The 56,181-nt window shown below is 62.7% G+C and carries 52 protein-coding genes and 1 riboswitch (2 of these 53 cut by a window edge); of the genes, 27 read left to right on the top strand and 25 right to left on the bottom strand.

The window, feature by feature from the left end; genetic code table 11:
• From cpaB to ACFOJ9_RS17135, 10 genes are all read left to right on the top strand, one after another.
• Positions 1-144: the end of a Flp pilus assembly protein CpaB gene (gene cpaB / locus ACFOJ9_RS17180; RefSeq protein WP_378980125.1), read on the top strand. The gene continues 783 nt to the left of window position 1, outside the view; the window shows 144 of its 927 coding nt (coding positions 784-927); its start codon lies off the left edge, out of view; the stop codon is at positions 142-144.
• 59 nt (positions 145-203) lie between these two features.
• Positions 204-1,622 (top strand): type II and III secretion system protein family protein, encoded by a 1,419-nt coding sequence (locus ACFOJ9_RS17175; RefSeq protein WP_378987824.1) that lies wholly within the window; start codon positions 204-206, stop codon positions 1,620-1,622.
• A 4-nt stretch (positions 1,623-1,626) separates the two neighbouring features.
• Entirely contained in the window at positions 1,627-1,896 is a 270-nt protein-coding gene (locus ACFOJ9_RS17170; protein ID WP_378980123.1) for a hypothetical protein, read from the top strand.
• Between the two features lie 61 nt (positions 1,897-1,957).
• The gene (locus tag ACFOJ9_RS17165; protein ID WP_378980121.1) at positions 1,958-3,172 is read left to right on the top strand and encodes an AAA family ATPase; all 1,215 of its coding nucleotides are present in this window, start codon (positions 1,958-1,960) and stop codon (positions 3,170-3,172) included.
• Positions 3,169-4,590, top strand: a complete 1,422-nt coding sequence (locus ACFOJ9_RS17160) for a CpaF family protein (protein ID WP_378980119.1) — start codon at positions 3,169-3,171, stop codon at positions 4,588-4,590. The genes ACFOJ9_RS17165 and ACFOJ9_RS17160 overlap by 4 nt, the downstream gene beginning before the upstream one ends.
• A 4-nt stretch (positions 4,591-4,594) precedes the next feature.
• Positions 4,595-5,560, top strand: coding sequence for a type II secretion system F family protein (locus tag ACFOJ9_RS17155; RefSeq protein WP_378980118.1), 966 nt, complete (start codon positions 4,595-4,597; stop codon positions 5,558-5,560).
• Position 5,561: 1 nt separating this feature from the next.
• Positions 5,562-6,527, top strand: coding sequence for a type II secretion system F family protein (locus tag ACFOJ9_RS17150; protein WP_378980116.1), 966 nt, complete (start codon positions 5,562-5,564; stop codon positions 6,525-6,527).
• Positions 6,528-6,615: 88 nt separating this feature from the next.
• The gene (locus ACFOJ9_RS17145) at positions 6,616-7,443 is read left to right on the top strand and encodes a PA3715 family protein (RefSeq protein ID WP_378980114.1); all 828 of its coding nucleotides are present in this window, start codon (positions 6,616-6,618) and stop codon (positions 7,441-7,443) included.
• A gap of 174 nt (positions 7,444-7,617) precedes the next feature.
• A complete protein-coding gene (locus ACFOJ9_RS17140; protein ID WP_378980112.1) occupies positions 7,618-8,088 on the top strand; it encodes a hypothetical protein in 471 nt (156 codons plus the stop codon).
• A 159-nt stretch (positions 8,089-8,247) separates the two neighbouring features.
• Positions 8,248-9,423 (top strand): GGDEF domain-containing protein, encoded by a 1,176-nt coding sequence (locus ACFOJ9_RS17135; protein WP_378980110.1) that lies wholly within the window; start codon positions 8,248-8,250, stop codon positions 9,421-9,423.
• On the opposite strand, the gene gcvP is transcribed toward ACFOJ9_RS17135, so the two are convergent.
• From gcvP to gcvT, 3 genes are read right to left on the bottom strand one after another with little or no spacing between them, the layout of a single operon-like run.
• Positions 9,424-12,234, bottom strand: coding sequence for an aminomethyl-transferring glycine dehydrogenase (gcvP, locus tag ACFOJ9_RS17130; protein WP_378980108.1), 2,811 nt, complete (start codon positions 12,232-12,234; stop codon positions 9,424-9,426).
• Between the two features lie 18 nt (positions 12,235-12,252).
• The gene (gcvH, locus tag ACFOJ9_RS17125) at positions 12,253-12,621 is read right to left on the bottom strand and encodes a glycine cleavage system protein GcvH (RefSeq protein ID WP_378980107.1); all 369 of its coding nucleotides are present in this window, start codon (positions 12,619-12,621) and stop codon (positions 12,253-12,255) included.
• Positions 12,622-12,626: 5 nt separating this feature from the next.
• A complete protein-coding gene (gene gcvT / locus ACFOJ9_RS17120; protein ID WP_378980105.1) occupies positions 12,627-13,727 on the bottom strand; it encodes a glycine cleavage system aminomethyltransferase GcvT in 1,101 nt (366 codons plus the stop codon).
• 149 nt (positions 13,728-13,876) lie between these two features.
• A riboswitch (glycine riboswitch) is annotated at positions 13,877-13,963 on the bottom strand.
• 241 nt (positions 13,964-14,204) lie between these two features.
• On the opposite strand from gcvT, the gene ACFOJ9_RS17115 reads away from it, so the two are divergent.
• Positions 14,205-15,206, top strand: coding sequence for a hypothetical protein (locus ACFOJ9_RS17115; RefSeq protein WP_378980103.1), 1,002 nt, complete (start codon positions 14,205-14,207; stop codon positions 15,204-15,206).
• A 19-nt stretch (positions 15,207-15,225) separates the two neighbouring features.
• Here the strand turns inward: ACFOJ9_RS17115 and ACFOJ9_RS17110 are convergent, their stop codons facing one another.
• Positions 15,226-15,954: a GntR family transcriptional regulator gene (locus tag ACFOJ9_RS17110; RefSeq protein ID WP_378980101.1), complete on the bottom strand. Its 729-nt coding sequence runs from the start codon at positions 15,952-15,954 to the stop codon at positions 15,226-15,228.
• 8 nt (positions 15,955-15,962) lie between these two features.
• On the bottom strand, positions 15,963-17,243 hold the full coding sequence (locus ACFOJ9_RS17105; RefSeq protein WP_378980099.1) for a D-amino acid dehydrogenase: 1,281 nt from the start codon (positions 17,241-17,243) through the stop codon (positions 15,963-15,965).
• 221 nt (positions 17,244-17,464) lie between these two features.
• Between ACFOJ9_RS17105 and ACFOJ9_RS17100 the strand changes: the two genes are divergently transcribed.
• Positions 17,465-18,253: a maleate cis-trans isomerase family protein gene (locus ACFOJ9_RS17100; RefSeq protein WP_378980098.1), complete on the top strand. Its 789-nt coding sequence runs from the start codon at positions 17,465-17,467 to the stop codon at positions 18,251-18,253.
• Between the two features lie 34 nt (positions 18,254-18,287).
• Here the strand turns inward: ACFOJ9_RS17100 and ACFOJ9_RS17095 are convergent, their stop codons facing one another.
• From ACFOJ9_RS17095 to ACFOJ9_RS17065, 7 genes are all read right to left on the bottom strand, one after another.
• Positions 18,288-19,079 (bottom strand): molybdopterin-binding protein, encoded by a 792-nt coding sequence (locus ACFOJ9_RS17095; protein WP_378980096.1) that lies wholly within the window; start codon positions 19,077-19,079, stop codon positions 18,288-18,290.
• Position 19,080: 1 nt separating this feature from the next.
• Positions 19,081-19,962 carry a cytochrome b/b6 domain-containing protein gene (locus ACFOJ9_RS17090; RefSeq protein ID WP_378980094.1) on the bottom strand — a complete coding sequence of 294 codons (882 nt, stop codon included), beginning with the start codon at positions 19,960-19,962 and terminating at the stop codon, positions 19,081-19,083.
• Positions 19,963-20,060: 98 nt separating this feature from the next.
• A complete protein-coding gene (locus tag ACFOJ9_RS17085) occupies positions 20,061-20,738 on the bottom strand; it encodes a DUF1345 domain-containing protein (protein WP_378980092.1) in 678 nt (225 codons plus the stop codon).
• A 31-nt stretch (positions 20,739-20,769) separates the two neighbouring features.
• Positions 20,770-21,237, bottom strand: coding sequence for a YaiI/YqxD family protein (locus tag ACFOJ9_RS17080; RefSeq protein WP_378980091.1), 468 nt, complete (start codon positions 21,235-21,237; stop codon positions 20,770-20,772).
• Positions 21,238-21,301: 64 nt separating this feature from the next.
• On the bottom strand, positions 21,302-21,871 hold the full coding sequence (gfa, locus tag ACFOJ9_RS17075) for an S-(hydroxymethyl)glutathione synthase (RefSeq protein WP_378980089.1): 570 nt from the start codon (positions 21,869-21,871) through the stop codon (positions 21,302-21,304).
• Positions 21,872-21,938: 67 nt separating this feature from the next.
• The gene (locus ACFOJ9_RS17070) at positions 21,939-23,066 is read right to left on the bottom strand and encodes an S-(hydroxymethyl)glutathione dehydrogenase/class III alcohol dehydrogenase (RefSeq protein WP_378980087.1); all 1,128 of its coding nucleotides are present in this window, start codon (positions 23,064-23,066) and stop codon (positions 21,939-21,941) included.
• A gap of 98 nt (positions 23,067-23,164) precedes the next feature.
• Positions 23,165-23,716, bottom strand: a complete 552-nt coding sequence (locus ACFOJ9_RS17065; RefSeq protein WP_378980085.1) for an AAA family ATPase — start codon at positions 23,714-23,716, stop codon at positions 23,165-23,167.
• 153 nt (positions 23,717-23,869) lie between these two features.
• On the opposite strand from ACFOJ9_RS17065, the gene ACFOJ9_RS17060 reads away from it, so the two are divergent.
• The 4 genes from ACFOJ9_RS17060 (at position 23,870) to ACFOJ9_RS17045 (ending at position 31,029) form a co-directional block, all read left to right on the top strand.
• Positions 23,870-25,882: an acetyl-CoA carboxylase biotin carboxylase subunit gene (locus ACFOJ9_RS17060; protein ID WP_378980083.1), complete on the top strand. Its 2,013-nt coding sequence runs from the start codon at positions 23,870-23,872 to the stop codon at positions 25,880-25,882.
• A gap of 106 nt (positions 25,883-25,988) precedes the next feature.
• Complete coding sequence (dnaE, locus tag ACFOJ9_RS17055; RefSeq protein ID WP_378980081.1) at positions 25,989-29,516, top strand: DNA polymerase III subunit alpha; 3,528 nt, start codon at positions 25,989-25,991, stop codon at positions 29,514-29,516.
• 253 nt (positions 29,517-29,769) lie between these two features.
• Complete coding sequence (locus ACFOJ9_RS17050) at positions 29,770-30,168, top strand: nuclear transport factor 2 family protein (RefSeq protein WP_378980079.1); 399 nt, start codon at positions 29,770-29,772, stop codon at positions 30,166-30,168.
• Positions 30,169-30,225: 57 nt separating this feature from the next.
• Complete coding sequence (locus ACFOJ9_RS17045; RefSeq protein WP_378980077.1) at positions 30,226-31,029, top strand: potassium channel family protein; 804 nt, start codon at positions 30,226-30,228, stop codon at positions 31,027-31,029.
• 12 nt (positions 31,030-31,041) lie between these two features.
• Here the strand turns inward: ACFOJ9_RS17045 and ACFOJ9_RS17040 are convergent, their stop codons facing one another.
• On the bottom strand, positions 31,042-31,923 hold the full coding sequence (locus tag ACFOJ9_RS17040) for a DMT family transporter (protein ID WP_378980074.1): 882 nt from the start codon (positions 31,921-31,923) through the stop codon (positions 31,042-31,044).
• A 200-nt stretch (positions 31,924-32,123) separates the two neighbouring features.
• On the opposite strand from ACFOJ9_RS17040, the gene ACFOJ9_RS17035 reads away from it, so the two are divergent.
• A complete protein-coding gene (locus ACFOJ9_RS17035) occupies positions 32,124-32,630 on the top strand; it encodes a hypothetical protein (RefSeq protein WP_378980072.1) in 507 nt (168 codons plus the stop codon).
• 4 nt (positions 32,631-32,634) lie between these two features.
• On the opposite strand, the gene ACFOJ9_RS17030 is transcribed toward ACFOJ9_RS17035, so the two are convergent.
• The gene (locus ACFOJ9_RS17030; protein WP_378980071.1) at positions 32,635-33,963 is read right to left on the bottom strand and encodes a DNA polymerase IV; all 1,329 of its coding nucleotides are present in this window, start codon (positions 33,961-33,963) and stop codon (positions 32,635-32,637) included.
• Between the two features lie 65 nt (positions 33,964-34,028).
• On the opposite strand from ACFOJ9_RS17030, the gene ACFOJ9_RS17025 reads away from it, so the two are divergent.
• Positions 34,029-34,604 carry a GNAT family N-acetyltransferase gene (locus ACFOJ9_RS17025; protein ID WP_378980069.1) on the top strand — a complete coding sequence of 192 codons (576 nt, stop codon included), beginning with the start codon at positions 34,029-34,031 and terminating at the stop codon, positions 34,602-34,604.
• Between the two features lie 102 nt (positions 34,605-34,706).
• Positions 34,707-36,239: a hypothetical protein gene (locus ACFOJ9_RS17020; protein ID WP_378980068.1), complete on the top strand. Its 1,533-nt coding sequence runs from the start codon at positions 34,707-34,709 to the stop codon at positions 36,237-36,239.
• A 9-nt stretch (positions 36,240-36,248) separates the two neighbouring features.
• On the opposite strand, the gene ACFOJ9_RS17015 is transcribed toward ACFOJ9_RS17020, so the two are convergent.
• The gene (locus ACFOJ9_RS17015; RefSeq protein ID WP_378980066.1) at positions 36,249-36,902 is read right to left on the bottom strand and encodes a hypothetical protein; all 654 of its coding nucleotides are present in this window, start codon (positions 36,900-36,902) and stop codon (positions 36,249-36,251) included.
• Positions 36,899-37,198 (bottom strand): DUF3572 domain-containing protein, encoded by a 300-nt coding sequence (locus ACFOJ9_RS17010; RefSeq protein WP_056582159.1) that lies wholly within the window; start codon positions 37,196-37,198, stop codon positions 36,899-36,901. Before ACFOJ9_RS17010 ends, ACFOJ9_RS17015 begins: the two co-directional genes overlap by 4 nt.
• Positions 37,199-37,442: 244 nt before the next feature.
• Between ACFOJ9_RS17010 and ACFOJ9_RS17005 the strand changes: the two genes are divergently transcribed.
• The 8 genes from ACFOJ9_RS17005 (at position 37,443) to ACFOJ9_RS16970 (ending at position 45,976) form a co-directional block, all read left to right on the top strand.
• Positions 37,443-37,814 carry a response regulator gene (locus ACFOJ9_RS17005; protein ID WP_013531932.1) on the top strand — a complete coding sequence of 124 codons (372 nt, stop codon included), beginning with the start codon at positions 37,443-37,445 and terminating at the stop codon, positions 37,812-37,814.
• Positions 37,815-37,847: 33 nt separating this feature from the next.
• The gene (locus ACFOJ9_RS17000; RefSeq protein ID WP_109671486.1) at positions 37,848-39,221 is read left to right on the top strand and encodes a PleD family two-component system response regulator; all 1,374 of its coding nucleotides are present in this window, start codon (positions 37,848-37,850) and stop codon (positions 39,219-39,221) included.
• A gap of 498 nt (positions 39,222-39,719) precedes the next feature.
• A complete protein-coding gene (locus ACFOJ9_RS16995) occupies positions 39,720-40,454 on the top strand; it encodes a FadR/GntR family transcriptional regulator (RefSeq protein ID WP_378980065.1) in 735 nt (244 codons plus the stop codon).
• Entirely contained in the window at positions 40,451-41,638 is a 1,188-nt protein-coding gene (locus ACFOJ9_RS16990; protein WP_378980063.1) for a PLP-dependent transferase, read from the top strand. The genes ACFOJ9_RS16995 and ACFOJ9_RS16990 overlap by 4 nt, the downstream gene beginning before the upstream one ends.
• 29 nt (positions 41,639-41,667) lie before the next feature.
• A complete protein-coding gene (locus ACFOJ9_RS16985; protein WP_378980061.1) occupies positions 41,668-42,945 on the top strand; it encodes an ABC transporter substrate-binding protein in 1,278 nt (425 codons plus the stop codon).
• A gap of 187 nt (positions 42,946-43,132) precedes the next feature.
• Entirely contained in the window at positions 43,133-44,056 is a 924-nt protein-coding gene (locus ACFOJ9_RS16980) for a carbohydrate ABC transporter permease (protein ID WP_378980059.1), read from the top strand.
• Positions 44,056-44,904: a carbohydrate ABC transporter permease gene (locus ACFOJ9_RS16975; RefSeq protein ID WP_378980057.1), complete on the top strand. Its 849-nt coding sequence runs from the start codon at positions 44,056-44,058 to the stop codon at positions 44,902-44,904. Before ACFOJ9_RS16980 ends, ACFOJ9_RS16975 begins: the two co-directional genes overlap by 1 nt.
• Before the next feature lie 4 nt (positions 44,905-44,908).
• The gene (locus tag ACFOJ9_RS16970; RefSeq protein ID WP_378980055.1) at positions 44,909-45,976 is read left to right on the top strand and encodes an ABC transporter ATP-binding protein; all 1,068 of its coding nucleotides are present in this window, start codon (positions 44,909-44,911) and stop codon (positions 45,974-45,976) included.
• A gap of 383 nt (positions 45,977-46,359) precedes the next feature.
• Here the strand turns inward: ACFOJ9_RS16970 and ACFOJ9_RS16965 are convergent, their stop codons facing one another.
• The 9 genes from ACFOJ9_RS16965 to ACFOJ9_RS16925 all read right to left on the bottom strand — a co-directional run.
• Positions 46,360-46,569: a hypothetical protein gene (locus tag ACFOJ9_RS16965; protein WP_378980053.1), complete on the bottom strand. Its 210-nt coding sequence runs from the start codon at positions 46,567-46,569 to the stop codon at positions 46,360-46,362.
• 678 nt (positions 46,570-47,247) lie between these two features.
• On the bottom strand, positions 47,248-47,415 hold the full coding sequence (gene rpmG, locus ACFOJ9_RS16960; RefSeq protein ID WP_006201775.1) for a 50S ribosomal protein L33: 168 nt from the start codon (positions 47,413-47,415) through the stop codon (positions 47,248-47,250).
• 170 nt (positions 47,416-47,585) lie between these two features.
• Positions 47,586-48,044 carry a hypothetical protein gene (locus tag ACFOJ9_RS16955; protein WP_378980052.1) on the bottom strand — a complete coding sequence of 153 codons (459 nt, stop codon included), beginning with the start codon at positions 48,042-48,044 and terminating at the stop codon, positions 47,586-47,588.
• A gap of 110 nt (positions 48,045-48,154) precedes the next feature.
• Complete coding sequence (locus ACFOJ9_RS16950) at positions 48,155-49,333, bottom strand: MFS transporter (protein ID WP_378980050.1); 1,179 nt, start codon at positions 49,331-49,333, stop codon at positions 48,155-48,157.
• Positions 49,334-49,412: 79 nt separating this feature from the next.
• Positions 49,413-50,153, bottom strand: coding sequence for an NUDIX hydrolase (locus ACFOJ9_RS16945; RefSeq protein ID WP_378980048.1), 741 nt, complete (start codon positions 50,151-50,153; stop codon positions 49,413-49,415).
• An 86-nt stretch (positions 50,154-50,239) separates the two neighbouring features.
• The gene (locus ACFOJ9_RS16940) at positions 50,240-50,686 is read right to left on the bottom strand and encodes a DUF983 domain-containing protein (protein WP_378980046.1); all 447 of its coding nucleotides are present in this window, start codon (positions 50,684-50,686) and stop codon (positions 50,240-50,242) included.
• Positions 50,686-53,004 carry a ribonuclease R gene (rnr, locus tag ACFOJ9_RS16935; protein ID WP_378980044.1) on the bottom strand — a complete coding sequence of 773 codons (2,319 nt, stop codon included), beginning with the start codon at positions 53,002-53,004 and terminating at the stop codon, positions 50,686-50,688. The genes ACFOJ9_RS16940 and rnr overlap by 1 nt, the downstream gene beginning before the upstream one ends.
• Before the next feature lie 6 nt (positions 53,005-53,010).
• On the bottom strand, positions 53,011-55,647 hold the full coding sequence (gene topA / locus ACFOJ9_RS16930; RefSeq protein WP_378980042.1) for a type I DNA topoisomerase: 2,637 nt from the start codon (positions 55,645-55,647) through the stop codon (positions 53,011-53,013).
• A gap of 369 nt (positions 55,648-56,016) precedes the next feature.
• Positions 56,017-56,181, bottom strand: the final stretch of a protein-coding gene (locus tag ACFOJ9_RS16925; RefSeq protein ID WP_378980040.1) for a COG4315 family predicted lipoprotein. 213 nt of this gene lie beyond the right edge of the window; 165 of the gene's 378 nt are visible here — the last part of the coding sequence; the start codon falls outside the window, past its right edge — the gene reads right to left on this strand; it ends in the stop codon at positions 56,017-56,019.

Below are 56,181 nucleotides of genomic sequence, written 5' to 3'. Positions count from 1 at the left end.
GTCGCCTCGAATGTGCAGGGCGCTGCCGGCTCGTTGTTCGATGCCGTGGCGAAAGAGCCTGAGAAACCGAAGTTCAAGACGGTCATCGTGACGCGCGGCACAAAGGCCGAGGAATACCAGGTTCCTTCGCGGGACCAGAAATAGAAGCCAGTGGGGACTGGGTGAGGGACGGGACAATGTTCGGGCTGATCACATATCGGGTCATGGGACGGTTGCGCGTTTTGCGCACTGTGGCTGTCGCGGCTTCGCTGGCTGCTGCCGCGATGCTGGCCTTCGGCACCTCGGCGAGGGCCGACAACGAGATCGTCTATGTGTCGTCGACCAAGAATGCGTCGATCAAGGTTGCCAAGGGCAAGCCGAAGACGATCATGACCAGTGCCGCCTTCTACCAGATCGTCATCGGCGACCCGGAGATCGCCAACGTCAATCCGCTGACCGATAAATCCTTCTATGTGCTCGGCAACAATCTCGGCACCACCGGTATTGCGCTGTTCGATGAGAAGAAGCAGCTCGTCGGCACCGTCGACATCGAGGTGACGCTCGACACCGACCAGTTGGCCAGCACCATTCGCGCCAGCGTGCCGGATGCCAGGATCAAGGTCGGCTCGGCCAATGGCCGCGTCGTGCTGTCGGGCGAGGCGGATGACGCCGTCGCCGCCGAAAAGGCAAACAAGATCGCGACACGCTTTTCCGGCAATGAGGAAGTGATCAACTCGGTCAACATTTCGTCGTCGCAGCAGGTCCAGCTCAATGTCCGCTTCGTCGAGATCAACCGCCAGGCAGGCCAGGATCTAGGCGCCAAATACAGCGCCAATTTCGCCTACGGCCTTGGTGGCCGCGACGTCTCGATCGATCCCGGTACTGTGCCGGCGGCCGGCACCGGTGAGATCATCGGCCGGCTTCTGTCGAACGGCGTGTCGATCGATATCGCCATCAAGGCGCTGGAGGAACGGGGTCTCGCCCGGCGGTTGGCCGAGCCGAACCTGATCGCCCGGTCCGGCCAGACGGCGAGCTTCCTCGCCGGTGGCGAATTCCCGATCCCGGTCTCGGAAGAGAACGGCAAGATCTCGGTCAGCTACAAGAAATACGGCGTCAGCCTGGATTTCACGCCGACCGTTCTGAAGGACGGGCTGGTCAGCCTGGACATCGCGCCGGAAGTCTCCTCGATCGACGCCTCGGCCTCCTACAACATCGGCAGCATCTCAGTGCCCGGTTTCATCGTGCGCCGCGCCAAGACGTCGGTCGACCTGAAGAACGGCCAGAGCTTCATGATCGCCGGTTTGCTGCAGTCGCAAAACGACATCACCACATCGCGCATTCCCGGCCTCGGCAAGATGCCGGTGCTTGGGGCGCTGTTCTCCTCGAAATCCTATCAGCGGCGCGAGACCGATCTGGTCATCATCGTCACGCCCTATCTGGTCAAGCCGGTCGATCCGTCGAAGAAGCTCGTCGAGCCGACCGATGGCACGCAGGCGGCCAGCAACGTCGACTATTTCCTCAACAACACCGACGAAGTGAAGGCGTCCGACGCCAACCGCGCGCTGGCAATGACGGCCGGCAACGTCGCGCAGCCGGCCGCCGTCACCACGGTCGGGCATTTCCTCGACCTGCCGAAGGACTGAAGCCATGCGTCTGGTCTTGAGATCGAGCATCGCCCTGCTGGTTGCCGGCTTCGCCGCCGGCTGCACCAGCGACGACTATGTGCGCACCGAGGGGCTGACGACCGGCGCCGGCGAGGCGCAGGCCGCCAACACTGTCATGCAGATGGTCGATCCCTGGAAATACGGGGTCCAGAACACCAGGCTTCTGGTGCCCGCCCAGCGAGGCAGCGCGGCGGCTGTCACACCCGACCAGGCGGCCGATGCGAAGGCGTCGCAGTCCAGCACGACTAACTGATCCAACGGGCAACTGATTCAACGGGCAACTGGTCCAACGGGCGACCTGACAGGCTGACAGAATGGCAAACGGCATCAAGACCAGGAAGATCCTGCTCGTATCGACCGACAGGACCTTTGGGCAGGATACGCGGACCGCATTCGCGGCCTCCGAGATCATCCAGCTCTCGACGGTGGAGAAGAATGTCACCGAGCTGCGCAGCGAGATCCAGGAAGCCGAGTTCGGCGCGATCATCGTCGACATGGATGCGGCAAGGCTGGAGGAGGTCGAGTCGCTGCAGCGCATCATGCGCCGGCTTGAGGACAAGGTGCCGGTTGTCGTCGTCACGCAGGAATTCAACGCGGCCGCGGTGCGCATTCTCGTGCAGCTCAAGGTCGCGGATTTCCTGGTCAAGCCGATCACCACCGCCGATCTGGTACGCTCCGTTGTGCGGGCGCTGCAGGGACCCGGGCGCGAGGAAAACACCGAGTCGCAGATCTACACCTTCATGCCGGCCGCGGGCGGTGTCGGCACCACGACGCTGGCGCTGCAGACCGCCTTCCAGCTGCATCACTCGGTAACGCGCGGCGCCTCGACCTGCGTGGTCGACCTTAATTTCCAGCAAGGTGCCTGTGCCGAATATCTCGACCTCGAACCGCGTTTCGACATCACCGAGATCGAGAACCAGCCCGAACGCCTCGACCGGCAACTGCTCGATGTGATGCTGTCCAAGCACGCCAGCGGGCTCTGTGTGCTGGCGGCGCCGACGCATCCCTCGGAAATGCGCTCGTTCAAGACCGATGTCGTGGTGCGCATGCTGGACCTCGTTTCGGCCTATTTCGACAATGTCGTCATCGACATGCCGCGCACCTGGTTTCCATGGACGGAGACGGTGCTGCTCGGTTCCAACAAGCTCTACATCGTCGCGGAAATGACGGTGCCGTGCCTGCGCCATACGCAGCGGCTGATCCAGGCGGTCTACGAGACCGCCGGCAAGGAAGTGAAGCCGAACGTCATCGTCAACCGTTTCGAACAGAAGATGTTCGACAACGGCATCAAGCAGGCCGACGTCCAGGAAATCCTCGGCGAGCATTTCGTCGGCGGTATCGCCAACAACTACCGGCTGGTGCGCGAGGCGGTCGATCGCGGCGTGCCGTTGCACGAGATCGATCCGAACGCCAATGTCATCAACGATCTGAAGAAGATCATCCTGCCGGAGGAAGCAGTCCCAACCCGGGCGAAATCACGCTCGCTGTTTGGCATGGGCCGTGAATTGCTGAAGAGGAAGGCCGGATGACCAGCCGCTTTTCCACCCTGCAGAACCGCGATGCGCGTCCGCAGCGCGCTGCCGAGCCAATGCCGGTCGCGCATCATGCCGTCGTCATTCCGACGAACCGAAAGGCTTTGCCGGCAAAGCCGGAAGCAGCACCGGCAAAGAATGCCAACAAGGTGCTTGATGCGCGCGTGCGTATCCACCGGCTGCTGCTCGAGGAGATCAATCTCGTAGCGCTGGAGCGTTTGCCCAAGGACGAGATGCGCCGGCAAGTGCATGATTTCGTGTCGGAAAAGACCAAGCAGGAGCGAATGGCGATCAACACCGTCGAGCTCGACGCGCTGGTCGACGACATCGTCGACGAGATGGTCGGCCTCGGTCCGCTCGAGCCGCTGCTCAAGGACCCCGACATCAACGACATCCTGATCAACGGCCACCTGAACTGCTTTGTCGAAAAGAAGGGCAAGTTGCAGCCGGTCCATATTCCGTTCAAGGACGAGGCGCATCTCTTGCGCATCGTCAACAAGATCGTTGCCGCGGTCGGCCGCCGCGTCGACGAATCGCAGCCGATGGTCGATGCACGCATGCTGGACGGCTCGCGTTTCAACGCGGCCATCCGCCCGGTTGCGGTTGACGGACCGCTGGTGTCGATCCGCAAGTTCTCCAAGAACAAGCTCGGCCTGCACAAACTGGTCGAATTCGGCGCCATCACCCAGAACATGGCCGAAGTGCTGGCGGCGGCCGTGCATGCCCGCAAGACGACGATCATTTCGGGCGGCACCGGCACCGGCAAGACGACCATGCTCAACGCGCTGTCGGCCTTCATTCCGGAAGATGAGCGGCTGATCACCATCGAGGACGCGGCCGAGCTCCAGCTGCAGCAGCCACATGTCGCGCGCATGGAGACGCGCCCCGCCAACATCGAAGGTCATGGCGAGCTGAAGCAGCGCGACCTGGTCAAGAATGCGCTGCGCATGCGCCCCGACCGCGTCATCCTCGGCGAGTGCCGCGGCGAGGAAGCCTTCGACATGCTGCAGGCGATGAACACCGGCCATGAAGGGTCGATGGCGACCATCCATGCCAACACCCCGCGCGACGCGATTTCACGCCTTGAGCAGATGCTTGGCATGACCGGCATGCCGATGACGGTGCAGTCGATCCGCAGCCAGATCGCCAGCGCGCTCGACCTGATCGTCCAGCTGACGCGCCTATCCGACGGCAAGCGCAAGGTGACCAGTGTCGCCGAGGTGACCGGCATGGAAGGCGATGTCATCCAGATGCAGGAAATTTTCCGCTTCGTGCGCACCGGCATGGAGGCCGACGGCAAGATTCTCGGCCACTACGAGGCGACGGGCATCCGGCCGCGCTTCCTCGAGGATCTGCGCGCCATGGGCATCGAGTTCCCCGGGCGATATTTCGAACCCGGCCGGCCACAGGAGTAGCCAGGTGTTCGACGGGCTCAGCGCGATCTATGTCGTCTATGCCGCGGCTGCACTAACCGGCATCCTGATCGCCGAGGCCTGCTACCTGCTTTATGCCGGCCGCAGCGACAAACGCACCGCCATCAACCGGCGCATGAAACTGCAGGAAAGCAAGATCAGCCAAGAGCAGGTGCTTGTCCAACTGCGCAAGGAACGCGGCCTCGATGCAGGCACGCCGCTGTTTTCGCTGGATCGGTTCCGCGCTTTGCGAACCCAGTCGGGTATGATCATGCCGCTGTCGAAATTCCTGATGATCACCTGCGGCGTGGCGATGGCCATGGCCTTGGTCGCCATCTGGTACGGCTTGCCGCCGCTGATGGGCCTTGTCCTGTTTGTGGTGCTTGTTCCGGTGTTGCCGGTGATGACGTTGCGCTTCAAACGCAAGCGCAGGGTGAAGCGGTTCGGCATGCAATTGCCGGAAGCACTGGAACTGATCACGCGCGGCCTGAAGGCCGGCCATCCGGTGCCGGTGGCGATCGCCATGGTGGCGCGAGAGATGCCCGACCCGATCGGCACCGAGTTCGGCGTCATCGCCGACGAAGTGACCTACGGCTCCGATCTGGTTTCGGCGTTGAACTCGCTGTTCGACCGGGTCGGCCAGGAGGATCTGCCGCTGTTCGTCACTGCCGTCTCGATCCAGACCAGTTCAGGCGGCAATCTGCGCGAAATCCTTGATGGCCTGGCGACGACGATCCGCGAGCGCGGCAAGTTGCGCCGCAAGGTGCGCGCCATTTCGACCGAAGGCCGCCTGTCGGCCTATATCCTGACGGCGATACCGGCACTGCTGTTTGCCGCCATCATGGCGCTGATGCCGGCCTTCTACCGAGATGTCTGGGGTGAGCCGAAGACCTGGTACCTGATTGGCGGCTCTATCACCTGGCTGATGCTGGGCAATCTGGTGATGTTCAAGATGTCGAATTTCAAGTTCTGACATGCAAAGCTTCATAGAATTCCTCGCCTCGCTTGCGCCGACCTCGTTGATGCCGGTGGCCATCCTGCTGCTGGCCGCGGGTGCTGCCGCTGTTGCATGGCCGATGATGGCGGCTAAGGGCGATCGCAACGAGGTCAAGCGCCGGCTCAGGGTCGACAACGGTCCCGTGGCTGCGAAACCAGAGCCGGTGCAGAAGAAGAATACCGGTGTCGTGCGCGAGAAGGCGGTGAAGCGGGCGCAGGAATTCTACGCCAAGAGCGATCCGGAAAATGTCGCCCGGCTGCGCATGAAGCTCATCCAGGCGGGATATATGGAGCCGCGTGCTGTCGGCATGTTCTTCCTGATCCGGTTCATCGCGATGATCGGCACGGCAATCGGTGTTTTTGTGGTCAACCGGTGGATGGCCAGCCCCGACGCGACGATGGCCAGCCGCTGGACATTCGTCATCCTGTCAGGAGCGGCCGGCTATTTCCTGCCCGGCCTGGTGCTGAGCCAGAAAGTGCGGGAACACAGGCGTGAGTATCGCAACGGCTTTCCCGATTTCATGGACCTGATGATCGTCTGCTCGGATGCCGGCATGAGCATGGAGGCTGGCATCGAGCGCGTCTCGAAGGAGCTCGCCAAGACATATCCCGCGCTCAGCCAGAACCTGCGGCTGGTGTCGTTGGAGCTGAGGGCCGGGCGCAGCCTTGACGATGCGCTGAAGGCGCTCGCCGACCGCCTCACCCTGGACGAGGTGCGTTCTTTCGCCACGCTGCTGCAACAGTCCAAGGAACTCGGCACCAGCCTGTCGGGTGCGCTACGCGTCTTTTCCGACGACATGCGCCACAAGCGCATGTCGCTGGCCGAGGAAAAGGCGCACGCCCTGCCGGCCAAGATGTCGGTGCCGGTGGTGGTGTGCATCCTGCCGGTGGTGCTGATGATTGCCGCCATTCCAGTCATCGTCAAAATGACGGGCGCACACTAGACGCACCCGACGGGAATCAATCCAAGCGGGGGGCTGACAACCCATATTCTGCCCGAGATTCTGCCGTGCAACGTGAGAAGCCATGCGAATGCTGTTGCGAACCCTTTTCCTTGGCCTGGCCGCCGCCTGCCTGTCGCCCGCCTGCGCCGCCGCCGGCGATTGCGGCGATGCTGCTGCCTTGGTGCAGCAGGCCTATCCCAAGGCCCGCAAGAGCGCCGACGGCGCCTCGTTCACGCTTGAACCCCATATCAGTATCGCCCTGACGGTCCCGCGGGGCGATACGCCGTTTGGCCTGGTCTGCAAGATATGGCCCGCCCATGACGATCTGCTGTTGGTCGCAGTGCCGCTGACCGACAGCGCCCAATCCAGCGACGACGGGCATGTCGGCGATATCGAGCTTCTGGTCGTCGACAGGAACAGCCTGCAGGTGCGCCAGCGCTTGCTCCAGCCAGGGCTGATCACCGATGACGCCATAGCCATCCGCAAGATCGAACTCGATACCGGCCGCTATAGGCTGGCGCCCGACGTCACCGCCTTCGGCCTGCTCATCGAAATCGCAAACCATTCGCAGGCCAACCCCTTCAGCGAAACCGACCTGCGGCTCTATGCCCTCGCCGGCGATGCCCTGCGCCTGGTGCTCGACGGCCTCGTCGTGGCCGGCAATGGCGGCGAAGGCGATGCCAATTGCGCAGGATCCTTTCATTCGAGCCAGGTCAGCCTGGCAATGGGCTCGGTGAGCCATCACGGCTATCACGACATCGCCGCGGTCGAGCGGACGGAAACCGATAACCCGTCTCCCGACAAGGATGGCGAGTGCCAGTCCCATCCCGGCAAGCCGGTGAAGCGGAGCTACCGGCTGCGCTACGATGGAAGCCGCTATCCGGTTCCTGCGGCACTCAAAGTCATGGGGCCGTGAAAGGCCGCTCGCGTCCTCGCCGCAGGGAATAAGTCTTCGTCTTGTGGCTGGTGGTTAATGGCTGGTGTGCCCGAAACCAAATTTTAGCGGCATTTCGGCACCGAAGTTTAATCGTCGCTGATGTAATGTGTTTCCTGAAGAACGACCCGGCAAATCGGGCGATGGGGCAGGGGCATGCGTCACAGTAACTTCCCGGCAATGGCCGCGATGGCGGCCGTCTTGATGATGTCTGGCTGTACGACGAGCGGCGTCGACACCACCAAGACCACCGCCATCCAACCGGCGGCAAAGGACACCGAAACCTCCGATCTGGCGCAAGGCAAGGCGCAGTTTCGCGATGCCAATTACGGCCTCGCCGAAAAGCACTTCCGCAAGGCCGTCGAGTTGAAGGCCGACAATGCCGAGGCCTGGATGGGACTTGCCGCTTCCTATGATGAACTCGGTCGTTTCGACTTCGCCGACCGTGCCTACAGCCAGCTTTTGAAAGTCGCCGGCCGCAAGCCGCAGATCGTCAACAACATGGGCTATTCGCAACTGCTGCGCGGCAATCGCAAGAAGGCCAAGGCGCTGCTGCTCGAAGCGAAGGCAGGCATGGCCGATCCCACCGTCGTCAACGCCAACCTCGCTCTCTTGAACAAGGGTTGATCTCGTATTCAAGGGTCCGGTTTCGGAACACGTGGCATCGACGCTTTGTAAACCCTATCCGCAGGTTGGTCGAAAGATCGGCTGAAAACCCGTATCTGAGGGCTGCCGCTGACCTAGAATGCAGCGCAACCGCCGACGCTCAAGAGGCCCTTGCCCGATATGCTGGACTTCAGTTCGCTCCTGCTCGCAGCCGCGCTGTCGGGCATCTGCCTCAGCGTCACCATGTTTGCGATCTGGTTCACCGCGCCCAAGGCAGGCTTCGTCCTGACGGTGGCGTGCGGCATTCTGGTGCTCGTCGCGCATGTGATCCTGTTCTGGCAATACACCAAGGATCCCGATCCACTGCTTTGCCAGATCGTGCTCGCACTGCTCAGCCTGGGGTTTCTGATCCTCTGCGTGTCGGCCATGCAATATCTGGGCGTGTCCGGCTACAGACGTGCCGTTGCACCGGCGCTTGCCGCCATGGCTATCTGTGCCGCCGTGACCTTCCTGGGCCTTGATGGCGTCGGCTTTGTCGTCACCTACACCACGGTGACGGCGCTGCTGTCGGCGATCGGCGCCATGTTCTGGATCAACGGCAGCCACGATCGCCGCATCCTGCTGGTGGTTTCGTTTCTGAGTGGCACCTGCGCGGTGTCGTTTGCGCTTTGCGGCGTGGTTTTGCTGACCAAGGGGCAATGGGCCCTTGGGGCCGCGCCCGACAATTGGGCCGAACGATTGAACTCCGTCGTGGCGGTGGCCTGCATGACCGGGCTCGGCGCATTGACGCTCTCCCTTCACCATCTGCAGGCGCAGATCGAGCTGAAGGCCGAGACCATGACCGATCCGCTGACGGGGCTGATGAACCGTAGGGCGCTGACGTCGCTCTACGGCGAGCGGAGTTTCGGTCCGTTCATGTCCGTCGTCATGTTCGACCTCGACCACTTCAAGCGGACGAACGATGTCTACGGCCATCCGGTCGGGGATCAGGTCCTGTGCCGCTTCGCCGCGGTGATCAAGAAATATGCCAGGACCGGTGTCGACGCCTTTCGCCTGGGTGGCGAGGAATTCGCCGTCGTCATGTCGCGAATGACGGAAGAGAAGGCCCATGATCTCGCCAGCAAGATCGGCGTTGCCTTCGGCACCGAGATCGTCGCCACCCAACTCGGTAAGTTGCGCAGCACGGTCAGCGGCGGCATCGGCTTTGGCGAGGCAAGCGGCCGCACTCTCGATGACGTGCTTGCCGGGGCCGACGCGGCGCTCTACGCCGCCAAGCGCGCCGGTCGAAATTGCGTCATCGGCCGGACGGCACCAGGCAAGGCCGAACCGGTGAAGCCGGCCTTGCGCTCCGCTTAATTATTCCGCCGCGCCCAGATAGTCCGACAGGGGCGGGCACGAGCAGACCAGGTTGCGGTCACCGGCGACATTGTCGATGCGTGACACAGGTGGCCAGTACTTGGCTGCCGTGTCGGCATCGCCGGCGGGATAGGCCGCCTCCAGGCGCGAGTAGGGATGGGTCCACTGACCGGCCAGCACCTCGGCGGCGGTGTGCGGCGCGTTGACCAGCGGATTGTCGGCCAAAGGCCATTCGCCCTTGGCGACTTTCGCTGCCTCGCCTGATATGGCGATCATAGCCTCGCAGAAGCGGTCGAGTTCCCGCTTGGGCTCGGATTCGGTCGGCTCCACCATCAGCGTGCCGGCGACCGGGAAGGACATGGTCGGCGCGTGGAAGCCGTAGTCGATCAGGCGCTTGGCGACGTCGTCGACGCTGATGCCGGCGCTCTCCTTCAGCACGCGGGTATCGAGAATGCATTCATGCGCGATGCGATCGTGCCTACCCTTGTAGAGAAGTGGGAAGTGCGGCGCGAGCCGTGTCGCCACGTAGTTGGCCGAGATGATGGCGGTCTCCGTCGCCTGCTTCAGGCCAGAAGCGCCCATCATGCGGATATACATCCAGGTGATCGGCAGGATCGAGGCGCTGCCGAACGGTGCGGCCGACACGGCGTGCGCAGAACCCTCGGTGACATGTCCCGGCAGATAGGGCTCCAGATGCGCCTTGACGCCGATCGGGCCGATGCCCGGGCCACCGCCGCCATGAGGGATGCAGAAAGTCTTGTGCAGGTTCATATGACAGACGTCGGCGCCGATATCGGCGGGCCGCGCCAAGGCGACCAGGGCGTTGAGGTTGGCGCCATCGAAATAGACCTGGCCGCCATGCTCGTGAATGAGGGCGCATAGGTGGCGGGCGCCTTCTTCGTAGACGCCGTGTGTCGAGGGGTAGGTGAACATCAGCGCCGCGAGATCCTTAGAATGCTCGTTGGCCTTGGCTCTCATGTCGTCCATGTCGATGTTGCCGTCTTCGGTGCAGCGCACAACGACAACGCTCATGCCGGCCATCGCCGCACTTGCCGGATTGGTGCCATGCGCGGAGGAGGGGATCAGGCAGACGGTGCGATGGCCTTCGCCGCGCGAACGGTGATAGGCGCGAATGGCGAGCAGGCCGGCATATTCGCCCTGGCTGCCGGCATTGGGCTGCAGGCTGACCGCGTCGAAGCCGGTGATCTCCGACAGCCACCCCTCCAGTTCGCCGACCATGGCACGATAGCCGGCCGAATGGCTGGCTGGCGCGAAGGGATGCAAATTGGCGATTTCAGGCCAGCTCACCGGCATCATTTCGGCCGCCGCGTTGAGCTTCATGGTGCAGGATCCGAGCGGGATCATGGTGCGGTCGAGAGCCAGGTCCTTGTCGGCCAGCCGGCGCAGCAAGCGCATCATATCGGTTTCCGACTTGTTCTCGTGGAAGACCGGCTGGGTGAGAAACTCCTTGCCGCGCGGCTTGCCGGGCGCCGTGCTATCGGCCGACGGAGCGGCCTTGGCGCCGAACAGGGCCGCGATCGCATCGAGATCGGCATCGGTCGAGGTCTCGTCGAAGCTGATGCCGACATGGTCGGCATCGATGACGCGCAAAAGCCGGCCGGTCTTTTCTGCCGCGGCGGCAATCTGCGCCGCCTTGCCCTTGGCCTCCACCGTCACAGTGTCGAAACGGCTGGCGCCCATCGCCGACACGCCTGCCGCCTCGAGGCCGCTTGCCAGACGGTTGGCCAGCGCGTGGATGCGCCCGGCGATCGCCTGCAGTCCGGCGGGGCCGTGCCAGATGGCATAGGCGGTCGCCATGTTGGCGAGCAGTGCCTGTGCGGTGCAGATGTTGGAGGTCGCCTTGTCGCGGCGGATATGCTGCTCGCGTGTCTGCAAGGCAAGCCGGTAGCCGGGCCGGCCCTTGCTGTCGGTGGATTGGCCGACCAGGCGGCCGGGCATCAGCCGCGTCAGTCTGTCGGAGACAGCGCAATAGGCCGCGTGCGGGCCGCCAAAGCCCATCGGCACGCCAAAGCGCTGCATCGGACCGACAGCGATATCGGCGCCAAGTTTGGCCGGCGCGTCGGTCAGCGTCAGGCCAAGCGGATCGGCGATGAAGACGACGATGGCGCCGGTCGCACGTGCCTTGTCGATCGCCGCCTTGTGGTTGCCATAGACGCCAAACGTATCCGGCCAGGAGACGAGCAGGGCGGCGGTGTTGTCGTCGATCGTCTCGCCGTCGATCTCGATGCCGAGCGGCTCGGCGCGGGTGCGCACGACGTCGAGCGTCTGCGGGTGCGGCGTGCCAGCGAGCGCCACCTTGGTCCGCTTGTCGCGGTGGTGGCGCAGCGCAATGCCAACGGCTTCGGCGACCGCGGTCGCTTCATCGAGCAAGGAGGCCGATGCCACCGGCAGGCCGGTCAGTTCCGTGACCAGCGTCTGGAAGTTGAACAGCATTTCGAGCCGGCCCTGGCTGATCTCGGCCTGATAAGGCGTGTAGGCCGTGTACCAGGCCGGGTTCTCGAACAGGTTGCGCTGGATGACCGGCGGCACCTGGACGCCATGATAGCCGGCGCCGATGAAGCTCTTCAGCACCGTATTCTTGGCCATGGTCGCCGACAATTCGGCCAGCGCTTCCGCTTCGCTGGCCGGTGCGGGCAGGGTCAGCGGCAAGTCGAGGCGGATCGACTGCGGCACGGCCTGGCTGATCAGCGTCTCGACGGACGGAACGCCGATCACGGCAAGCATGGCTCTGACATCGTTGACGCTCGGGCCGATATGGCGGGCCGAGAAAGGAGTGAGTGCTGCGGTCATGTCTTTCGGATCCTGATATCAGCCGATATGGGCTTTGTAGGCGGCCTCATCCATGAGGCCGGCGAGCTGGCTTTCGTCGGCGAGCTTCATCTTCCACAGCCAGCCGGCACCTGTAGCCGCCGAATTGACCAGTGACGGATCCGACGACAGCGTACCGTTGGCGTCGGTGATCTCGCCATCGACCGGCGCGTAGACATCGGAAGCCGCCTTGACGGATTCGACCACGACGGCGGTATCGCCCTTGGTCAATTTCTTTCCGGTCTCCGGCAGTTCGACGAAGACGAGATCGCCGAGCTGCTCCTGCGCGTAGTCGGTGATGCCGACTGTGGCGATGCCACCCTCGACGCGGAGCCATTCGTGATCTGATGTGAAATAGATCGTTGCCATTGAAATCATCCTTTGCGGTAGCGATGCGGTGTGAAGGGCAGGGAGCTGATGTCGACTGGGATTTTCGTGCCGCGAACATCGGCGAAAACCCGTGTTCCGGGTTTTGCCAGCGCTGCCGCGACATAGCCCATGGCGACCGGATGGCCGGCCGAGGGGCCGAAGCCGCCTGACGTGACGTGGCCGGCCGGATTGCCGTCGGCGTCAAAAAGCGCGGCACCGCCACGCACCGGCTGGCGGCCTTCCGGCTTCAGGCCGACGCGCTTTTGCGCGGGTCCCCGTTCCACGGCGGCGCGGAGCGCATCGGCGCCGATGAAAGCGCCGGAAGCGCGGATATCCTTGGGGATCGCCCACATCAAGGCGGCGCTGGCCGGGTCGGTCTCCGGCGTGATGTCCTGACCATGCAGGCAGAGCCCTGCCTCCAGCCGCAGGCTGTCGCGGGCGGCCAGCCCGATCCACAGCACGCGTTCATCGCCGAGCAATTTTCCAACAAGATCGCGCGCATCGGCCTCCGGCAGCCCGATCTCGAAACCGTCCTCGCCGGTATAGCCGGAGCGGCTCATGAACCAGTTCTTCCGCGGTTCGACACCATGCATGAACAGCAGCGAGCCGGTCTCGATGCCGGCACGGGAAAGAGCCGCCCAGGCTTCAGGACCCTGTATGGCGAGGAAGACGCGGTCGAGCGGTTCGACCCTGGCGTCGAAATCCGCGGCAAGCGCGCGCAAATGCTTTTCGTCGGCCACGGCGTTGCCTGCATTGGCGACCACCATGAACCTGATGTCGCCAAGCCTGGTGACGATCAGATCGTCCAATATCCCGCCTGCCTCATTGAGGAAGAAGGACAGTTTGGACTGCGAGATTTCAAGTGCGCCTGCATCCAAGGGGCAAGCACGGTTGAGCAGCGCAACCGCATCCGGCCCGCTGACCTCGAACAGCTTCATATGCGAGATGTCGAACAGGCCGGCCTGTTCGCGGGTGTGAAGGTGCTCCTTCATGACGCCGGCCGGATAGGTCAGCGGCATCGACCAACCGGCAAAGGCGCCAAAGCGCGCACCAGCTGCCAAATGGATGTCTTCGAGGGGAAGGTGTTTGGTGTCGTCGCCCGTCATGTCATCTCCAGAGTCGCACGCAATCGGTCGCGAATGGCGACCAGTCCGTGCCCCTCTGTCTGAAGCCTGAGAGACTCGCGCAGCCGGAACCCTGTCAGCGGCGCTTACACCTTCGGCGCGGGGGCAAGCCCCGACTTTCCAGAGTGTCTTTCCCGTCTACGGTTCTTTTGCCTGAGAGATTTCGGGCGATTTCCCCTTCGGCGGCAGCTCTCGCTGCTCTCTCCCGCAAACAGGTAGGACTCAGACCCTGAGTCCTCGACGCGCCATCCATAGCCCGTCGACGACACATTGTCACCTGCCAGCGACAGCTTTGATGCATGTCGTTCTCCCAAAACCGCTGCACACTTTTGGGCGACATGCATTGGCTGACAAGTCTTCGCTAACCACGCCGTTTGCCGGTTTTTCAAGACACTGCTGATATGTTGGCAGGGATGACGCTTTGGGGCCGGCATTGCCGGCAGCGGAGGGGGACGACAAATGGGCGAATTGATCATGAGCGCGCCGGTGGCCGGGCTGACCTCGAAAAGCCGTATCGCCGCGGAGGACGTGGCGATGTTGCGCCATGAGGTGTTCGGCGATGGCGTGGTGACGCGCGGCGAGGCCGAGGCACTGTTCGCGCTCGACGCCACGGCCAAGGACAAATGCCAGGAATGGCCGCCTTTCTTCATCGAGGCGGTCACAGACTACATCGTTCACCAGGAAAAGCCGTCGGGCTATATCTCGCAGGACAATGCCGACTGGCTGATCCGCACGATTTCGCGCGACGGCATGGTCGACAGCCGTACCGAACTCGAATTGCTGGTCCACGTGCTGGAAAAGGCGAAATCGTCGCCGGGCCAGCTTTGCGTCTATGCGCTGGAGCAAGTGGCGCATGCCGTTGTCGACGGCAAGGGGCCGCTGATGCTCGGCGGTGCGCTGGTTCCCGGGCTGATCGCCAAGGCGGAGGTCGAGCTGCTGCGCCGTATCCTCCATGCCCATGGCGGCGACGGCAACATCGCCATCACGCGCGCCGAGGCCGAGGTGCTGTTCAAGATCAATGAGCGGACCGCTCAAGGACACAACGATCCGTCCTGGAACGATCTGTTCGTCAAGGCGATCGCCAATTTCGTCATGTGCTCGGCCGGTTACGAGGCGCCGACGCGCGATGTGGCGCTGCGCCGGGATGCCTTCCTCGAACATGCCGATCCGGAAATCGGCGGCTTCTTCAGCCGCATGATCTCCGGCGGCCTTGCCGGCATTATGGAAGCCTATCGGTCTCCAGGCGATATCGAGGCCGAGTGGGAAGCCAAGAACAGGGCAACCGAAGCCCTGGCTCGCCGCGCCGAGACGATCGATGCCGGCGAAGCCGGCTGGCTGATCGAGCACATCGGCGCGGACCGGCCTCTGTACGAGAACGAACGCGCGCTGCTGACGCTGATCAAGCACGCTTCGCCGGAAATCCACCCGGCGCTGAGGCCGCTGCTCGACAAGGTCGCCTGACCGGTAAAGCGTTGCCTGATCAGACCTGGCCTACATCAATGTATATCCGGGCCAGGCCTTCCCGAACGGTCGACATGGCATCGGCGACACTGATGGTGATGTGGTCATGCATGAGCCTGGCGGCGCTGTCGGCATCGCGGGCCACCATGGCCCGGGCAATCTCGCTGTGTTCGGTGTAGGTCGTCGACAGTCGCCGGTGCTTCTCCACTTCGATCTTGCGGACGAAGTGGATGCGCGTATTGATGCCTTCGAGCATGCGCGCCAGTTCGGGATTGCCTGACAGTCTGGCGATGCGGATGTGAAATTCCTCGTCCCTGGCGGTCAGTTCGGCGCTGGAAAATGAGTCGGCGCGCGCCATGGTGAGCGTCCACCAGTCGACGAGCGCGGCGAGTTCTTCATTGGTCGCGCGCTGGATTGCCAGCCTGACGGAGCGCTCCTCGAGCACCGCCCGCACGTCGGAAAGATTGACGACCTCATCGACGTCGAAGCCGCGGCAAAAGAAGCCGCGATTGGTCTGGAAGGTGATGAGTTCCTCCGTGACCAGCCGCTGGAGAGCCTCCCGGATCGGGCTGCGGCTGACATTCAGCCTCGCGGCAAGCGCCACTTCGTTGATGCGTTCGTTCGGCTTGAAGCGATAGTCCATCGCCATGCGACGGATCTCTTCATAAACACGCGGGCCGGTCTTGACCGGCTTGGATGCCAACGCCGCATTGTTGTCCTGGTTGGTTTGCCTGGTGGGTCGAAGCATGGCGTCAGTCAAGCCTTTGCGGCACTTGGTTCGGCGAACCGCGCCTGTTTGGGAAGGATACCATCGAGGGCGATTGGTGCGGCCCGGCCGGCGATCAGATCGGCGACGATGCGGGCCGATCCATGCGCCATGGTCCAGCCGATATGGCCGTGGCCGGTGTTCAGCCAGAGGTTTCGGATGTTGCGCAGGCCGAGGATTGGCAGATTGTCGGGCGTCATTGGTCTCAGACAGGCCCGCATCTCGGCGCGATTGTAGGCGATACCGCGCGGGAACAGTTCCTGCGTGACGCGCTTCATGAATGCGAAATCCGAAGGCTTGTGGCTGCGGTCATAGCCCGCGAATTCCGCGGTGGCGGTGACGCGGATGCGATCGCCCATCGGCGTGATGGCAACGAGGTTGTGCTCGTCGATAACGGGAAGTTTTGGAGCCAGGGCCTGGTCCACGATGGGAATGGTCAGGGAATATCCCTTGATCGGATAGATCGGCAGACCAAGGCCGATCTTGCGGGCGAGGATCGGGCTTTCCGCGCCCAGACAGAGAACGTAGGCGTCGGCCAAGACCTCTCCCTTGTCGGTCACGACCCGGGTGATCGCGTCGTTCCTGCGTTCTATCCCGATGATCCTGGTGTCTGTCAGGATCTTGCCGCCCCTCGTTTCGACGATGGCCGCCAGCGCGCGCGTGAACTTGGCGGCGTCGCCGGTTTCGTCGGTCGGACACAATATGCCGCCGGCAATGCTGTCGCGTGACGAAGCCAGCGCCGGCTCGCGGTGAACGATTTCCTGCGCGTCGACAATGCGGATCTCCTGGCCGTCGGCCTCCAGCAGGCGCATGTTGGCGACGCCCTTGTCGAGCGCCTGGCGGCTGCGGTGGAAGTAAAGAATGCCGGCCGAGGTCCTGTCGTATTGTATCGCTTCCTCCGTGACGACTGCCTGAAGGACCGATTGGGAATGGACCGCAAGCCGATGTTTGAGGAGGGTGTTGCGACGCGCCCTGGCGGCCGTGCATTCCCTGAGGAAGCGCAGCGACCAGGTGTAGAGATGCGGGTCGGCGGAGAGTTTGAAACGAAGCGCCTGGTCTTTCTGGAACAGCGATTTCAGCAGGATTTTCGGGGCGGCTGGCGACGACCAGACGAAGGAGTGACCGGGCGCGATCATGCCGGCATTTGCCCAGCTCGCGCCCTCGGCCACCTGCGGTGCCTGCTCGAGGACGGTGACCGCGTGGCCATCCTTTTGCAACTGATAGGCAGTGGTGATCCCGACCACGCCCCCGCCCAAGATCAATACGCGCATAGCCGTCCCAAATGGCTGTCGTTCTATTGTCGACAATTCAATAGGAAGACACCGATCTTTGTCAACGGCGTACGGGCCGGCGACTGACGAGAGATCTACTCAACCCCATAATTCAGGCGTTTCCGACTTTCTGAAATCTGCACGGAGCCCTTGACAGTTTCGGCAATGTTGCCGTTTCTATTGTCGACAATTCTGATTGGCATCAGGAAGGGGACTGCACCATGGACGCCCCGGTTAAGCGCGCCGACAACACGCTTGTCCTCGACAGGGAACACATTCCCTTCAAGACCGACGACGGTATCGGCACCCGCGCCAATCTCGGCCTGCTCGTGCTGCGGACCGACCAGACCATCGAGGATGAATTCCGCTATGCGCTGCCCGCGCGCGACATCGCGCTGTACGAGGCTCGTCTTTACAGCGATGTCGAGATCACGCCGGAAAACCTGATGAAGATGTCGGCCGTGATCCCCGCAACGGTCGGCCTTTTGCCCGACGTCAAGTTCGATGTGATCGGCTTTGCCTGCACGTCGGGAGCGCTTGTCATCGGCGAGGACAAGGTTGCCGCGCGCATTCACGAGGTGCTGCCGGGCGTGCAAGTGACCAACCCGGTGACGGCGGCGCGGGCGGCGCTGAAGGCCCTGGGCGTCTCGCGGATCGCGCTGCTCACCCCTTATCTGGCGAAAATCAATCATTCCCTGCGTGCATCGCTGATGGCGCGGGGGATGGATATTCCGGTCATGGGCTCCTTCAATGAGGCGGACGACAATGTCGTCGCACGCATCACGCCGGCATCGGTCAAGCAGGCCATCCTGGAAATCGGCGCGTCGAGCGACTGTGAGGCCGTGTTCGTTTCCTGCACCAGCATGCGCGTTGCCCGGATCATCGAGGAGGTCGAGAAGGAATTGGGGAAACCGGTCACGTCGAGCAACCATGCACTTGCCTGGCATATGCTGCGGCTTGGCGGCATTGGCGAGCGGATTGCGGGAAAGGGCGAGCTGTTTCGCCGCTAGTCATCTTAGAGGCGCGGTGTTTACGGTGTGCGGTTCAGATCCCGCCGTACCAGTCGTAGCCATTGTCTTCCCAATAGCCGCCCCTGCCGCCGCCGACAGTGGCGAAGCCGTCGACCAGCTCGATCTTGTAGAGATATTTCGGCATCTTGTAGCCGAGCTGGCGCTCGACGCGGACACGCAGTGGCGCGCCGTTCTCGACCGGCAGCGGCTTGCCGTTCAGGCCATAGGCAAGGATCGTCTGCGGGTGACGGGCATCGATCAGGTCGATGCTGCCATAATATTTGATGTCACCGGAGAGACTGCGGTCGATCGTGTCGAGGCAATGGAACATGACGTAGCGCGCCTGCGGCTTGACCACCGCCTGGTCGAGCACCAGCGACAGCGGCGTGCCGGTCCATTTGGCGATGCAGCTCCAGCCTTCGACGCAGTCATGGCGGGTGATCTGCGTGCGGCTCGGCATGTTCTGAAGCTGCTCGCGGCTGAGCGACAGCGGCTTTTCGACCAGGCCTGAAACTTCCAGCCGCCAGTCGGCGAAGTTGTTGGCGAGCAAGCCTTTGTAGACGTCGTCATCCGGAGCGGTGACACCGTTCGGCCGCTGCGGCTGGCGGATGTCTCCCTCGGAGAATTCCGGCGCCAGCGCATCGCGCCCGGCAAGCAGGCGTTGCGCCCGGTATGTCAGGCCATTGGCGTTTTCGAGGAAACTGCGCAGGCCGCTGCCAACGCTTAGCTGGCTGTCGAAAGCGTCGCAGCCCGACAGCATGATGCCGGAGGCGCCGAGGCTGGCACCGGTCAGGAATTTGCGGCGGCTGATCTCAAACTTCGCCATGTCACGCACTCCTCTCGACGGGTTTGTCGTCCTGTGCGGGAGGATCGATGCGATACCAGCCGGTGATGATCGAGCGCAGCTCGTTGATCGGGCCGGCGGCCAGGATCATCAGGATATGGACGACGAAGAAGGCGACCAGCAGCACCATGACGGTGAAATGGATGGTGCGTGCCGTCTGCCGACCACCGAGCAGATCGTTGAGGAACGGCAGTACCGCGTTCATGCTTGGCGACATTGCCAGGCCGGTGATGATCATCAGTGGCAGCAGCACGAACAGCACGCCGCCATAGGCCATTTTCTGCAGCGTGTTGTATTCCCGCCTGTGGTGGAATCTGAGCTTTGCGTGGTCGATGATGTCTTGCCGCAGCCGCTTGAGATCATCGAGGCGTGGCGCGAGATCGCGGCGCAGATGGCCATTCACAATGCTGGCGACCAGCCAGACGATCAAGGTCGTGGTCAGTATCCAGGCAAAGAAGAAATGGATCACGCGGGCGGTGCCGAGATCATAGTAGGACGGGATCGTCGCCCAGGACGGAAAGGCGCGGGACGTCTCCTGGCCTGCCGGCCCCGACCAGCCGAGCACCCCTGTGGTGTCGAAGCGATGTCCGAAGATTTCGGTGTAGCCGCGTGGCCCGGCGTTGGTGTTCTCGGCGCCGATGGCGAAGATGGTGTTGTTGTAGTCGAAACCAGACTCCTTGCCGATATAGAGCTGCGGACGGGCATTGAAGATCTGCAGGCCGGACAGCAGCATGAAGAACAGCGAGATGGCCCAGAGCCAATGCGTCAGCCGCGTCCAGCGCGACTGCCTGTAGATCAGCGTTTTGTCTCTCGACGCGAGGGCGTCCGGCCCGGCTGCGGCTTGGCTTCTGGCAACAGATTCCATCTTGTCTCGTCTCCTGGCCCTGGCGACCTGGCCTGCGCGCTCATTGTCCTCCTGATACGTCGCGATCCAAACCAATGTTTCATCCGATCACGGATTTATTATGGAGCGCCGAGGCTGACGGCGAGATTGACGGCCGCGGCGACGATGACCGTGTTGAAGAAAAACGACAGGATCGAATGGACAAGCACGACACGACGCATGTGCGTCGTCGAGATGTTGGTGTCGGCGGTCTGCGCCGTCATGCCGATAACCGTCGAGAAATAGAGGAAATCCCAACCTTCCGGCCGTTTGTCGCCCGGAAACAGCAGTCCCCCGACCGGGATCTTCTTCTTGGTCTCGGCGTCGACCGCATCGCCGTCCATCCAGTAGACATGGGCATAATGCAGCGCTGCCATGGCATGGATTGTGAACCAGCCGAGTGGGATCGACAGCAGTGCGAAGCCGAGCTCTATGGGGTGGGCGCTGTCTTTCTGGTTGATCAGCTGAAACAGCGAAAAGGTGGCAACGCCGACGACGACAAGCGTCACGGCGAAAATAACCAGCACCGGCTGGTCGGTGGCACGCGCATTCTTGCTCAGATACCTGCCGGTGAACTTCGGCATCTGGGCGACGACGAGAATGACGTAGGCGGCAAAGAATGCGTTGGCGCCGATCGAATAAGCGAGCGAGGCATGCAGCAGCAATGCCACGAGGAGCGCAAAAACGCCAACGCAGGCCGACACCGCGAACAGCATGTGGCGCTGAATGGGAGACTTTATCGGGGTTTCGGCAGCCATGTCGGTTCCAACCTTGGATGGCGCTCGGTTTCTAGTCCGGTGTGGCGGATTTCAGGGCGCGCCGCAAGATGCGGTCGAGTTCGCCGAGAAACCGCGAGCGGTCCTGCGGGGCGAAGCTGGCATTGTAACCCTTGCTTTCGCCTGTCTCGCGCAAATGCTGTTTCAGATCGCGCATCGCCACCGCCATGCCGATCGTTTCCGGCGTGAACGGACGTCCGGTCGGCCCAAGCACATGGGCGCCAAGCGCCACCGCGCGGGCGGCCAGCGGAATGTCCGCGGTGATCACAATGTCGTTGCTCCGTGCATTGTCGACGATCCAGTCGTCGGCGGCATCGGCGCCCTTGGAGACCACGACATTGCGGATCATCGGATCGCGGGACGGCCGCAGGCCGCCATTGGAGACGTAGGTGACGACGACACTATGGCGCTCGGCGACTTTTTCGACCTCGGCCTTGACCGGGCAGGCGTCGGCGTCGACGAGAATGGCGGGTGAGGGCATTGTCTCTCCAGAACGAGCAGGGGCCGGAAACGTGTCCGGCCCCAAACCTGAAATTTCACGACTGTCAGGCCGGCAAGGCGCCGGACTTCTTCGCGGTCCAGGTGGCGATATAGTCCATCAGGCCGGGATTGAGGCAGTCATAGGGCTCCAGCCCGATTGTCTTCAGCTGCGCACGGATGCCGTCCATGCGCTTGGGATCGACGCCGGATTCGATGATCGACGAGACAAAGGCGGTAAAGCCCGGCGGCGACCAGCCATCCTCCTCGAAGCGCTCGGGATGGATGAAGGACAGGCCCTTGAACGGATGGTCGCGCTCGACCGGCCCGTGCATGTGGACACCGCAGCCGGTGCAGGCATGGCGCAGGATCAGCGCTGAGGGGTCGACCACCTTGAGCTTGTCGCCATTCTCGGTGACGGTGACGTCGCCGGTGCCGGCCACGGCAACGACCGAGAACACCGCGCCTTCGGGCTTCCAGCATTTGGTGCAGCCGCAGGCATGGTTGTGGGCGATCTGGCCCTTGACCTTCACCTTCACCGGCTTGCTGGTGCAGGCGCAGACCAGCGTGCCGCCGGAAAAGCTGGCGCTTTCCCTGGGCAAGCCATTGTCGATCTTCGGATGCAGTTTCTCCGCCATTCTTTTCTCCTCCCAGTTGTGAACCACAGAGGTCGCAGGCCGGTTGGTCGGCGGCTTGTGGTCTTCCTCAGTAAACCACGACACTTCGGATCGACTTGCCCTCATGCATGAGGTCAAACCCCTTGTTGATATCCTCGAGCTTCAACGTGTGGGTGATCATCGGGTCGATCTGGATCTTGCCGTCCATGTACCAGTCGACGATCTTCGGCACATCGGTGCGGCCACGTGCGCCGCCGAAAGCGGTGCCCATCCAGGTGCGCCCGGTGACCAGCTGGAACGGCCGCGTCGAGATCTCCTGGCCAGCACCCGCCACGCCGATGACGACCGACTTGCCCCAGCCGCGATGCGAGGCTTCCAGCGCCTGACGCATGACCTTGGTGCTGCCCGTGCAGTCGAAGGTGTAATCGGCGCCGCCGATCTGGTCGGCACCGCGCTTGGTCATGTTGACCAGGTGGGGGACGACATCGCCGTCGATCTCCTTCGGATTGACGAAATGCGTCATGCCGAACTTTTCGCCCCATTCCTTCTTGTCGTTGTTCAGATCGACGCCGATGATCATGTCGGCGCCGGCAAGTTTCAGGCCCTGGATAACGTTGAGGCCGATGCCGCCAAGGCCGAAGACGACCGCGGTGGCGCCTTGCTCGACCTTGGCGGTGTTGATGACAGCACCGATGCCGGTGGTGACGCCGCAGCCGATGTAGCAGATCTTGTCGAAGGGCGCGTCGGGATTGACCTTGGCCAGCGCGATCTCGGGCAGCACGGTGAAGTTGGAGAAGGTCGAGCAGCCCATGTAGTGGAAGATCTTGTCCTTGCCGATCGAGAAGCGCGACGAACCATCCGGCATCAGGCCCTGGCCCTGCGTCGCGCGGATCGCCGTGCACAGATTGGTCTTGCGCGACAGGCAAGACGGGCACTGCCGGCATTCGGGCGTATAGAGCGGGATGACGTGATCACCCTTCTTGACCGAGGTGACGCCCTTGCCGATATCGACGACGACGCCGGCGCCTTCATGGCCGAGGATGGCCGGAAACAGGCCTTCGGGATCGGCGCCAGACAGCGTGAATTCGTCGGTGTGGCAGATGCCGGTCGCCTTGATCTCGACCAGCACCTCGCCCTCGCGCGGACCGTCGAGGTCGACCTCCATGATCTCCAGCGGCTTTCCGGCGGCGACAGCGACTGCGGCGCGGGTTTTCATCGAGCAAATCCTCCCAAGGCGATTGGTCTAGGCTTTCAGGATTTTTATACCGTTTCAACCCGGTTTGGCGACCAAAGTTGGCGCAAATCTTCCAGCATTCAACCGGCCCAGCCGGCCTCGCGCAAGATCGTCTGAGCAAGTTCCGCCGGTCCTCTGTCGTCGGCGGCAATGCACAGCAAGCCGTCGCGATTTTCGTCCGCCATGCGGCGCGCCTGGCGCAGTGTGCGCTGCAACTGATCCCCGGCGCCGGATCCGACCTCGCGCCGAGCCAGGCGTTCGGTCAGCGTCTTCTCCGAAGCCTGCAGGCGCACGACGGTGATTTCGGCCTCGGGTATCGCCGCCAGGATCCAGCGGCGGTCGAAGCTCGGATGCATCATGACGCCGGACATGATCAGCCGCGAATGCCCGAGCGCGCGATAGGTCGACCAGATCGCCGCCAGATTGATGGCGCTCACATCGGTCGTGCCGGGCCGCAGCCTGTCCAGATCCTCGGCGGCTGGCCGGGGATAGACGCGGTCGAGTTCGTCGGTTTCGATGATTGCATGGGCTATCCGCGCAGCGCTGAGGCTGGCGCCGATCTCCCAGCAGAGCGTGGATTTTCCGATTCCAGCAGGACCGGTGATCAAAAGGATATGCACGATATTCTGCATGCGGCGGTTTTCCTGTGGCGGCGACTTAGCCTTCGTCGAGCGGCATCCATCTGGCAAGGCAGAAACCGGAGGATCGCCACTCGGCGGTACAGTGCTTGAGCCCACGTGCCGAAGCCCATAAGAAGGACGAAAGACCTGAGGGAAACGCCTTTGATGTTCACTAAGATCCTGATCGCCAACCGCGGCGAGATCGCTTGCCGCGTCATCAGGACGGCGCGCAGGATGGGCATCGCCACGGTCGCCGTCTATTCCGATGCCGATCGCGATGCCGTGCATGTCGAGATGGCCGACGAGGCGGTGCATATCGGGCCTTCGCCCGCGGCGCAGAGCTATCTCGTGCCCGAAAAGATCATCGCTGCTTGCAAGGAGACGGGTGCGCAGGCTGTGCATCCCGGTTATGGCTTCTTGTCCGAGCGGGCGGCCTTTTGTGAGGCGCTGGAAGCGGAAGGCATCATCTTCATCGGCCCGAAGCCCAAGGCCATCAAGGCGATGGGCGACAAGATCGAATCGAAGAAGTTCGCCAACGCCGCCAAGGTTTCCACCGTGCCCGGCTGGCTCGGCGTCATCGAGAATGCCGACCATGCGGAAAAGATCGCCGGCGAGATCGGCTATCCCGTGATGATCAAGGCTTCCGCCGGCGGCGGCGGCAAGGGCATGCGCATCGCCTGGGACCAGTCGGAAGTGCGCGACGGCTTCGATCGGGCGCGATCGGAAGCCAAGAGCTCGTTCGGTGATGATCGCGTCTTTATCGAGAAATTCGTCGTCGATCCGCGCCATATCGAAATCCAGGTGCTGGCCGACGCGCATGGCAACGCGCTCTATCTCGGCGAGCGCGAATGCTCGATCCAGCGTCGCAACCAGAAGGTCGCCGAAGAGGCGCCGTCGCCCTTCCTTGATGCCGAGACACGCAAGGCCATGGGCGAGCAGTCGGTGGCGCTGGCCAGGGCCGTGGACTACCAGAGCGCCGGCACGGTCGAGTTCATCGTGGACAAGGACAAGAACTTCTATTTCCTTGAAATGAATACACGATTGCAGGTCGAGCATCCGGTGACGGAGCTCGTCACCGGCATCGATCTGGTCGAGCAGATGATCCGCGTGGCGGCCGGTGAAAAGCTCGCCCTGAAGCAGAGCGACGTCAAGCTGAACGGCTGGGCGGTGGAAAGCCGACTCTACGCCGAGGATCCATACCGCAATTTCCTGCCCTCGATCGGCCGGCTGACTCGCTACCGGCCGCCGGAGGAAGGACGGTTCGGCGATGTCGTGATCCGCAACGACACCGGCGTCACCGAAGGCTCCGAAATCTCGATGTTCTACGATCCGATGCTCGCCAAGCTGTGCACCTGGGCGCCGACGCGTCTGGAAGCCATCGACGCCATGTCGGAAGCGCTCGACAGCTTTGTCGTCGACGGCATCGAGCACAACATTCCGTTCCTGGCTGCCTTGATGCAGCATCCGCGCTGGCGGGATGGTCAGATATCGACCGGTTTCATCGCCGAGGAATACCCTGACGGCTTTGCCCCTGTCGTACCGAACGACGATGAGAAAGCCGTGCTGGCGTCGATCGCGACCGCGGTGGAACTGCTGCGCCGCGATCGGCTCGACCGGCTGGGCGGGCGGCTGGCGCCGCATTCTGGAGCGCTGAAGCGCGACTGGGTGGTGAAGATCGGCGATGACTATCTGTCGGCGTCGATCCTCGAAGGCATGATTTCCATTCCGATGGAAATCGATCTGTCGATCGAGGGCGGCAAGGCGCTGACGGTTGCCTCCGACTGGCGGCCGGGCGATCTGATCTGGCGCGGCACGGTGGGCAAGCGCAAGGTTACGGCTCAGATCAGGCCGGTTGCCAATGGCTTTCGCATTGCCTGGAAGGGCATGTCGGTGACCGCGCGCGCCATGCTGCCGCGCACCGCCGAGCTGGAAAGGCTGATGCCCGAAAAGATAGCGCCGGACACGTCGAAACTGCTGCTTTGTCCGATGCCTGGCCTTGTCGTGTCGATTGCCGTTGCCGAGGGTCAGGAGGTCAAGGTCGGCGAGACCCTGGCAGTGGTCGAAGCGATGAAGATGGAAAACGTGCTGCGCGCCGAACGCGACCTTGTCGTGTCGAAACTCAACGCCAAACCAGGCGACAGTTTGGCGGTGGATGCGGTGATCATGGAATTCGCGTAAGGCTAGCCGGCAGGCAGCCTGTGATCAGCAGTGGTTTTGTGCTGGACTGGCATCGCGCGGTCCCGGACAATACATCTCTTTCGACTCGGGACCTTTACGCAGCACCATGGCCGACGAAAAACTTCCCCGCGATCCCCTGAAGCGCGAAGCCGCGATAGCGGCTGCGCGTCCGGAGGCACCGGCGCGGCCCTTCGTCCATCTGCGCGTGCATTCGGCCTATTCGCTGCTGGAAGGCGCCTTGCAGATCGGCAAGGTGGTGGCTCACGCGGTCAAGGACGAAGCCCCGGCCATTGCCGTCACCGACACCAATAATCTGTTCGGCGCGCTTGAGTTCGCGCAGAAGGCGGTGAAGGACGGCATCCAGCCGATCATCGGCTGCCAGACTGCACTCGCCTTTTCCGGCGAAAACAGCGACGGCCAGCGCGATCGCAGGCGGCAAGGCCCTGACATGCGGCCAGTCGTCCTGCTCGCCGCGACCGAGGCCGGCTATTCCAATCTGGTCAGGTTGGTCAGCCGCGTCTACCTCGAAACGCCGCCAGGCGAGGCGGTCCACCTGACCACCGAAATGATGCAAGGTTATTGTGACGGGCTGATCTGCCTCAGTGGCGGGCCGCGCGGCCCGATCGGCATTGCGCTCAAGGAAGATCGCCGCGATCTGGCCGAGGCACGGCTTTTGACCCTCAAGGCGATGTTCGGCGATCGCCTCTATGTCGAGCTTGACCGGGTGTCCGGCTATGATCGCGTGATCGAGAAATCCTCGATCGATCTGGCTTATGCGCATGAACTGCCGCTGGTCGCCACCAACGAGGCGTTCTTCTCGGCCCGCGACGACTATGACGCGCATGACGCGCTGATCGCCATTGCCGAGGGTTCCGTCGTTGCCGTCGACAATCGTCGCCGGCTGTCGCCAGACAATTTCCTGCGCAGCCAGGCCGATATGGCCAGGCTGTTCGCCGACCTGCCGGAAGCGATCGACAACACTGTCGAGATCGCGCTGCGCTGTTCCTACTACCCGAAGAACCGCAACCCGATCCTGCCGCGCTTCACCGGCGGCGATGTCGCCGACAATGAAGCCGCCGTTCAGGCGGAAGCCGACGAACTGGCCCGCCAGGCGCATGAGGGGCTCGACGCGCGGCTGGCCGCGCATGGCCCGACATCAGGCTACACGGTCGAGCAGTATCGCGAGCGGTTGAATTTCGAGCTCGGCATCATCACCAAGATGAAGTTTCCCGGCTATTTCCTGATCGTTGCCGATTTCATCAAATGGGCGAAGGCACAGGGCATTCCGGTCGGGCCGGGGCGCGGTTCGGGCGCGGGGTCGCTGGTCGCCTATTCGACGACCATCACTGACATCGATCCGCTGCGCTTTTCGCTTCTGTTCGAACGCTTCCTCAACCCCGATCGCGTGTCGATGCCCGACTTCGACATCGACTTCTGCCAGGATCGCCGCGAGGAGGTCATCCGCTACGTCCAGCAGAAATACGGTCGCGACCAGGTTGGCCAGATCATCACCTTCGGTACCCTGCAGGCCCGCGCCGTGCTGCGCGACGTCGGCCGCGTGCTGCAGATGCCCTATGGCCAGGTCGACAAGCTCTCCAAGATGGTGCCGCAGAATCCGGCCAATCCGGTCAAGCTCGCCGACGCCATCGCCAATGAGCCGCGCTTTGCCGAAGAGGCCGAAAGGGAGCCGATCGTCCAAACGCTGCTCGACATGGCGCAGAAGCTGGAAGGCCTCTACCGCCACGCCTCGACGCACGCCGCCGGCATCGTCATCGGCGACCGGCCGCTGTCGGAACTGGTGCCGATGTACCGCGATCCGCGCTCGGACATGCCGGTCACCCAGTTCAACATGAAGTATGTCGAGCAGGCCGGACTGGTGAAGTTCGACTTCCTCGGCCTGAAGACGCTGACCGTGCTGGAGACGGCGGTTAAGCTGATCCGCCGGCGCGGTATCGAGATCGACCTGGCGACCATCCCGCTCGACGATCCCGACACCTATGCGATGCTGTCGCGCGGCGAGGTGGTCGGCGTGTTCCAAGTGGAAAGTGCCGGCATGCGCAAGGCGCTGATCGGCATGCGGCCCGATTGCATAGAGGACATCATCGCGCTGGTCGCGCTCTACCGGCCGGGACCGATGGAGAACATCCCGACCTACAACGCCCGCAAGCATGGCGAGGAGGAGATGGCGTCGATCCACCCCAAGATCGACCATCTGGTGAAGGAGACGCAAGGCGTCATCGTCTACCAGGAACAGGTGATGCAGATCGCGCAGGAGCTTTCCGGCTATTCGCTCGGCGAAGCCGATCTTTTGCGCCGTGCCATGGGCAAGAAGATCCGCGCCGAGATGGACAAGCAGCGCGAGCGCTTCGTCTCCGGCGCGGTCGAGCGTGGCGTCGGCAAGCCGCAAGCCGACTTCATTTTCGACCTGCTGGCCAAGTTCGCCGACTATGGTTTCAACAAGTCGCACGCCGCCGCTTATGCCGTGGTCTCGTACCAGACCGCCTATCTCAAGGCGCATTATCCGGTCGAGTTCCTGGCGGCGTCGATGACGCTCGACATGGGCAACACCGACAAGCTCGCCGACTTCCGCCAGGACGCGCTGCGTCTCGGCATCGAGGTTCTGGCGCCGTCGGTGATATCGAGCTTTCGGCCCTTCGAGGTCGGTGAGAACCGCATCTATTATTCGCTGGCCGCGCTCAAGGGTGTCGGCGACGCGGCGGTCGAGCACATCGTTGCCCAGCGTGGCGAAAAGCCGTTCAAGAGCCTCGCTGATTTCTGCGAGCGGGTCGATCCAAAGATCGTCGGCAAGCGCGTCTTCGAAAGCCTGATCATGGCCGGCGCGCTCGACTGCTTCGGCCACGATCGTGCCTCGATGATGGTAGGCGTCGAGCGGATGATGGGGCTGGCGTCGCTGGCGCAGCAGAATGCGGTCTCCGGCCAGCACGACATCTTCGGCGCCTCGCTCGGCGCCCAGTCGCAGGCGCTCAATCTGCCGGTGACGGAACCGTGGCTCGCCGCCGACCGGCTGCACCGCGAATTCCAGGTGGTCGGCTTCTATCTCTCGGCGCACCCGCTCGACGAGTACAAGGCGGCCCTGCAGAAGATGCGGGTGCAGACGTGGGCCGAGTTTTCGGCGGCCGTCAAGCGCGGTGCCGCCGCCGGCCGTCTTGCCGGCACGGTAACATCCAAGCAGGAGCGCAAGACGCGCACCGGCAACAAGATGGGCGTTATCGCCTTTTCCGATACATCCGGTCAGTACGAAGCCGTTCTGTTTTCGGAAGGACTGGCGCAGTATCGCGACCTGCTCGAGGCCGGCCGCTCCGTCGTTATCACCGTTGCGGCCGAGGACAGGCCGGAAGGCGTCAATTTGCGCATCAACTCGGTACAATCGCTGGAGGACGAGGCAAGCCGCATCCAGAAGGCCCTGCGCATTTTCGTGCGCAACGCCTCGCCGATCAACACACTGGCCGGCCAACTGGCTGTCAGGGGCGAGGGCCAGGTCAGCTTCGTGCTGATCAAGGAAGAAGGCGAGGGGGAAATCGAGATCGAGCTGCCTAACCGCTACCGGATTTCGCCTCAGATCGCCTCGGCGATGCGCGCGGTGCCGGGCGTGGTGGAAGTGGAGCTGGTGTAAGCTGTGCTGATATTCAGGCAAACGATGATCCGGACGGCAATCGGATAGACGTCGGCAAGCACATCACGGATTGAGACCCCCCCCGCTAGGCCTGGCACCCTGTCTGATAGGGTCAGGGTGCCTGCTGCGGTTGAAGTTGTTGTGGTTTGAACCACATGCATCGAGCACGCTCGAAATGAACTCGCCGTTTTCGAATTCGGCCCCAATCAGAGCCTCGGCGATGCAGCCGTGGGCCAGACAGGAATGCGCCATCATGCCCAGCCGCGAACGCGTTGAAGCTTTCCTCAAGGAAGTGGTCGAAGGCAGCCACGTCAAGGCGATCGCCGACTTCTACCATGACGATGCGACCATGCAGGAGAATCTCGGCGTCCCGCGTAAGGGCAGGGAAGCGCTGATGGCACGCGAGCAATCGGTTCTGGAACGGATCCAGAGGATGCATACGCATCCGGTCCAGATTTTTCTGGTCGACGGCGACAACGTCGCCATCCGTTGGACATTCGACAGGATCGACATGGACGGCGCCGTCCGGCGCCTGGAAGAGGTGGCGCTTCAGCAGTGGCGCGGTGACCGCATCGCCAAGGAGCAGTTCTTCTATGACACGGCCACCGCCTGGGGCCTTGTCGGACCCGACGGCACAGTGGTGCAAAGCTGAGGGCTCCCGCAACTTAAGCCACTGGACGGCCCTGGCTATGGACGCTACGCAATCGTTATGAAAGCGGCCGACAAGGACGGATTGCAGGAAAATTCGGCGATGACGCGGCTGCGCAACAGGCTGCGCAAGCTCTATCATGGGCGCACGCCGGCCGCTTTCCGGTTCCAACTGGTGGCTGTTGTCATCGACCTCGCCATCATCGCTTTCTTCATCGCGACGCCGGTTCTCCAGGACAAGCCGTCATTCCTCTGGCTCGACTATTCGGCGGCCGCTCTCGTCGCTGCAGACCTCGTTGCCCGGCTGCTTGCCTCCAACAACATGCTGCGGCTGATGAAGCAGCCGACGTCGTGGGTCGACGTCTTCATCCTTTTGACGCTGCTGATGCCGACGGCTCTCGCCAATCTCGCCTTTCTGCGCATTCTGCGGCTGTGGTCACTGTCGCGCAGCGGCTCACTCTGGCGGCATCTCGAGATGCGCGGCCTGAGGCCGTGGCGCGAGGCGAGCCACGCGGTCATCAACCTCTTGACCTTCCTGTTCGTCGTCACCGGTTTCGTCTACACCTTCTTCTTCCGCACCGGCGCCGGCCTGGAAAACTATATCGACGCGCTCTATTTCACCGTCGCCACGGTGACGACCACCGGTTTCGGCGACATCGTGCTGCCGGGCATGGCCGGCAAGCTGACGGCAATCGTCACCATGATCATCGGCATATCGCTGTTCGTCAGGCTGGCTCAGGCGATCTTCCGCCCGGCCAAGGTGTTCTTTCCCTGTCCGCAATGCGGGCTGCAGCGGCATGAACCGGATGCAGTGCATTGCAAGGCCTGCGGGCACGTTCTCAACATACCCGATGACGGGAACTGACCGGCGGTAGTGCTACGACGCAGCCACTTCAGCCGGCTTTATCGGCCTGCGCTGTAGGTTGAGCAGGTTGCCGGCCAGGATCAGCAGCGCGCCGCCGGCGGTAAAAGCATCGATCTGCTCCTGATAGAGCAACCAGCCGATCAGGGCCGACAGCGGCACGCGCAGGAAATCCATCGGCGAAATGACGGTCGCGTCGGCATAGCCAAGCGCGCGGGCCATGCAGAAATGCGAAGACATGCCGGTGAAGGCAATCAGCACAATCCATGGCCACAGCGCCAGCGGCGGGTTGCGCCACTCATAGAGCGCCGGAACGAGGCCGACCACCGACTGGATGATCAGCATCCAGAAGATGATGCGCACGACGCTATCCGTCCGGGTCAGCGACTTGACCGTGACCACCGAGATGCCGAAGCAGACTGCGGCACCGAGCACGACCAGATGCCCCGGATCGACCGAGCCGGCACCTGGGCGCACGATGATCGCCACGCCGATCAGCCCCAGCAGGATCGCTGCAAGCCTTGGCCGTGAGAGCCTTTCGCCAAGGAAAATCACCGCCAGGATAGCCGTCCAGATCGGTGTGGTGAATTCGATCGAGATCAGCACGGCCAGCGGGATCAGTGTCAGGGCGTAGAGCCAGGCCGCCTGGCCGCTATAGTGGATGATGTTGCGGGCGATATGGGCGACGGGGCGCTGCGTGCGCATGGCCGGAAAGCCGCCGCTCATCATCACCAGCGGCAGAAGGATGAAAAGGCCGATCACCGAGCGCAGTTCCAGCACCTGGAAGACGTTGAGTTCGGCTGTCGTGGCGCGGCCGGCGACCGACATCGCCAGGAACGAAGCGATCGACAGCGCCATCCAGAACGCGGCCTTGGGGATCGAGGGGGTAGGTGCCATTCGCGCTATGTCGCAGGCCAGAGCCTCTGCCGCAATCGCTAGCCGCTGCATTTGTCTGGGCCAGTCGCAATGACTGGATGTTGCAAAACGGTGATGTTGCGGGCGGAACCTGGAACGGCAAGGGGCGTTGAGTCCCGATAGTCAGCCGTGCTTGCTTTTGCGGACTGTCCTGCCTTTTCAAACCGACAAGGAGAGCTTCGATGAGATCATTCGCGCAATTCGCGCTTGCTAGCGTCCTGTTGGTTGCGGCAGGCGCGGCGCATGCCGACGAGACCAAATTTCTCCAGTCGTTCAAGGGCAATTTCGCCGGCAAAGGCACGGTCCAGGTAACCACGGATGTGCCGAACGTTGGTGTATCTTGCAGATTCAAGTCGAACGCGACCTCAACTTCGCTCTCGCTGGATGGCAATTGCCGCGGTCTCGTTGTGGTGTCGCGGGCCATCAGTGCCAATTTGAAGATCACAGGCGCAAAATACAGCGGCGTCTATGTCGGGTCTCGTACCGGGCCGGCGCAACTCAACGGCAGCCGCTCGGGCAACGCGATCAATCTCGGCATCCGCTGGGCCAAGGAGGTCAATGGTGACCGCAAGGCGCAGATGACGGTCGAGAAGAGAGGCGAGAACGGCATCCGGCTGACCGTCATCGACACCGACCCGAAAACCGGCAAGAACGTGGTGACGAGCCGTATCGATTTGACGCGAACCTGATCGCTCAGTCTTCCAGCGGCTCAGGGGGGGTGGCTTCGCGCCCCTTGCCGAAGGTGTAGCCGGTTTCAACCGCCTTGCGGCCGAACTTATCGCGCAGGGCATCGATGGCGCCTTCGGCCATGGCGCGCTTGCGCGACTGGACGTCGACCAGATCGGGCGGGTCGGCCTTGTCGTCGTCAGAGAGGTCGCTGACGCCGATGCCGAGCAGCCGATATTTGGTGCCATCGGTTTCCTTGCGCAGAAGCTCCACCCCGGTTTGAAAGATGCGGTCGGCGAGCCGGGTCGGGTCGCCGAGCTGGCGATTGCGCGTGCGCAGCCTGAAATCCTGGGTCTTCAGCTTCAGCACCACGGTGCGCCCGGCAATGCCCGATTTCTTCAGCCGCGCCGAGACCTTTTCCGAAAGCCCCCTTAGCACCGCCACCAACTCTTCCAGCGACGCGATGTCGGTGTCGAAGGTGGTTTCGGCCGATACGCTCTTGGCGTCCTGGTCGGGATCGACGCGGCGAACGTCTTCACCACGCGAAAGGTGGTAGAGCCGGTCGCCCATCGTGCCGTAGCGGCGCATCAGGTCGCCGCGGTCCATCTGCTGCAGCTGGCCGATGGTGCGGATACCGTCGCGTTCCAGCGTGGCGTTGAACGCCTTGCCGACGCCCCAGATCATGGTCACCGGTTGCGCCGCCAGGAAGCCGACCGCCTCGGCTTCGCCGATGACCGAAAAGCCTCGCGGCTTGCGGAAGTCCGACGCTATCTTGGCCAGGAACTTGCAGTAGGACAGGCCGGCCGAAACGGTGATGCCGATCTCCTTCTCGACCGTCAGCGCAAAGCGCGCCAGGACCACCGCCGGCGGCAGGCCGTGCAGCCGTTCGGTGCCGGCGAGGTCAAGAAACGCCTCGTCGATCGAGAGCGGTTCGACCAGCGGCGTCAGCGCCTGCATCATGGCGCGCACCTCGCGGCCGACGCGCACGTATTTTTCCATGTTGGGGCTGATGACCACCGCCTCGGGGCAGGCTTCGAGCGCCTTGAACATCGGCATTGCCGAGCGTACGCCCTGGATGCGGGCAATGTAGCATGCGGTGGAGACAACGCCGCGCTTGCCGCCGCCGATGATCAGCGGCTTGTCCTTGAGCGCCGGATTGTCGCGCTTTTCGATCGCCGCATAGAAGGCGTCACAATCGATATGGGCCAGGTGCAGCCGGTAAAGCTCGGGATGACGCGCAAGCCGGGGGCTGCCGCAGCGCTCGCAGCGGCGCGTCTCACCGCGCTGAAACGTCAGGCAGTCGCGGCAAAAACCGTGATCGGGATTGTTGACAGAGGCCGCCATCGCTGCGAACATAAAGAGAACAGAAGCAATGGTACGACAGTGCAAGGCCAGCGACAAGGCTAGCCTGGGGAGAACGCATGAGCACGACCATAGCGCCGCTTGCGCCCGAGCTTTGGGCTGATTTCGAGGACCTCTTCGGCAAGCAGGGCGCCTGCTATGGCTGCTGGTGCACGCATTTTCGGCTGGCTCCGGCGATGCGTCGCGAGAGCAGCCGGGAACGAAACAAGGACCACATCAAGGCGCGCATCGAAGCCGGCCCGCCGCCGGGTCTGCTGGCATTCGAGGATGGTCAGGCGGTCGGCTGGATGCAGATCGGACCACGCGCCGACGTGCCCGAATGGAACAATCAGGGCAGGGGGTCGGCACCGGTCGATCCTGCCGACGCCACAGATCCGGCCGTCTGGGCAATCTCCTGCTTCTTCATCCGCAGCAAGGCGCGCGGCAGGGGCGTCACGCATCGCCTCGTCGAAGGCGGCATCGATTTCGCCCGCAAGAACGGAGCCCGGCTGCTCGAGGCGTGCCCGATAGACCTGTCTCGCGATTCGCGCTCTATTGGCCTGTTCGTCGGCTCGTCGCGGGTCTTCGAGAAGGCTGGTTTCGAGCGGCTCGTGGAACGCAAGGCGGGCCGGCCGTTGATGCGGCTCGTGCTTTGATTGAGATTGTCCGCTTGGGTGGTCTTGTTGATCTCACCTTGCGGTTGTGGTGGTAATTTCATACCAGACTGACGTTCCTTCTAGGTCAAACGGAGAATTCGCGTGAACCGTACCCTGCCATTCGTTTTCCTCCTTGCGTTGAGCGCGCCTGCATTCGGCCAGACCGTCGACAGCCAGGGTGCGAAGCAATTGTCCGACGACCTGTCCCGCTATGTCGGCAAGCAGGCGATCGACAAAGGCATCCTGAAGGTTTCGCTCGAAGGCGGCGCCTACAAGATCCTGTTTGATTTCAAGGCACTTGCCGCGTCATTCCCGGACCAGAAGCTGCTGAAGTTCGATTTTGCGCCCTATGCCTTGATGGTGAAGCCGCGCAGCGACGGGTCCTGGGATGTCTCGATGGATTTTTCGCAGAGCGCCTCCTTCGAGTTCAACGGGCCGGAGGGGCTGCAAAGCACGCAGTTTTCGATCAAGGACGGCAAGGGCTCGGGCGTCTACGACCCCAATCTGGCGGCCTTCACCAGCGGTACCAGCTCGATGGCGGGCATGACGATGGCATCGAAGGATGCCAAGCAGCACATGGAAGCCAGCACTGGTGCCGGCACGGCGACCATTGCCGCGACCAAGTCCGCGACCGGCGGCGTCGATTTCACGACCTCGCAAAAGGTGTCGAGTTTTGTCGAAGCGATCAATTTCGACGATCCAGAGAGCGGGCTGAAATTCCCGGTCACCGTCAGGTCGCCGGAACTGTCGGTCGAAGCCAGCGGCAAGGGCGTGCGGACAAAGCCGTTGCTCGAGCTCCTGGCATTTGGCGTGGCCAATGAAGACGAGGCGACGCTGAAGGCCAACCAGGCGCAGCTCAAATCGCTTCTGCTTGCCGCCTTGCCGCTTTGGGAGCGTGTCGAGGGAACCTACGGCTTCAAGGATTTCGCGGTGGAAAGTCCGGTCGGCAATTTCGGCGCCACGCAACTCAGCACTGCGTTCGGCACCGACGGCGTCGCCCAGAATGGCAAAATCACCTATGGCATCAAGGCGTCGGGGTTGACCGTGCCGCTACAGCTTGTGCCGAGCTGGAGTGTCGCGCTGCTGCCCACCGATATCGACCTGAACTTCGGCGGCGCCAACATCGATCTCGACAGCATGGCGAAGAAGGCGATCGAAGCCTTTGATCTCAATCAGGATCCGCCGCTGTCGGCCGAGTTCGGCGAGCAGCTCAAAGCCGACTTCATGGCCAAGACGCCGAAGGTCGTGCTCGGCCATAGCACTGTGAAGAACAAGGACACGGAGATCGCGCTGGAAGGCGAGATGACGTTCCCCGGCGAAAAGCCCGAAGGAAACGTGACGGTCGATGTCACCGGCTTCGACAAGCTTGTCGAAGGCCTGCAGGAGGCGGCAAAGTCGGAACCGGAGGTGGCGCAATATGTGCCTGTCGCCCTCATGGCGAAAGGTTTTGGCAAGACGCTGCCCGATGGCCGGTTGGAATGGGTCGTCAACGCCAAGGCCGATGGTTCGGTTACCGTCAACGGCGTCATGCTGAAGCCCGCCGATCCGGCGGACGACAGCGTGGATGATGGTGACGGCGGGGACGATGACAGCGGAGACGATAGCGGCGGAGCAGGCGCGAAACTGAACCCTTGAGGGCGGGCTTTAGAGCCCCAGCGCCACTGCAATTTTCGGCGCGGCTTCATGCCAGTCCTGGATGACGACGATGTCGTCGGGCACCGGCGGCAGGAACGCACGCAGCGAATTGTCGGCCATCAGGTGGATGAGTTCGGCATCGGCGACCGATTCCCGCACCGACGCCAGATTGTGCGGCTGATCGTCGACGAAGACCACCGGCCTGGCGGCCTTGCCGCGAAGTTTGGCCACTGCCGGTCCCTTGGCCATTTCAGTGGTCAGAAGCGGGTAGCTCAGCCCGAGGGCATCGAGATGGGCGCGACGCACGGCACGGTGTCTGTGCGGCATGGCCGTCAGCAAGATGACTTCCGCGCGGTCGCCAAGCCCTGCCAGGGCCTCTGCCGAGCCATCCGTGATGCTCTGCCAATCGGCTTGCGCGTCAAAGAAATCGCCTAGGAGTGCCGTGACTTCGGGCTGTTCGATCAGCCGGCCGCTGGCCGTCTCGGCAATATTGCCGGTCAGCCGGAAGGAGGCCAGCGTCAGACCATAGCCACGCGCCTTGAGGAAGTTCGGAAACGGGCGGATGAATTCGAGCACGACGTCGTCGACGTCGAGCACCAGCAGCGGCCGGTCGTCGGCCGCAAGTTCCGCGATCTGGCGCGCGGTTTCGGGATCATCGCTCATATGGAATGCTCGTGGTTGTCGTCGCCCAGCGGCAGCGCCCGCAAGGCCTTGCCGACAGCAGCCGGCGGCGTGCCGGTTTCCTCGGCAAAGCGCATCAGTGTCGGCTCGTGGGCGAGAATGAACTGCAGGACACCGGCCAGGAACCCCGGCTCGCTGGCGGCTTTGCGGATCGAATGGGCCTCTATGCCGGTGATTGCGAGAAAGCGCGGCAACAGCTCCGGATCGGAGGCGACGAAGCCCAAGGCCTTCACGGCAATCGATTCCGCTTCTTCGCGCATTGACGCTGCGTTTGCCATCACTACCTTCGGTGTGTGGAATGAGTCTCTCCCGCAGTAATGGCAAGAGTTGCTTGCGGCAAGCCATTAGAGCGTGGCGCGCCCTTTGGACGCGCTGGGGGCGAGGTGGAGTTTGCGCAGTTTTCCAGCCGCGGATTTCCGTTTCGTCAATCATATTGCCGTAAAGGAAGCAGGGTTTGGTGCGTTCAAACATGGGCGCATGACGGTCGCCTTCGAGCGGAAGGACGACCGGGACGGGATATCGATGCCGAAGAAGGTCATGATCGTCGAGGACAATGAGCTCAACATGAAGCTCTTTCGGGACCTCATCGAGGCAAGCGGTTACGAGACCGTGCGCACCCGCAACGGTCTGGAAGCGCTCGATCTGGCGCGCCAGCACCGGCCGGATCTCATCTTGATGGACATCCAACTGCCTGAAGTGTCGGGGCTGGAGGTGACCAAATGGCTGAAGGAGGACGACGAGCTGCACGTCATCCCGGTCATCGCGGTGACCGCCTTCGCAATGAAGGGCGACGAGGAACGCATCCGCCAGGGTGGCTGCGAGGCCTATATTTCGAAGCCGATCTCGGTGCCGCGTTTCATCGAAACCATCAAATCCTATCTGGGCGATGCGTGATGTATCCTTCCAGCCGAGCCGGAGCCTTGTGAAATGACTGCGCGGATCCTCGTCGTCGACGACATCCCTGCCAATGTGCGGCTGCTGGAAGTCCGGCTGCTGGCCGAATATTTCGAGGTGCTGACCGCCACCAACGGGCCGGATGCGATCGAAACCTGCGAGAACGGCAAGGTCGATGTCGTACTGCTCGACGTGATGATGCCTGACATGGACGGCTTCGAGGTCTGTCGGCGGCTGAAAAGCGATCCCGCGACATCGCACATTCCGGTGGTGATGATTACCGCGCTCGACCAGGTTTCCGACCGGGTACGCGGGCTCGAGGCCGGCGCCGACGACTTCCTGACCAAGCCGGTCAACGACCTGCAGCTGATGACGCGCGTCAAGAGCCTGGTCCGCCTGAAGTCGCTGACCGACGAGTTGCGGCTGCGCGCTTCGACGACGCGCAACATCGGCATCGAAGAGCTTTTGAGCCGCAATTTCGCGTCCGAGGACACGACGCCGAAAGTGCTTTTGATCGACGAGCGTAAATCATCCGTCGAGCGCATCCAGAAGATGCTGCGCGACCGCGCCGACCTCGATGTCTCCAGCGATCCGCATGCCGGTTTCTTCCAGGCCGCCGAGACGTCGTATGAATGCGTGATGATCTCGACGGCATTCGCCGATTTCGATCCGCTGAGGCTCTGTTCGCAGTTGCGCTCGCTGGATCGCACCCGCTTTGTGCCGATCATTCTTTTGGCGGAGGAGGGCGAGGAGGAACGCATCATCCGCGGCCTCGAGCTCGGCATCAACGACTATCTGATGCGGCCGATCGACCAGCAGGAACTGACGGCGCGGCTGCGTACACAGGTGCGCCGCAAGCGCTACAACGACCAGCTGCGCGCCAGCGTCACCCAGACCATCGAAATGGCGGTGACCGACGGCCTGACCGGACTGCACAACCGCCGCTATCTCGACAGCCATCTGCAGACGCTGTTCGATCGCGCCGTGGCACGGCGCCGGCCGTTGTCGGTGATGATCACCGATCTCGACCGCTTCAAGGCGATCAACGACGCGCACGGCCATGATGGCGGCGACGAGGTGTTGCGGGAATTTGCGCGACGGCTGCGCAAGAATGTCAGGGGTATCGACCTTGCCTGCCGTTTCGGTGGCGAGGAGTTCGTCGTGGTGATGCCGGACACCGAAGGCGCGGTGGCCGAGAAGGTGGCCGAGCGCATTCGCGCCGAAATTGCCCAAGCGCCTTTTGCCATCGGCCAGGACGGCAAGACGATCGAAGTCACCGTCAGCGTCGGCGTGTCGTCGGTGCTGAAGGGCGTGGATACGGTGGCGGCGCTGATGAAGCGTGCCGACCTCGCGCTCTACGAAGCCAAGAGCGGCGGCCGCAATCGCGTCGTCGCCAAGGCGGCGTAACTGGTCCAGCCCCGATTATCCAGTCAACCCGACAGGGTTACCCGTTTACCTTAATCCAAGCGATTCGCGAGCCTTGGTTAAGAAACTGTTGATTTTCATAAGCTCTTGCGCAAGTGTGCAGGCCAAGACGAAGCCGGCACGAGGATAGACAGCCGGCTCCGATCCCCAGAATACCCCATGATGCTCAGGTCCGCCGCATCTCCTGGGTCCGTGGGGTCGGCCGGCCGGCGCTGGCACATAGTGGCCTCCTCGTACCGCTGCCAAACGCCGACCGGCCCCCTTTCGCTCAAAATGACATCAGGACTCTGTGCCAAGCCCCGGAAGTAATGGGGCTTTTTCATGCGCGGAAAACCCGAATAGCGCCCACTAGATTGTGTCGTCTTCGGCCGCAGCTTGTGCCCTGCCACATCGCCATGCGGTGGGTCTCCTGACAGTCGATTGACAGGAGTTTCCATCTGTGCAGAAATTGGTTGGACCATTGGACCACTTGGAGGTGATGTGGACCAGAACAGCCTGCCACCCATTCAGACGACGGCGCGCGATGACGCCGTGCTGAAGGCGTTGGTGGGCTTTGTCCGCGCCGAGGCCTTGCAGCCTGGCGAGAGACTTCCAACCGAGCGTATTCTGGCCGAGCGGCTGAAGGTCAGCCGCAACACGGTGCGCGAGGCGCTGACACGCTGGGAAGGGCTCGGTCTCGTCGAGCGCCGGCAGGGCAGCGGCACCTATCTCAAAGCGGCTGTCTCACACGATATGCTGCACATGCCGCTGACGCTGGCGGGCGGCAATGATTTCACCAGCCTGATGCAGACGCTGGAGATCCGCCGCGCGCTGGAGGCGGAAGCCGCAGCCCTTTGCGCCGAACGCGCCAGCCAGGCCGACATCGCCGAGATCGCGCGCAAGCTCGACATCATGGAGCAGGCGTTCCGCACCCGCGACGGCATGTCCTCGGAAGAGGACTGGGAGTTCCACCAGGCCATCTACCGGGTTTCCGGCAATCCGCTGTTCGAGCAGATCATCGCCGCCATGCACGAGCTGTTCCATCGCTTCTGGGAGCATCCGCTCGGCGTGCGTGACTTCGGCCACGCCAGCTTTCCTTACCATCGCACCATCTACGAATGCATTGCCGCGCGCGACCCACGGGGCGCCCGCGCCGAGGCGCTCAAGCTGATCGCCACCGTCGAGGACGACCTCAAGCGCGGTGCCGCCAAACTCAAACTTTCGAGCCAGACATGAACGAGCATCCATCCGGTTTCGATCACGACTATCTTGCCGAGGCGGCGACACTGCTGGCGCATGACGAACCGTTTCCCGGCGGTGCGGTGGTGCCGCCGATCTACCAGACCTCGCTGTTCACCTTCGCCAACTATGCCGAGATGGCGGATACTTTTGCCGGCAAACGAAAGCAGCCGATCTATTCGCGCGGCGACAATCCGACGGTGATGGAGTTCGAGGCGCGTGTCGCCGCGCTCGAAGGTGCCGAGGCAGCGCGCGGCTTTTCCAGCGGCATGGCGGCGATCAGTGCCACGGTGCTTGCCTTTGTCGGCGCCGGCGAGCGCATCGTGGCGGTGTGCAATTGTTATGGCGATGCCTATCGGCTGTTCGAGCGGCTGTTGCCGCGGCTTAACATCAAGGTCGACTATGTCGACGGCTCCGATCCGGATGCGGTGGAGGCGGCACTTTCCGGCGCCAAGCTGCTCTACCTGGAAAGCCCGACCTCGATGATGTTCGAGCTGCAGGACATCGCGCATCTGACGCGGTTGGCCAAGGAACAGGGCATCGTCACCACGATCGACAATTCCTGGGCGACGCCCGTATTCCAGAAGCCGATCACGCATGGCGTCGATCTGGTGCTGCACTCGGCCTCGAAATACCTTGGTGGCCACAGCGACACCGTCGCGGGCGTGGTGGCCGGTTCGGCCGCTCACATCAAGCACATCAACGAGCAGACCTATTCTTATCTCGGCGGCAAGCTGTCGCCGTTCGAAGCCTGGCTGCTGCTGCGCGGCCTGCGCACGCTGCCGCTGCGCCTGCCGCACCACATGAAGAGTGGGCTGACCGTCGCCGAACGACTGAAGGCGCATGCCAATGTCGAGCGGGTCAACCACCCCGTCTATTCGAACCACCCGGGCAAGGCGACGCTGGCCGGCTATGCCGGTCTGTTCTCCTTCGAGGTGACGGACGATATCGACATCCCCGTCTTTGTCGACGCGCTGAAATATTTCCGCATTGGCGTCAGTTGGGGCGGGCATGAAAGCCTGGTCGTTCCGGCCAAGGCGTCGCTGGAGCAGACGCCGGGCCTGAATTCGATGGCGCGCTTCGGCGTCAGCCCCCGAACCATCCGCTTCAATGTCGGATTGGAGAGTGTCGAAGACCTGTGGGCGGACGTCGCCCAGGCCTTCGAAAAAGCCAGAAAATAACAAGCGGGTTCAAAATGGGAGTCTTGAACATGAAAAAACTGACCGTCATGCTTGCCACCGTTGCGGGACTGGCGATTTCCGCCGGAAGTGCTGTGGCCGATTCGACCCTCAAGATGGTCGAAGTCATCACCAGCCCGCCACGCACCGAATTCCTCAAGAAGCAGATCGCCGAATTCGAGACGGCCAATCCGGGCGTCAAGGTCGAGCTGATCTCGCTGCCCTGGGGCCAGGCCTTCGAAAAATTCCTGACCATGGTGCAGGCCGGCGATACGCCCGACATCGTCGAGATGCCGGAACGCTGGATGGGCCTCTATGCCAACAACGCCCAGCTCGAGGATCTCGGCCCCTACATGGCCAAATGGGACGACGCCAAGACGCTTGGCGACCGCGCCAAGCAGTTCGGCTCGACCGTCAACAACACCCAGTTCATGATCCCTTACGGCTACTATGTGAACGCGCTGTTCTGGAACAAGAAACTGTTCAAGGAGGCCGGCCTCGATGGCCCGCCGGCGACGCTCGATGATTTCATCGCCGACGCCAAGAAAATCTCTGCGTTGCCGGGCAAATATGGCTACTGCCTGCGCGGCGGGCCGGGCGCTTTCAACGGCATGCACATGTTCATGAACATTGCCGCCGGCAAGGGCGGCTACTTCAACGAGGATGGCACCTCGACCATCAACGAAGAAGGCTCGGTCAAGGGTCTGCAGATGCTGGCCGACATGTACAAGGACGGCCTGGCGCCGAAGGATGCTGTGAGCTGGGGCTTCAACGAAACGGTCACCGGCTTCTATTCCGGCACCTGCGCCATGCTCAACCAGGATCCGGACGCGCTGCTCGGCATCGCCGACAAGATGAGCGCTGACGACTTCGCGGTGGCGCCATTGCCTGTCGGGCCGAGCGGCAAGTCCTATCCGACGCTCGGCTATGCCGGCTGGGCGATGTTTGCCAATTCGCAGCACAAGGACGACGCCTGGAAGCTGATGGCGACGCTTTTGTCGCCAAAGGACAATCTGGAATGGGCCAAGGAAGTCGGCGTCGTCCCGATCCACAACGGCGCCGACCAGGATCCCCATTTCAAGACCGAGCAGTTCAAGGGCTGGTTCACGGAGCTGAGCGACAGCTCCAAATATGAAATGGTGACCCCGCCGACACATCTGGAGAACCTCGGTAATTTCGTCGACCAGGTGGCGATCAAGAACTTCCAGGAAGTGCTGCTGGGCCAGAAGACGGCCAAGGACGTCGCCGACCAGTGGGCTGCCTTTCTGACCAAGGAACAGCAGGACTGGCTGGCGAAGAACAAGAAGTAAGGCGCCTTTTTTCCTTCTCCCCGTTTCACGGGAGAAGGTGTCACGAAGTGACGGATGAGGGGCGGAGCCAAGCATTTCAAGGCTCGCGCTGCCCCTCATCTGCCTGCCGGCATCTTCTCCCCGTGAAACGGGGAGAAGGACGCTTGTCGCCTACCCCGACGCTCTTCCAGGAGACGATCCGCAGCCAATGACCTACGCCGTGTCCGAAATACGATCCGCCGGCAAGCCGCGTCGCCAGCGGCTATCCCACGCCGCAATCGAGCCATGGCTCTATCTCAGTCCGGCGATCATCCTGCTGGTCGTGGTGCTGCTGGTGCCGCTGGTCATCGGCATCAGCTACTCCTTCCGTAAGTTCTCGGCGTTCAAGTCGGAATATGTCGGGCTTGGGCAGTATCAGGCGATGCTGTCGGATCAGGTGCTGGGGCAGGCGCTGGTCAACACGTTGTGGTGGACTGTCGCCAGCCTGTTCTCCCAGTTCTTCCTCGGCCTTGGCCTGGCGCTGCTGCTCGACAAGCCGTTTCGCGGCCGCAAGGCCGTGCAGGCTCTGGTGTTCCTGCCCTGGGCGGTGCCGTCCTTCCTGTCGGGTCTGACCTGGGCCTGGCTGTTCAATCCGATCATCGGCCCGTTGCCGCACTGGCTGTTTGCATTGGGGCTGAAAGCCGAGCCGACCAATGTGCTTTCCGATCCCGCCACCGCCATGTGGGGGCCGATCGTCGCTAATATCTGGTTCGGCATTCCATTCTTCGCCATCACGCTTTTGGCGGCGCTGAAATCCATTCCATCGGAACTGCATGAGGCAGCGGCCATCGACGGCGCTTCGCCCTGGCAGCGCTTCACCAAGGTGACGCTGCCGTTCCTTGCGCCGACCATCGCCATCACCGTCATGTTGCGCACCATCTGGATAGCCACCTTCGCCGACCTGATCTTCGTCATGACCGAGGGCGGACCGGCCGGTTCGACCAACACGGTGCCTGTCTACATCTATGTCAGCGCCTTCAAGTCACTGGACAAGGGCTATGCCTCGGCGGTGGCCGTGCTGCTGCTGGTCCTGCTCATTGCCTATGCGATTGCGCTGATCGGCATCCGTCGCACCCTGGTGAGGCACGTCTGATGATCGCAGGACGTTCAACCTCGCAGCGCTTCTTCGGCGGCATCGGCCTTTACGCGGCAATCGCGGTTTACGTGCTGTTTGCCCTGTTCCCGATCTACTGGACGCTGAAGATCTCGGTCACGCCGGAGCGGCTGCTCTATTCCGAAGGCATCACGTTCTGGCCGTCGCACATGACGTTGCAGAATTTCGTCACCGTGCTTGAGGCCACCGATTTCCCACGCTATTTCCTCAACAGCGTCATCGTCTCGGTATCGACGGCGGCATTGGTGACAATCATCGCCACGCTCGCCGGTTATGCCATGTCGCGCTTCACCTTTCGCGGCAAGGCAGCACTTGCGTTGATGTTGCTGCTTACGCAGACTTTTCCGCTGGTGATGGTCATTCCGCCGATCTACCGCGTGATGGGTCAGATCGGCCTGATCAACAGCCTGACCGGCTTGATCATCATCTACACCGCCTTTAACACGGCCTTTGCCACATTCCTGATGCAGTCGTTCTTCGACGGTATTCCGAAGGATCTGGAGGAGGCGGCGATGATCGACGGCTGCACCCGCGCGCAGGCGATGCGCAAGGTGATCGTGCCGCTGACGCTGCCGGGCATGGGCGCAACGCTCGGCTTCGTCTTCACCGCCGCCTGGAGCGAGCTTTTGTTCGCGCTGATGCTGATTTCCAGTGACGACCAGAAGACCTTCGCGGTCGGCCTGCTCACCTTCATCGGCAAGTTCGCCGTCGACTGGGGACAGATGATGGCGGCATCCATCCTGGCGCTGATCCCGGTCTGCATCTTCTTCACCTTCCTGCAACGCTATCTCGTCACCGGCCTGACCGCCGGCGCCGTCAAAGGATAGATCGATGGCCTCTGTTACACTCGAAAAGGTCCGCAAGGACTATGGCGCCGTCCGTGTCCTGCACGCGGTCGACCTTGAAATCGCCGATGGCGAGTTCGTCGTCCTGGTCGGGCCGTCAGGCTGCGGCAAGTCCACACTCTTGCGTATGATCGCCGGGCTGGAGGAGGCTTCCGGCGGCGAGATCCGCATCGGCGAGCGGCTGGTCAATGACGTAGCACCGAAGGATCGCGACATCGCCATGGTGTTCCAGTCCTACGCGCTCTATCCGCATATGGACGTGTCGAAGAACATGGGTTTCAGCCTGCTCTTGAAGAAGGCGGAGAAGTCGACGATCGACGCGAGGGTGGACGGCGCCGCCAAGCGGCTCGGGCTCGACACGTTCCTGCAACGCCTGCCGCGGCAATTGTCCGGCGGCCAGCGCCAGCGCGTCGCCATGGGCCGGGCGATCGTGCGCGATCCCAAGGTCTTCCTGTTCGATGAACCGCTGTCGAACCTCGACGCCAAGCTGCGCGTCCATATGCGCGCAGAGATCAAGGCACTGCACCAGCAACTGAAAACCACCTCGGTCTACGTCACCCACGACCAGATCGAGGCGATGACCATGGCCGACCGGATCGTCGTCATGCATGACGGGGTGATCCAGCAGGTCGGCGCGCCGCTCGATCTCTACGACCGACCGGACAACCTGTTCGTCGCCGGTTTCATCGGTTCACCCGGCATGAATTTTCTGCCGGCGACGGTTCGCAAGGGCGGTACGTCGGAGGCCGTACTGGCCGATGGCCAGGCGTTGCGTCTGCCGGAAGGCCTGCCGCTGCAGGACGGTGACGCCATCACCGTCGGTCTGCGGCCCGAGCATATCCGGCTGGCGGATGACGGCGCGTTGAAGGGCGAGGTGGGTGTGGTGGAGCCGCTCGGGCTTTCGACGCAGTTCTACGTCAAGCTGGCCAGCCAGCAGCTTTGCGTCTTTGCCATGGGCCGTGCCGGCGTGAAGCCCGGCGACGTGGTGCGGCTGGCGGCCGAACCAGAGTCGCTGCATCTGTTCGATCCGAAAAGCGGTGATCGCATCGGCTGAGGGGAACTCGGCCCGAGGGCACTTGGGAAGCGATCGACCAGTTGCACAGCGATCTACACAGGGCATTGAACCCGCTGAATGGCAGGCGTGAACGGCCGCATCAGGCGCCGATGTCGGGTGGGAAACAGAAGGGAACGTTACATCTCAATTGACTAAAATAACGGAACGTCCAACAGACATTTCCGGAACCGAACAGGACCCCTCAGACCTTTGCGCGTGGAGCGCAAGACCTTAGTCCCGCCGCCTTCTAAAAAGAACGGAAGTCACTTCGTCACGAATTAGGGCCGCCGTCCGGGAGGTCAATACCGGCGGCGGCATCTGCAAATATGGGCGAGTTGGCTATGTGCGGGTATGGTGCGATCGCGGAAGGCGACTGTACACCACTAACCGCGAGGGATTCTTCTGGGCAGCGGCGAGCTATCCATCGGGTTCTCGGCCGACTTGGCTGATCGCCGATCTTTCAGCCACAAGGACTTCTTTCTTCTTGCCAGGATCTCGTCTCGATCGCTGTCTTCGGCGGTCGGTCCGCCATGCATCGCGGCAATCGCGTAGTCGGCTCTGTTGGTTCGATAGTCACCTTTTTGAATGGACATCGTTTTCTCCCAGGTCGAGGCATTCCCCCCCTTTTAGCCTGATGCTGAAACTAACTGCCTATCCATCGTGCGAGTCTACCAATTGGCGATTGTATTAAAACGATACACTCCGCAGGTGTGGTGATGGCGCGTGGTGTATGGTGTGCGACGCGTGCAAATGTGCGAGGTGCGCGACCTCATGATTTTAGCCGAAGCGCTCCTGCACGCACAACGGAGGTTCGCCCTGCGCGGGCTTTTTCATTGACCCGGTTGGGGCTCTTGCTGCGGTGCCGCGGCAGGCGGGCTCGGAGCCTGCGGCGCAGGTTCCGTAGAGGATGCTGAGGGACTATCAGGTGCAGGCTGAGGTGCCGGCTGGGCTGCCTCCTCCTCAGTCAAAACTTCGTCAGTCCTGGCCTTGATCTCATCAGCCGTCTGCTGGCTTATCAGCCCGTTGCTGACGGCAAAGCCCGCAACCAGGGCAACGAGGGCTGCAATGATTGCAGCTTTCAACTTCTTCGACATCCGTCGGGGCCTTGTTCATGACACCCCTGCCAGCCTACGACCAAAAGTGCCGCAACCATGGCGAACGGTCAATCCTTTTGGCTGGAGGCTTTACGCGGGTGCAATGAAATCAATTGGTTATAAACGAAAAACGCCGCCCATTGGGCGGCGTTTCGGCATTGCAGAGAGAAAACCCGATTACTTGATCTTGGTTTCCTTGAATTCGACGTGCTTCTTGGCGACCGGGTCGTACTTGCGGAACGACAGCTTGTCCGTCTTGGTACGGCTGTTCTTGCTGGTCACGTAGAAGAAACCGGTGTCGGCGGTCGACAGAAGCTTGATCTTGATGTTTGCGGCTTTGGCCATGATATTCAGTCCGTTTGTTCGTGGGGTTTTGGCCGCTGGAGCACGGGGAAACACCCGGACGCGGGAAACTTGGCGCGACACATAAAGAACGCGCCCGGAAAGTCAAGCCCGGTAGGCCGACAGCCCGGTAGGCCTTGTGCGACCTGCCTGAGCCGGCTGGTGACGGGAAATCATGCGGTTTCCGTCGCCGATGCCGCAACCTTCTTCCAGTCTCCGGTCGTGTTCCACCAGCGATTCGGATTTGCGCGGTCATCCAGTCCCTTGGAACGGCTGGCAAGGATCGGCTGAATGCGGATCACCGGTTCCTGATAGGAATGGGCCTGGAAAATCGCCTCGACGACGCGGGCGGCCAGTGCCTGGTCGTCGGGCAGTTCGAAGGAAACCTCGACCGTGCCGGGGCGCCGCCGCAATTCGGTTTCGGCCCCGGCCGCCGCCCCGTTAAGCGGCCTGTAGCGTTCGATGCCGTGCGCCGACTGATAGGCATTGCGGTCATATTTGCCCATGGCCAGCGGCACTATCGCGACCACAGCGTCCATGATGCGGTCGACATCGGCGGCCGGGGCCTGGAAGGTCACAAGCAGAAGCAATGTCATTCGTAGCGATGTGGTTTCAAAGCCGCTGTCGATCATGGAAGTGTCCTCAAGTGTTTTGGGACACCCTTTTAGCCCTGTGCTCCTGACACGGTTCTGTCAGCAGCCTGTCGTCGGCTAAAGCGAATGCAGGGCTGGCAGCAGTCGCGCTACAGGAGGATCTTGCGGACCAGCCTGAGGGCGACCAAAGCGATGTAGGTGGCGAAGAACAGGCCGAGCGACCAACCGAATCCGGACGGCCCGAACGCGTCCATGCCGATGCCGATCGCTTGCGGACCGAGCACCATGCCGACGCCGTAGCACAGCACGAAGGCGGCGTTGGCCGACGCCAGTTCGTGGCCTGAAAGTTGCGAGCCGAGATGGGCAAGGCCGATCGTGTACATGGCAGCGACGACGCCGCCCCAGACGAACAGAAGTGCGGCCATCAAATGCCAATTCTGGGCGAAGAAGGGCATGAAGATCGTGCCGACAAGACCAACCGTGGCGCAGGCAATCAGCAAATAGCGGCGGTCGCTGACGCGGTCGCTGATCATGCCGATGGGGATCTGCAGCAGCACATTGCCGAGGCCGATCATGGTCAGCAGAAGGGCGGCGTCGGCTTCGGAATAGCCGATGCGGCTGCCGTAGATCGGGAACAGCGCAAAGCCGCCGGTTTCCACCGCGCCGAACACCAGCACGGCAGCGGTTGCCGACGGCACCAGCCAGATGTAGCGCAGGAAATTGCTGGTCTCGCCGTCGGAGACGATGGTCGGGCTCTCGTTGCGCGCCGCCAGCACGGGTATGGCTGCCAGCGTCACCAAGGCGATGATGACGCCGAACGGCCTGAAGCCGGAACTGCCGAGATGAGCGAACAGCCACGGCCCCGCGGCAAAGCCGAGCGACAGAACCGTGGCGTAGATGCCAAGGACAAGGCCGCGCCGGTGCGGCGGCGCCGAGGTGCTGATCCAGAATTCAGACAGGATGAACAGCACCGTCAACGCGATGTGCAGCACGATGCGCAGCGGAAACCACATCCAGAAATCGGGTGCGAAATGGAAGCCGACAAAGGCCAGCGCGCCGGCGGCGATCATGGCAATCATGGTCCAGGCGACGCCGAAGCGCATGGCGAGCGGTGTCGCCAGCGGCGCACCGGCAATCGAGGCAAGGCCGGCGACGGCGGTGTTGAGGCCGATCATGGAGGCCGAATGGCCGCGTGTTTCGAGGATGACGCTGAGCAATGGCATGCCAAGGCCGATGGCGATGCCGACGACGCTGATCGACGAGATCGCCGCCACCATCGGCAGCCAGTGTACGCGTTCGTCGCCCTGTGATTGGGTATCGACCGTCATGGGGATGCTGAATACTCTGTCTGTTTGATCTTACGCAATTCCGGACGGAAAACCGCGTCACACTTTTCCTGGAATTGCTCTAGAGAAGTTCGCGGGTGAAGCGGTTGCGGACAAGCCGGTAGAAGGGCACGGGACCGCCCGGACGCAACAGCGGATCATGGGCGAGGCGCTTTTGCAGCTCGTCCACGATCATTCGGGTGATGTCGGGTATGTCGGCTTCCCTGGCCTTGGCAAGCGGCAACCAGACCAACTCTTCAAGTTCGTTGGTCGGGCCGCCACCGGGCAGTTCGACCGCGACGTCGTCACGCCAGGCGCTGAAGAAACGGGTGTCAAAGCGGCGCACCCGGTTGGGCGGCGTGATGGCACGCGCGACGAAGCGCAGCATGTCCAGAGAGGGCTGCACGCCGTGCTCGGCAAAACCTTGCCAGTCGGGTCTGGCGGTGGCGAAAGCGCCTTTGCGGCCAATCAGCAGTCCGGCTTCCTCATGGGTTTCTCGGATGGCCGACAAGGCGATGGCGCGGGCTCGTGCGGCACTTGTGCGGCCCGGCCCGGCGATCAGCCTGGCTTCCTGCTCCGGGTGCAATGCGGCGGCGACCGGGATGCGGCTGTCGGCCGGATCGGTGCGGCCGCCGGGAAAGACAAACTTGCCCGGCATGAAGGCGTGGCCGGCATGGCGGCGGCCCATCAGAACCAGCACGTCATCGCCCTTGCGGTCGAGCAGGATCAGGGTTGCCGCGTCGCGCGGGCGAATTGGCTGGTCGCTATGAGCGATCATGCTCCGCTCGATCTTGTCGACTTCCACCTTGGTCATACCGTCCATGCGCAGGACCTAGCGGAAACTTCTGGCAAGCGAAAGTGGCCTTTCATGGTCGGCATGTTGCGCCAGGCCACATTCTTGGCTGCGGCTCAGGCTCCGGGATGCGGCTCGATCACGTCGTGTTCGCCGCCGAAGCCGTGCATATAGAAGGCCCATTGCAGTCCGATGACGGCACCCTTGACCGGTTGCAGCAGCGCGACCGAGAGAAGGATGGTCAGCGGCACCCAGATGGCGATGTGCTGCCAAGTGGACAAGGTGGACGTCGCCTCTACGCCCATGAAGGCGCCGAGCACGATGTGGCCGACGATGACGATGACGAGATAGGCAGGCAGGTCGTCGGCGCGGTGGTGATGCAGTTCATCGCCGCAGACACTGCATGTGTCGACGGTCTTGGTGAAAGCGCGAAACAGCTTGCCTTCGCCGCAATGCGGGCAGCGGCCGAGCAGGCCACGCTTCATCGCCATCCACAGCGGGCGGGCGGCCCGGCCCGAGTGATGTTCTCCGCCGAAAACCTGTTCTTCCACAGCTGTTGTCATCATCGTCTCCTGCCGCGCGAACCCGGTCGCGATTGCGACGCGCGGGTGCGGCCCTTGGCCTTGTGAAACGACCGCTTGGAGCCCGGCAAAGGCTTCGGGTCGGTCAACATCTCGAAGCGCATCGCGCCGGCCATCGGCGCCACCTCGATGAGTCGGACCTCGACGCGGTCCGCGAGCTGATAGCCTTTGCCCGAGCGTTCTCCGAACAAGGAGCGGGCCGTTTCGTCGTATATATAGTAATCGCCGTTCAATGTTGACACCGGGATGAAACCATCCGCGCCGTACTGCGGCAATTGGACAAATAGTCCTGATTTGGTGACGCCGGAGATGCGGGCATCGAACCGGTCATCGATACGTTCAGCGAGATAGGTGGCGATCAGACGGTCGACCGTGTCCCGCTCGGCCGCCATTGCGCGGCGTTCCGTGCCCGAGATCAGCACAGCGACATCTTCGAGCCGTGCCGCTTCGTCTTGCGTCAGCCCGCCGGGACCCAGTCCGAGTGCGGCAATAAGTCCGCGATGCACGATCAAATCGGCATAGCGGCGGATCGGCGAGGTGAAATGGGCGTAGCGCCTGAGGTTGAGACCGAAATGGCCGATGTTCTTGGGCGAGTATTCAGCCTGGCTCTGCGAGCGCAACACCACTTCGTTGACCAGGCCTTCATTGTCGGCGCCGCGCACGCGCTCCAGGATGCCGTTGAACTGGCTTGGCTGCATCTGCGCGCCGCGGGCCAGCGACAGGCCAAGCGTCTGCAGGAACTCGCGCAACGATTCCTGCTTGGCGAGCGACGGCGCGTCGTGGACGCGGTAGACCAGTTCCTGTTTCTTCGCTTCCAGCGTCTCGGCCGCGGCAACATTGGCCTGGATCATGAATTCTTCGATGAGCTTGTGGGCATCGAGCCGTTCCGGCACGACGACGCGATCGACGGTGCCGTCCGGCTTGAGCACGATCTTGCGCTCCGGCAGGTCGAGTTCGAGCGGCTGGCGGCCATCGCGGCCACGCTTCAGGGTCGCATAGGCGTCCCACAGCGGCTTCAGCACCGTATCGAGGATCGGGCCGGTCTTGTCGTCCGGCACGCCGTCGATCGCCGCCTGAGCCTGGCTGTAGGCGAGCTTTGCCGCCGACTTCATCATGACGCGATGGAAGGAGTGCCTGAGCTTGCGGCCCTCGGCCGAAAAAACCATGCGCACGGCGAGCGCCGGCCGATCCTGGCCTTCGCGCAGCGAGCAGAGATCGTTGGAGATGCGCTCGGGCAGCATCGGTACGACGCGATCCGGGAAATAGACCGAATTGCCGCGCTTCAGCGCCTCGCGATCGAGCGCCGTGCCATAGCGCACATAGGCGGCGACATCGGCGATCGCCACCGTGGCGACTACGCCGCCGGGGTTTTTTTCGTCGAGGTCCGGCGTGGCGAAAACGGCGTCGTCATGGTCCTTGGCGTCGGCCGGATCGATGGTGACCAGCGGCAGGTCGCGCCAGTCCTCGCGGTGGGCAAGCGTCGCCGGCTTGACGACTTCGGATTCGGCGATGACATCGGCCGGGAAGATATGCGGAATGTCGTGCGCGTGGATGGCGATCATCGAGACCGCCTTTTCGCTGGTCAGCGAACCCAGCACGTTGAGCACCTTGGCTCTCGGCAGGCCGTAACGGGACGCCCGCGCGGGCTCGACCTCGACCAGGTCGCCGTTTTTGGCGCCGTTCTGGAATTCCTTGTCGACGATCAGTTCGGGTTGGCGGCGCTCAACAGGCTCGATGCGGAAGGTGCCGTCCTGCAGGATGCGAAAGATACCGAGCACGGCATCGGTGCGCTTCTCGAAGATCTTAACCACTCGTCCGGTGTATGCCGGGCCACCCAGGGCGACATTCGTCTCGTCTGCGGGAAAGGTCTTGGCCAGCACACGGTCGCCAATGCCCGGCGCCGGTCCACCACCGCTGCGCGACAGGCGGATGGAAACGATGGGTGGCGGTCCATTGGCTGTGTGTTCGGTGGGGCGCGCCAACAGCACGCCATCGGCGTCACGATCAAAAATATCGAGGACCGTGACATGGGGCAGGGCACCGACTCGGGCCAACCCCTTGCGCTCCTTGGTCAGGACGCCTTCGTCCTGCAGGTCGCGCAGGATGTCCTTCAGCCAGATGCGGTCGTCGCCGCGCAGCGCAAACGCCTTGGCAATGTCGCGTTTGCCGGCGCGATCGGGATTTTCGGCGATGTAGCGCAGGATTTCGTCACGCGACGGCCGATAGTCGTCCTTGACCTTGGCCCTCGTGTCGGCGGTGCGCGGATCGCCGTGGGTTCTACCGGTGATCTTGCGCGCCACGCTGTCCTACCCTTTTTTCTTCGCGGCCGGCTTCTTCGCAGCCGGCTTTTGGGCCGCCGTTTTCTTGGCTGCGGGCGCCTTGGCCGCTGCCGCCTTGCGGAAAGGCTTCTTGCCGCCGCCGCCCTTGGCTTCCTTCTCGGCAATCAGCGCCAACGCGTCCTCGATGGTTACCGATTGCGGATCCCTGCCCTTGGGCAGGGTGGCGTTGACCTTGCCGAAATTCACGTAAGGTCCGTATTTGCCGTCGCGCACGACGATCTTACCGCCGCCGTCCGGATGGTCGCCAAGCTCCTTGAGCGCAGCGGCCGTGCCGCCATTACGGCCACCCTTGCCCTTCAACTGCTTCTCGGCGATCACCGACACGGCGCGGTTGAGGCCGATCGAGAACACGTCCTCGATGCTGTCGAGATTGGCATAGGTGCCGTCATGCAGTACGAACGGACCGTAGCGGCCGAGGCCGGCCGAGATCATCTTGGCCGTCTCCGGATGCTGGCCGACATCGCGCGGCAATGACAGCAGCGCCAGCGCCTTCTCGTGGTCGATCGACTCTGCCGTCCAGCCCTTGGGTAGGCTGGAACGCTTGGCTTCCTTGCCGTCGCCGCGTTGCAGATAGGGGCCGAAGCGACCGCTGCGCAGCGTGATTTCCTCTGACGTATAAGGATCCTTGCCGATCACCTTGGTGCCGTCTTCGCCGCCGCCATTCTCGCCATTGGGGTTGGCGGCGTCGCCGAGCTGGCGGGTGAAGGAGCATTCGGGATAGTTGGAGCAGCCGACAAAGGCGCCGAACTTGCCGAGCTTCAGCGACAGATTGCCGGTGCCGCATTTCGGGCAAATGCGCGGGTTCGAGCCGTCCTCCCGCGTCGGGAACACCAGCGGCGCCAGTTCTTCATTCAGCGCGTCGAGCACGTCGGTGACGCGCAGTTCCTTGATGTCGGCGACGGCACCGGAAAAATCCTTCCAGAAATCGCGTAGCACGTCCTTCCAGGCGAGCTTGCCGTCCGAGATTTCGTCGAGCTTCTCTTCGAGGGACGCGGTGAAGTCGTATTCGACATAGCGTTTGAAGAAGCTTTCAAGAAAGGCCGACAGCAGCCGGCCCTTGGCCTGCGGCACCAGCCGGCGCTTGTCGATGGTGACATAGTCGCGGTCTTCGAGCGTCTTCAGGATCGCCGTGTATGTAGAAGGCCGGCCGATGCCGAGCTCTTCCAGCTTCTTGATCAGCGAGGCTTCCGAATAGCGCGGCGGCGGCTCGGTGGTGTGCTGGGTGGCGTTGATCGCCTGGCGGGCAAGCTGCTCGCCGGCACGGATTTCGGGCAGACGGCGATTTTCCTCGTCTTCCGCATCGTCGTCCTTCTGGTCGGTGTAGGCGGCAATGAAGCCGTCGAACCGAACGACCGAGCCGATGGCGCGAAGCTCAGCGGTGCGTGGTCCGTTGACCGCCTCGATCTCGGCGGTGGTGCGCTCGATCTCGGCCGACTGCATCTGGCTGGCGATGGCACGCTTCCAGATCAACTCATAGAGCCGCATCTGGTCGGAATCGAGATATTGCCTGACCGATGCCGGGGTGCGCATGAAATCCGTCGGGCGGATCGCTTCGTGCGCTTCCTGGGCGTTCTTGGCCTTGGCGGTATACTGGCGCGGCTTTTCCGGCAGGTATTTTGCGCCGAATTCCTTGGCGATGGCGTCGCGGGCAGCCGAGATCGCCTCGGGCGCCATCTGCACGCCGTCGGTTCGCATATAGGTGATCAGGCCGGTGGTTTCGCCGCCGATCTCCATGCCTTCATAGAGCCGCTGCGCCACCTGCATGGTGCGGCTGGCCGAGAAGCCGAGGCCCGATGAGGCGGCCTGCTGCAGCGTCGAAGTGGTGAAGGGCGGGCCGGGATTGCGCTTGGTCGGCTTGGCTTCGACCGACAATGCCTTGAAGGTTGCGCCTTCGAGCATCGACTTGATGTCGTCGGCCTGCGCCTTGTTGGAAATGTCGAGCTTTTGCAGCTTCTTGCGATCGAAGGCGGTCAGCCGCGCTTCGAAATTGTCGTTGCGCGGCGTGCCCAGCAAGGCGGCGATCTGCCAGTATTCCTCGCGGATGAAGCGCTCGATCTCGGATTCGCGGTCGCAGACGAGACGCAGCGCCACCGACTGGACGCGGCCGGCCGAACGGGCACCCGGCAGCTTGCGCCACAGCACCGGCGACAGCGTGAAGCCGACGAGATAGTCGAGTGCCCGGCGGGCCAGATAGGCATCGACCAGCGGCGCGTCGATCTGGCGCGGATTGGCCATCGCTTCCAGCACCGACGATTTGGTGATGGCGTTGAAGACGACGCGGCTGACCGGCTTGTCCTTCAGCGCGCGCTTCTGCTTCAGCACCTCAAGCACGTGCCAGGAAATGGCTTCCCCCTCGCGATCCGGGTCGGTGGCGAGGATCAGGCCGTCGGCATCCTTGACCGCCTTGGCGATGTCGGCGAGCCGCTTGCCCGAGGCCGTGTCGACCGCCCAGGACATGGCGAAATCCTCATCCGGGCGCACCGAGCCATCCTTGGCCGGCAAATCGCGGACATGGCCGAACGAGGCCAGAACCTTGTAGTTCTTGCCGAGGTATTTGTTGATTGTCTTCGCCTTGGCCGGCGATTCGACGACGACGACGTCCATGAGGTCTCATATCAGCTGTGGTGCGGCAGAAGAATTCCGCTGCGCGCGACGAAATCTCGTTCTATTTGTCGCTCACATGGCCGCGCTTTTGCATCCGGTCAAGGGGAAGCGCCCAAATTGCGGGGCTCTCCGCAGCAATACACTCTTAGAGTGTATGGAGAAAATCACAGAATTTGGGAAAGGGAGATGCGGCTCGCGTGTCAGCGGAAGCGACCCGGTTCATTCTTCCACCCGAGTCGCCGAAATGCTGCCCCGAACTGTAACGGGCGACGTTATGTCAGGCTGATCGATGCTGGCCGCCGCCGACATCGAGGATGCCAGGCGACCAGCCCTTGTCCCGCCGAGCAGCGGGAACGGGTATTGAGTGGTTTAGTCGGCCTTGACGATATGCCAGACCTCGCCGACGCCATCGCCGGTCACATCGCCGGCCTTCTTGTCCTTGATGAAGGTGTAGACCGGCTTGCCGTCATAGGCCCACATCTTGGTGCCGTCGGTGCGGTCGACAACGCTCCATTCGTCGTCCGCCTTGGCGCC

Origin of the sequence: Mesorhizobium cantuariense (genome assembly GCF_042647205.1) — a bacterium.
GTDB classification, from domain to species: Bacteria; Pseudomonadota; Alphaproteobacteria; order Rhizobiales; family Rhizobiaceae; genus Mesorhizobium; species Mesorhizobium cantuariense.
The sequence above is the reverse complement of the archived record's forward strand: the minus strand, read 5'-3'. Positions and strand labels throughout refer to the sequence as shown.

Bases quoted from the DNA above. Each gene is read 5' to 3' on its own strand.
- topA (WP_378980042.1), bottom strand. From the start codon at position 55,647: ATGGACGTCGTCGTCGTCGAATCGCCGGCCAAGGCGAAGACAATCAAC.
- ACFOJ9_RS17135 (WP_378980110.1), top strand. From the start codon at position 8,248: ATGCTGGACTTCAGTTCGCTCCTGCTCGCAGCCGCGCTGTCGGGCATC.
- ACFOJ9_RS17030 (WP_378980071.1), bottom strand. From the start codon at position 33,963: ATGTTCGCAGCGATGGCGGCCTCTGTCAACAATCCCGATCACGGTTTT.
- ACFOJ9_RS16955 (WP_378980052.1), bottom strand. From the start codon at position 48,044: ATGATCGACAGCGGCTTTGAAACCACATCGCTACGAATGACATTGCTT.
- ACFOJ9_RS16940 (WP_378980046.1), bottom strand. From the start codon at position 50,686: ATGACAACAGCTGTGGAAGAACAGGTTTTCGGCGGAGAACATCACTCG.
- ACFOJ9_RS17175 (WP_378987824.1), top strand. From the start codon at position 204: ATGGGACGGTTGCGCGTTTTGCGCACTGTGGCTGTCGCGGCTTCGCTG.
- ACFOJ9_RS17065 (WP_378980085.1), bottom strand. From the start codon at position 23,716: ATGCAGAATATCGTGCATATCCTTTTGATCACCGGTCCTGCTGGAATC.
- gcvP (WP_378980108.1), bottom strand. From the start codon at position 12,234: ATGACCGCAGCACTCACTCCTTTCTCGGCCCGCCATATCGGCCCGAGC.
- ACFOJ9_RS17040 (WP_378980074.1), bottom strand. From the start codon at position 31,923: ATGGCACCTACCCCCTCGATCCCCAAGGCCGCGTTCTGGATGGCGCTG.
- ACFOJ9_RS17090 (WP_378980094.1), bottom strand. From the start codon at position 19,962: ATGGAATCTGTTGCCAGAAGCCAAGCCGCAGCCGGGCCGGACGCCCTC.
- ACFOJ9_RS16985 (WP_378980061.1), top strand. From the start codon at position 41,668: ATGAAAAAACTGACCGTCATGCTTGCCACCGTTGCGGGACTGGCGATT.
- ACFOJ9_RS16980 (WP_378980059.1), top strand. From the start codon at position 43,133: ATGACCTACGCCGTGTCCGAAATACGATCCGCCGGCAAGCCGCGTCGC.
- ACFOJ9_RS17110 (WP_378980101.1), bottom strand. From the start codon at position 15,954: ATGCTTCGACCCACCAGGCAAACCAACCAGGACAACAATGCGGCGTTG.
- gcvT (WP_378980105.1), bottom strand. From the start codon at position 13,727: ATGACGGGCGACGACACCAAACACCTTCCCCTCGAAGACATCCATTTG.
- ACFOJ9_RS17140 (WP_378980112.1), top strand. From the start codon at position 7,618: ATGCGTCACAGTAACTTCCCGGCAATGGCCGCGATGGCGGCCGTCTTG.
- ACFOJ9_RS17170 (WP_378980123.1), top strand. From the start codon at position 1,627: ATGCGTCTGGTCTTGAGATCGAGCATCGCCCTGCTGGTTGCCGGCTTC.
- ACFOJ9_RS17015 (WP_378980066.1), bottom strand. From the start codon at position 36,902: ATGAGCGATGATCCCGAAACCGCGCGCCAGATCGCGGAACTTGCGGCC.
- ACFOJ9_RS17105 (WP_378980099.1), bottom strand. From the start codon at position 17,243: ATGCGCGTATTGATCTTGGGCGGGGGCGTGGTCGGGATCACCACTGCC.
- ACFOJ9_RS17000 (WP_109671486.1), top strand. From the start codon at position 37,848: ATGACTGCGCGGATCCTCGTCGTCGACGACATCCCTGCCAATGTGCGG.
- ACFOJ9_RS16990 (WP_378980063.1), top strand. From the start codon at position 40,451: ATGAACGAGCATCCATCCGGTTTCGATCACGACTATCTTGCCGAGGCG.
- ACFOJ9_RS16945 (WP_378980048.1), bottom strand. From the start codon at position 50,153: ATGGACGGTATGACCAAGGTGGAAGTCGACAAGATCGAGCGGAGCATG.
- ACFOJ9_RS17060 (WP_378980083.1), top strand. From the start codon at position 23,870: ATGTTCACTAAGATCCTGATCGCCAACCGCGGCGAGATCGCTTGCCGC.
- ACFOJ9_RS17080 (WP_378980091.1), bottom strand. From the start codon at position 21,237: ATGCCCTCACCCGCCATTCTCGTCGACGCCGACGCCTGCCCGGTCAAG.
- ACFOJ9_RS16950 (WP_378980050.1), bottom strand. From the start codon at position 49,333: ATGACGGTCGATACCCAATCACAGGGCGACGAACGCGTACACTGGCTG.
- ACFOJ9_RS16970 (WP_378980055.1), top strand. From the start codon at position 44,909: ATGGCCTCTGTTACACTCGAAAAGGTCCGCAAGGACTATGGCGCCGTC.
- ACFOJ9_RS17050 (WP_378980079.1), top strand. From the start codon at position 29,770: ATGCCCAGCCGCGAACGCGTTGAAGCTTTCCTCAAGGAAGTGGTCGAA.
- ACFOJ9_RS17115 (WP_378980103.1), top strand. From the start codon at position 14,205: ATGGGCGAATTGATCATGAGCGCGCCGGTGGCCGGGCTGACCTCGAAA.
- ACFOJ9_RS17070 (WP_378980087.1), bottom strand. From the start codon at position 23,066: ATGAAAACCCGCGCCGCAGTCGCTGTCGCCGCCGGAAAGCCGCTGGAG.
- dnaE (WP_378980081.1), top strand. From the start codon at position 25,989: ATGGCCGACGAAAAACTTCCCCGCGATCCCCTGAAGCGCGAAGCCGCG.
- ACFOJ9_RS16965 (WP_378980053.1), bottom strand. From the start codon at position 46,569: ATGTCCATTCAAAAAGGTGACTATCGAACCAACAGAGCCGACTACGCG.
- ACFOJ9_RS17010 (WP_056582159.1), bottom strand. From the start codon at position 37,198: ATGGCAAACGCAGCGTCAATGCGCGAAGAAGCGGAATCGATTGCCGTG.
- ACFOJ9_RS17095 (WP_378980096.1), bottom strand. From the start codon at position 19,079: ATGGCGAAGTTTGAGATCAGCCGCCGCAAATTCCTGACCGGTGCCAGC.
- ACFOJ9_RS17045 (WP_378980077.1), top strand. From the start codon at position 30,226: ATGAAAGCGGCCGACAAGGACGGATTGCAGGAAAATTCGGCGATGACG.
- ACFOJ9_RS17035 (WP_378980072.1), top strand. From the start codon at position 32,124: ATGAGATCATTCGCGCAATTCGCGCTTGCTAGCGTCCTGTTGGTTGCG.
- ACFOJ9_RS17145 (WP_378980114.1), top strand. From the start codon at position 6,616: ATGCTGTTGCGAACCCTTTTCCTTGGCCTGGCCGCCGCCTGCCTGTCG.
- ACFOJ9_RS17100 (WP_378980098.1), top strand. From the start codon at position 17,465: ATGGACGCCCCGGTTAAGCGCGCCGACAACACGCTTGTCCTCGACAGG.
- ACFOJ9_RS17150 (WP_378980116.1), top strand. From the start codon at position 5,562: ATGCAAAGCTTCATAGAATTCCTCGCCTCGCTTGCGCCGACCTCGTTG.
- ACFOJ9_RS17025 (WP_378980069.1), top strand. From the start codon at position 34,029: ATGAGCACGACCATAGCGCCGCTTGCGCCCGAGCTTTGGGCTGATTTC.
- ACFOJ9_RS16975 (WP_378980057.1), top strand. From the start codon at position 44,056: ATGATCGCAGGACGTTCAACCTCGCAGCGCTTCTTCGGCGGCATCGGC.
- ACFOJ9_RS17085 (WP_378980092.1), bottom strand. From the start codon at position 20,738: ATGGCTGCCGAAACCCCGATAAAGTCTCCCATTCAGCGCCACATGCTG.
- gfa (WP_378980089.1), bottom strand. From the start codon at position 21,871: ATGGCGGAGAAACTGCATCCGAAGATCGACAATGGCTTGCCCAGGGAA.
- ACFOJ9_RS17160 (WP_378980119.1), top strand. From the start codon at position 3,169: ATGACCAGCCGCTTTTCCACCCTGCAGAACCGCGATGCGCGTCCGCAG.
- gcvH (WP_378980107.1), bottom strand. From the start codon at position 12,621: ATGGCAACGATCTATTTCACATCAGATCACGAATGGCTCCGCGTCGAG.
- rpmG (WP_006201775.1), bottom strand. From the start codon at position 47,415: ATGGCCAAAGCCGCAAACATCAAGATCAAGCTTCTGTCGACCGCCGAC.
- ACFOJ9_RS17165 (WP_378980121.1), top strand. From the start codon at position 1,958: ATGGCAAACGGCATCAAGACCAGGAAGATCCTGCTCGTATCGACCGAC.
- ACFOJ9_RS17005 (WP_013531932.1), top strand. From the start codon at position 37,443: ATGCCGAAGAAGGTCATGATCGTCGAGGACAATGAGCTCAACATGAAG.